This is a genomic window from Pseudomonas sp. AB6 (assembly GCF_034314105.1).
Taxonomy (GTDB): Bacteria; Pseudomonadota; Gammaproteobacteria; order Pseudomonadales; family Pseudomonadaceae; genus Aquipseudomonas.
In genome coordinates, this window is record NZ_JAVIWJ010000001.1 from 775,010 (window position 1) to 831,520 (window position 56,511).

The 56,511-nt window shown below is 58.2% G+C and carries 58 protein-coding genes (2 of these 58 only partly in view); 25 read left to right on the top strand and 33 right to left on the bottom strand.

Annotation, left to right across the window (positions count from 1 at the left end; genetic code table 11):
• The 6 genes from RGW60_RS03590 to RGW60_RS03615 form a co-directional block, all read left to right on the top strand.
• A protein-coding gene (locus tag RGW60_RS03590) for an MBL fold metallo-hydrolase (protein WP_322202216.1) crosses the window boundary here: on the top strand, positions 1–536 show its 3' portion. It extends 343 nt beyond the left edge of the window; 536 of the gene's 879 nt are visible here — the last part of the coding sequence; its start codon lies beyond the left edge, outside the window; its stop codon occupies positions 534–536.
• Positions 537–855: 319 nt separating this feature from the next.
• Positions 856–1,290 carry a YeeE/YedE family protein gene (locus RGW60_RS03595; RefSeq protein ID WP_322202218.1) on the top strand — a complete coding sequence of 145 codons (435 nt, stop codon included), beginning with the start codon at positions 856–858 and terminating at the stop codon, positions 1,288–1,290.
• Between the two features lie 2 nt (positions 1,291–1,292).
• Positions 1,293–1,712 carry a DUF6691 family protein gene (locus RGW60_RS03600; protein ID WP_322202220.1) on the top strand — a complete coding sequence of 140 codons (420 nt, stop codon included), beginning with the start codon at positions 1,293–1,295 and terminating at the stop codon, positions 1,710–1,712.
• 187 nt (positions 1,713–1,899) lie between these two features.
• Positions 1,900–2,229 (top strand): hypothetical protein, encoded by a 330-nt coding sequence (locus tag RGW60_RS03605; protein ID WP_322202222.1) that lies wholly within the window; start codon positions 1,900–1,902, stop codon positions 2,227–2,229.
• 524 nt (positions 2,230–2,753) lie between these two features.
• On the top strand, positions 2,754–4,358 hold the full coding sequence (locus RGW60_RS03610; protein WP_322202224.1) for a response regulator: 1,605 nt from the start codon (positions 2,754–2,756) through the stop codon (positions 4,356–4,358).
• Complete coding sequence (locus tag RGW60_RS03615; protein WP_322202226.1) at positions 4,355–5,041, top strand: HAMP domain-containing sensor histidine kinase; 687 nt, start codon at positions 4,355–4,357, stop codon at positions 5,039–5,041. Before RGW60_RS03610 ends, RGW60_RS03615 begins: the two co-directional genes overlap by 4 nt.
• Positions 5,042–5,090: 49 nt before the next feature.
• On the opposite strand, the gene hypE is transcribed toward RGW60_RS03615, so the two are convergent.
• The 23 genes from hypE to RGW60_RS03730 form a co-directional block, all read right to left on the bottom strand.
• Positions 5,091–6,158, bottom strand: coding sequence for a hydrogenase expression/formation protein HypE (gene hypE, locus RGW60_RS03620; protein ID WP_322202227.1), 1,068 nt, complete (start codon positions 6,156–6,158; stop codon positions 5,091–5,093).
• Positions 6,155–7,294: a hydrogenase formation protein HypD gene (hypD, locus tag RGW60_RS03625; RefSeq protein WP_322202229.1), complete on the bottom strand. Its 1,140-nt coding sequence runs from the start codon at positions 7,292–7,294 to the stop codon at positions 6,155–6,157. Before hypD ends, hypE begins: the two co-directional genes overlap by 4 nt.
• On the bottom strand, positions 7,291–7,524 hold the full coding sequence (locus tag RGW60_RS03630; protein ID WP_322165159.1) for a HypC/HybG/HupF family hydrogenase formation chaperone: 234 nt from the start codon (positions 7,522–7,524) through the stop codon (positions 7,291–7,293). The genes hypD and RGW60_RS03630 overlap by 4 nt, the downstream gene beginning before the upstream one ends.
• The gene (locus tag RGW60_RS03635; protein WP_322202231.1) at positions 7,515–8,672 is read right to left on the bottom strand and encodes a carbamoyltransferase HypF; all 1,158 of its coding nucleotides are present in this window, start codon (positions 8,670–8,672) and stop codon (positions 7,515–7,517) included. Before RGW60_RS03635 ends, RGW60_RS03630 begins: the two co-directional genes overlap by 10 nt.
• A gap of 1 nt (position 8,673) precedes the next feature.
• A complete protein-coding gene (gene hypB / locus RGW60_RS03640) occupies positions 8,674–9,660 on the bottom strand; it encodes a hydrogenase nickel incorporation protein HypB (RefSeq protein ID WP_322202233.1) in 987 nt (328 codons plus the stop codon).
• A 35-nt stretch (positions 9,661–9,695) separates the two neighbouring features.
• Positions 9,696–10,043: a hydrogenase maturation nickel metallochaperone HypA gene (locus RGW60_RS03645; RefSeq protein ID WP_322165155.1), complete on the bottom strand. Its 348-nt coding sequence runs from the start codon at positions 10,041–10,043 to the stop codon at positions 9,696–9,698.
• Positions 10,036–11,133 (bottom strand): nickel-dependent hydrogenase large subunit, encoded by a 1,098-nt coding sequence (locus RGW60_RS03650; RefSeq protein ID WP_322202235.1) that lies wholly within the window; start codon positions 11,131–11,133, stop codon positions 10,036–10,038. Before RGW60_RS03650 ends, RGW60_RS03645 begins: the two co-directional genes overlap by 8 nt.
• Entirely contained in the window at positions 11,130–11,639 is a 510-nt protein-coding gene (gene hybE / locus RGW60_RS03655; RefSeq protein ID WP_322202237.1) for a [NiFe]-hydrogenase assembly chaperone HybE, read from the bottom strand. The genes RGW60_RS03650 and hybE overlap by 4 nt, the downstream gene beginning before the upstream one ends.
• Complete coding sequence (locus tag RGW60_RS03660) at positions 11,626–11,856, bottom strand: rubredoxin (protein ID WP_322202239.1); 231 nt, start codon at positions 11,854–11,856, stop codon at positions 11,626–11,628. Before RGW60_RS03660 ends, hybE begins: the two co-directional genes overlap by 14 nt.
• Before the next feature lies 1 nt (position 11,857).
• Positions 11,858–12,700 (bottom strand): hydrogenase expression/formation protein, encoded by an 843-nt coding sequence (locus RGW60_RS03665; protein WP_322202241.1) that lies wholly within the window; start codon positions 12,698–12,700, stop codon positions 11,858–11,860.
• Positions 12,701–12,714: 14 nt separating this feature from the next.
• Positions 12,715–13,194, bottom strand: a complete 480-nt coding sequence (locus RGW60_RS03670) for a hydrogenase (RefSeq protein WP_322202243.1) — start codon at positions 13,192–13,194, stop codon at positions 12,715–12,717.
• A complete protein-coding gene (locus RGW60_RS03675; RefSeq protein ID WP_322165149.1) occupies positions 13,191–13,550 on the bottom strand; it encodes a HypC/HybG/HupF family hydrogenase formation chaperone in 360 nt (119 codons plus the stop codon). The genes RGW60_RS03670 and RGW60_RS03675 overlap by 4 nt, the downstream gene beginning before the upstream one ends.
• Position 13,551: 1 nt before the next feature.
• Positions 13,552–14,187 carry a HyaD/HybD family hydrogenase maturation endopeptidase gene (locus tag RGW60_RS03680; RefSeq protein ID WP_322165148.1) on the bottom strand — a complete coding sequence of 212 codons (636 nt, stop codon included), beginning with the start codon at positions 14,185–14,187 and terminating at the stop codon, positions 13,552–13,554.
• 20 nt (positions 14,188–14,207) lie between these two features.
• Positions 14,208–14,891 (bottom strand): Ni/Fe-hydrogenase, b-type cytochrome subunit, encoded by a 684-nt coding sequence (gene cybH / locus RGW60_RS03685; protein WP_322202245.1) that lies wholly within the window; start codon positions 14,889–14,891, stop codon positions 14,208–14,210.
• A 60-nt stretch (positions 14,892–14,951) separates the two neighbouring features.
• Positions 14,952–16,808, bottom strand: a complete 1,857-nt coding sequence (locus RGW60_RS03690; protein ID WP_322202247.1) for a nickel-dependent hydrogenase large subunit — start codon at positions 16,806–16,808, stop codon at positions 14,952–14,954.
• On the bottom strand, positions 16,805–17,914 hold the full coding sequence (locus tag RGW60_RS03695) for a hydrogenase small subunit (protein WP_322202248.1): 1,110 nt from the start codon (positions 17,912–17,914) through the stop codon (positions 16,805–16,807). The genes RGW60_RS03690 and RGW60_RS03695 overlap by 4 nt, the downstream gene beginning before the upstream one ends.
• A 430-nt stretch (positions 17,915–18,344) precedes the next feature.
• Positions 18,345–19,415, bottom strand: a complete 1,071-nt coding sequence (locus RGW60_RS03700) for a HoxN/HupN/NixA family nickel/cobalt transporter (protein WP_322202249.1) — start codon at positions 19,413–19,415, stop codon at positions 18,345–18,347.
• Positions 19,416–19,663: 248 nt separating this feature from the next.
• Positions 19,664–20,983, bottom strand: coding sequence for a sensor histidine kinase (locus RGW60_RS03705; RefSeq protein ID WP_322202251.1), 1,320 nt, complete (start codon positions 20,981–20,983; stop codon positions 19,664–19,666).
• Positions 20,984–20,997: 14 nt separating this feature from the next.
• Complete coding sequence (locus RGW60_RS03710; RefSeq protein ID WP_322202253.1) at positions 20,998–22,455, bottom strand: nickel-dependent hydrogenase large subunit; 1,458 nt, start codon at positions 22,453–22,455, stop codon at positions 20,998–21,000.
• A gap of 8 nt (positions 22,456–22,463) precedes the next feature.
• Positions 22,464–23,471: a HupU protein gene (locus RGW60_RS03715; RefSeq protein WP_322202255.1), complete on the bottom strand. Its 1,008-nt coding sequence runs from the start codon at positions 23,469–23,471 to the stop codon at positions 22,464–22,466.
• A complete protein-coding gene (locus RGW60_RS03720) occupies positions 23,471–24,934 on the bottom strand; it encodes a sigma-54 dependent transcriptional regulator (RefSeq protein WP_322202257.1) in 1,464 nt (487 codons plus the stop codon). Before RGW60_RS03720 ends, RGW60_RS03715 begins: the two co-directional genes overlap by 1 nt.
• Before the next feature lie 413 nt (positions 24,935–25,347).
• Entirely contained in the window at positions 25,348–25,776 is a 429-nt protein-coding gene (locus RGW60_RS03725; protein WP_322202259.1) for a DoxX family protein, read from the bottom strand.
• A gap of 21 nt (positions 25,777–25,797) precedes the next feature.
• Entirely contained in the window at positions 25,798–27,420 is a 1,623-nt protein-coding gene (locus RGW60_RS03730; RefSeq protein ID WP_322206835.1) for an NADP-dependent glyceraldehyde-3-phosphate dehydrogenase, read from the bottom strand.
• 189 nt (positions 27,421–27,609) lie between these two features.
• Between RGW60_RS03730 and RGW60_RS03735 the strand changes: the two genes are divergently transcribed.
• On the top strand, positions 27,610–27,885 hold the full coding sequence (locus tag RGW60_RS03735) for a metal/formaldehyde-sensitive transcriptional repressor (protein ID WP_322202262.1): 276 nt from the start codon (positions 27,610–27,612) through the stop codon (positions 27,883–27,885).
• Between the two features lie 12 nt (positions 27,886–27,897).
• Positions 27,898–28,836, top strand: coding sequence for a CDF family Co(II)/Ni(II) efflux transporter DmeF (gene dmeF, locus RGW60_RS03740; RefSeq protein WP_322202264.1), 939 nt, complete (start codon positions 27,898–27,900; stop codon positions 28,834–28,836).
• A gap of 14 nt (positions 28,837–28,850) precedes the next feature.
• On the opposite strand, the gene RGW60_RS03745 is transcribed toward dmeF, so the two are convergent.
• Together RGW60_RS03745 and bkdR are read right to left on the bottom strand one after the other, a co-directional pair.
• Positions 28,851–29,930: an FUSC family protein gene (locus RGW60_RS03745; RefSeq protein WP_322202266.1), complete on the bottom strand. Its 1,080-nt coding sequence runs from the start codon at positions 29,928–29,930 to the stop codon at positions 28,851–28,853.
• Between the two features lie 40 nt (positions 29,931–29,970).
• Positions 29,971–30,459, bottom strand: a complete 489-nt coding sequence (bkdR, locus tag RGW60_RS03750) for a Bkd operon transcriptional regulator BkdR (RefSeq protein ID WP_322202268.1) — start codon at positions 30,457–30,459, stop codon at positions 29,971–29,973.
• 214 nt (positions 30,460–30,673) lie between these two features.
• Here bkdR and RGW60_RS03755 point away from each other — a divergent pair, with 214 nt between their 5' ends.
• The 4 genes from RGW60_RS03755 to lpdA are packed head-to-tail and all read left to right on the top strand — an operon-like array spanning position 30,674 to position 35,623.
• Complete coding sequence (locus tag RGW60_RS03755; RefSeq protein WP_322202270.1) at positions 30,674–31,906, top strand: 3-methyl-2-oxobutanoate dehydrogenase (2-methylpropanoyl-transferring) subunit alpha; 1,233 nt, start codon at positions 30,674–30,676, stop codon at positions 31,904–31,906.
• A 1-nt stretch (position 31,907) separates the two neighbouring features.
• The gene (locus RGW60_RS03760; RefSeq protein ID WP_322165133.1) at positions 31,908–32,966 is read left to right on the top strand and encodes an alpha-ketoacid dehydrogenase subunit beta; all 1,059 of its coding nucleotides are present in this window, start codon (positions 31,908–31,910) and stop codon (positions 32,964–32,966) included.
• Positions 32,967–34,235, top strand: a complete 1,269-nt coding sequence (locus tag RGW60_RS03765; protein ID WP_322202272.1) for a dihydrolipoamide acetyltransferase family protein — start codon at positions 32,967–32,969, stop codon at positions 34,233–34,235. It abuts the gene before it with no gap.
• Between the two features lie 2 nt (positions 34,236–34,237).
• Positions 34,238–35,623: a dihydrolipoyl dehydrogenase gene (lpdA, locus tag RGW60_RS03770; protein WP_322202274.1), complete on the top strand. Its 1,386-nt coding sequence runs from the start codon at positions 34,238–34,240 to the stop codon at positions 35,621–35,623.
• Positions 35,624–35,727: 104 nt separating this feature from the next.
• On the opposite strand, the gene RGW60_RS03775 is transcribed toward lpdA, so the two are convergent.
• Both RGW60_RS03775 and RGW60_RS03780 read right to left on the bottom strand, forming a co-directional pair.
• Positions 35,728–36,939: an MFS transporter gene (locus RGW60_RS03775; RefSeq protein ID WP_322202276.1), complete on the bottom strand. Its 1,212-nt coding sequence runs from the start codon at positions 36,937–36,939 to the stop codon at positions 35,728–35,730.
• A gap of 200 nt (positions 36,940–37,139) precedes the next feature.
• Entirely contained in the window at positions 37,140–39,068 is a 1,929-nt protein-coding gene (locus tag RGW60_RS03780) for a sigma 54-interacting transcriptional regulator (protein WP_322202278.1), read from the bottom strand.
• A 235-nt stretch (positions 39,069–39,303) separates the two neighbouring features.
• On the opposite strand from RGW60_RS03780, the gene RGW60_RS03785 reads away from it, so the two are divergent.
• From RGW60_RS03785 to RGW60_RS03830, 10 genes are all read left to right on the top strand, one after another.
• Positions 39,304–39,786, top strand: a complete 483-nt coding sequence (locus tag RGW60_RS03785; protein WP_297843590.1) for an MSMEG_0572/Sll0783 family nitrogen starvation response protein — start codon at positions 39,304–39,306, stop codon at positions 39,784–39,786.
• Positions 39,787–39,911: 125 nt separating this feature from the next.
• On the top strand, positions 39,912–40,892 hold the full coding sequence (locus RGW60_RS03790; protein WP_322165126.1) for a Nit6803 family nitrilase: 981 nt from the start codon (positions 39,912–39,914) through the stop codon (positions 40,890–40,892).
• Complete coding sequence (locus tag RGW60_RS03795; protein WP_322202281.1) at positions 40,879–41,961, top strand: MSMEG_0568 family radical SAM protein; 1,083 nt, start codon at positions 40,879–40,881, stop codon at positions 41,959–41,961. The genes RGW60_RS03790 and RGW60_RS03795 overlap by 14 nt, the downstream gene beginning before the upstream one ends.
• Before the next feature lie 23 nt (positions 41,962–41,984).
• The gene (locus tag RGW60_RS03800; RefSeq protein WP_322202283.1) at positions 41,985–42,545 is read left to right on the top strand and encodes an MSMEG_0567/Sll0786 family nitrogen starvation N-acetyltransferase; all 561 of its coding nucleotides are present in this window, start codon (positions 41,985–41,987) and stop codon (positions 42,543–42,545) included.
• Positions 42,538–43,569: a sll0787 family AIR synthase-like protein gene (locus RGW60_RS03805; RefSeq protein WP_322202285.1), complete on the top strand. Its 1,032-nt coding sequence runs from the start codon at positions 42,538–42,540 to the stop codon at positions 43,567–43,569. Before RGW60_RS03800 ends, RGW60_RS03805 begins: the two co-directional genes overlap by 8 nt.
• 1 nt (position 43,570) lies before the next feature.
• The gene (locus RGW60_RS03810; protein ID WP_322202287.1) at positions 43,571–43,906 is read left to right on the top strand and encodes an MSMEG_0570 family nitrogen starvation response protein; all 336 of its coding nucleotides are present in this window, start codon (positions 43,571–43,573) and stop codon (positions 43,904–43,906) included.
• A gap of 53 nt (positions 43,907–43,959) precedes the next feature.
• A complete protein-coding gene (locus tag RGW60_RS03815) occupies positions 43,960–45,255 on the top strand; it encodes an MSMEG_0569 family flavin-dependent oxidoreductase (protein ID WP_322202289.1) in 1,296 nt (431 codons plus the stop codon).
• Between the two features lie 224 nt (positions 45,256–45,479).
• Positions 45,480–46,211 (top strand): GntR family transcriptional regulator, encoded by a 732-nt coding sequence (locus RGW60_RS03820; protein ID WP_322202290.1) that lies wholly within the window; start codon positions 45,480–45,482, stop codon positions 46,209–46,211.
• A gap of 49 nt (positions 46,212–46,260) precedes the next feature.
• Positions 46,261–47,550, top strand: a complete 1,290-nt coding sequence (locus RGW60_RS03825; protein WP_322202292.1) for an MFS transporter — start codon at positions 46,261–46,263, stop codon at positions 47,548–47,550.
• 55 nt (positions 47,551–47,605) lie between these two features.
• Positions 47,606–48,457 (top strand): amidohydrolase family protein, encoded by an 852-nt coding sequence (locus tag RGW60_RS03830; protein WP_322202294.1) that lies wholly within the window; start codon positions 47,606–47,608, stop codon positions 48,455–48,457.
• Positions 48,458–48,540: 83 nt separating this feature from the next.
• On the opposite strand, the gene RGW60_RS03835 is transcribed toward RGW60_RS03830, so the two are convergent.
• From RGW60_RS03835 to RGW60_RS03845, 3 genes are all read right to left on the bottom strand, one after another.
• A complete protein-coding gene (locus tag RGW60_RS03835) occupies positions 48,541–49,932 on the bottom strand; it encodes a HAMP domain-containing sensor histidine kinase (protein ID WP_322202296.1) in 1,392 nt (463 codons plus the stop codon).
• Positions 49,910–50,593, bottom strand: coding sequence for a response regulator transcription factor (locus RGW60_RS03840; RefSeq protein WP_322202298.1), 684 nt, complete (start codon positions 50,591–50,593; stop codon positions 49,910–49,912). Before RGW60_RS03840 ends, RGW60_RS03835 begins: the two co-directional genes overlap by 23 nt.
• 149 nt (positions 50,594–50,742) lie before the next feature.
• A complete protein-coding gene (locus RGW60_RS03845) occupies positions 50,743–51,615 on the bottom strand; it encodes a formate/nitrite transporter family protein (protein WP_322202300.1) in 873 nt (290 codons plus the stop codon).
• A 161-nt stretch (positions 51,616–51,776) separates the two neighbouring features.
• Between RGW60_RS03845 and RGW60_RS03850 the strand changes: the two genes are divergently transcribed.
• Entirely contained in the window at positions 51,777–52,259 is a 483-nt protein-coding gene (locus tag RGW60_RS03850) for a GNAT family N-acetyltransferase (protein ID WP_322202302.1), read from the top strand.
• Here RGW60_RS03850 and pncA read toward each other — a convergent pair.
• The 3 genes from pncA to RGW60_RS03865 form a co-directional block, all read right to left on the bottom strand.
• Complete coding sequence (gene pncA, locus RGW60_RS03855; protein WP_322202304.1) at positions 52,211–52,918, bottom strand: bifunctional nicotinamidase/pyrazinamidase; 708 nt, start codon at positions 52,916–52,918, stop codon at positions 52,211–52,213. The genes RGW60_RS03850 and pncA overlap by 49 nt on opposite strands.
• A 172-nt stretch (positions 52,919–53,090) precedes the next feature.
• The gene (locus tag RGW60_RS03860) at positions 53,091–54,056 is read right to left on the bottom strand and encodes a D-2-hydroxyacid dehydrogenase family protein (RefSeq protein ID WP_322202306.1); all 966 of its coding nucleotides are present in this window, start codon (positions 54,054–54,056) and stop codon (positions 53,091–53,093) included.
• 101 nt (positions 54,057–54,157) lie between these two features.
• A complete protein-coding gene (locus RGW60_RS03865; RefSeq protein ID WP_322202308.1) occupies positions 54,158–54,811 on the bottom strand; it encodes a DUF1345 domain-containing protein in 654 nt (217 codons plus the stop codon).
• 181 nt (positions 54,812–54,992) lie between these two features.
• On the opposite strand from RGW60_RS03865, the gene RGW60_RS03870 reads away from it, so the two are divergent.
• Both RGW60_RS03870 and RGW60_RS03875 read left to right on the top strand, forming a co-directional pair.
• A complete protein-coding gene (locus tag RGW60_RS03870) occupies positions 54,993–56,096 on the top strand; it encodes a sugar diacid recognition domain-containing protein (protein ID WP_322202310.1) in 1,104 nt (367 codons plus the stop codon).
• A 117-nt stretch (positions 56,097–56,213) separates the two neighbouring features.
• Positions 56,214–56,511: the beginning of a glycerate kinase gene (locus RGW60_RS03875; protein ID WP_322202312.1), read on the top strand. The gene runs 842 nt beyond the window's last position; 298 of the gene's 1,140 nt are visible here — the first part of the coding sequence; the start codon lies at positions 56,214–56,216; its stop codon lies off the right edge, out of view.

Consider the following 56,511-nt stretch of genomic DNA (forward strand, 5'->3'; position numbering starts at 1 on the left):
TGGCTCGGGACGGAAGTCAGTTCGATCACCTGTTCATGAATGACGAGCCATTCTCCATTGGCACGTTGCAATGCCGAACGCTGCACACGCCAGGACACACACCGGCGTGCATGACGTATGTAATCAGCGACGGCAACGAAACGGTCGCATTCGTTGGCGATACCCTGTTCATGCCCGACTACGGTACGGCACGTTGTGATTTTCCCGGCGGTGACGCGCGCACGTTATTTCAGTCGATTAACAAGGTGCTGAGTCTGCCAGCCAACACCTTGTTGTACATGTGTCACGACTATCAACCCGACGACCGAGAGGTGCAATTTGTCAGCACCGTTGCTGACCAACGCGCCCACAACGTACATGTCCGTAACGGTATTAGTGAGGAGGCGTTTGTAACAATGCGCACCAAGCGCGATGCAATCATGGAGATGCCGACGCTGATCCTGCCATCGGTTCAGGTAAATATGCGAGCTGGACATTTTCCTGAAGCTGAAGCAAACGGCACACGCTATCTGAAAATCCCTCTTAACGTCGCCTGACTTCGCTCGCAAAAAAAAATCCATGAAAAATATGTAAACGCAGACACCTATGTTCATACGTCACCTCGTACCAAGACTATCGGTATCTGGACAGATTTCGTTAGGTCAGTCGGCAGAACTAAAAGACGTCGGTCTGCACAGGGTGTGTAACCATCGTGGAAGGCTGTAGGCGTGGGGCAGCAAGTAAACGCCGTGGAGGACGGGTGAAAACTCGCCGTTACAGAAAGCAGATTATCTGTTGCATCTGCATCTGCATCTGCATCTGCGCGGTTTGTGGTTATTCAAATCGGTTTAAACAATTTCGCGTCGGAGAAGCTTTGTGAATGTCGACTGGCTCAACTTTACTCCATGGTCATCCCTTGCAGGCGGCATATTAATTGGTTTGGCTGCAAGTCTATTTACTGTTGCCAATGGGCGTATTGCTGGTATCAGCGGCCTGATTGCGAATCTTTTACAGCGTGGTAGCGAGGGGGTGAGTGAAAAAGCGCTGTTTCTCCTCGGACTGCTCGTCGCACCGCTCTTATGGGAGTTGTTTACCGCCCTGCCACAGATGGAGTTTCAGACTGGTTGGTTCGGTCTTGTCGTCGCAGGCGCCTTGGTGGGGGTCGGCACCCGCTATGGATCGGGTTGTACGAGCGGCCATGGGGTGTGCGGGATATCGCGCCTTTCGCCGCGCTCAATGATCGCCACTGCGTGTTTCATGTTCAGTGGTTTTACTACGGTATTTTTTTTGCGTCATTTGTTCGGAGGCTAAATATGATCAAACTAACTGCGTTCATTGCCGGTCTGCTGTTTGGCTTCGGTCTGCTCTTGGGGGGCATGGCGAATCCTGGAAAGGTATTGGCGTTCTTAGATTTTACGGGTGCTTGGGACCCGTCCTTGGGCCTGGTCATGGTTGGGGCAATCGGTATAGCCATCGGCCCGCTTACTTGGGCGCGCCACCAATCCAGATCATTGCTAGGGAGACCAATGCAACTACCTGTAAAGCGGGAGTTGGACTCGCGGCTCATCGGCGGCAGCTTATTGTTTGGTATTGGCTGGGGGATTGCTGGTATCTGTCCTGGGCCTGCGGTGACAATGCTAATGACAGGTCGCTGGCAAATCGTCGTTTTCATACTAGCCATGCTGGTCGGCATGCTGTTATTTCGTGCGTTGGAAAAACGACCCAATCAGTGATCGCAAGATCACCCTAAAAGAAGGTGGGTGATGCGTAGTGTCGAAAGTGTGCTTGGGCAGGAGATGAAAATTGCAAGTTCTGCGGTTATGCAACCCAATCGCTCCCCTATTTGTTAGCGTATAAGATCAATCCAATGGGTTATTATTCTGCCTTATCCGGCCCGTTTAAACCCTAAGGATTCACTGTATGGAATCGTCACTGGAAACGGTTGCCCTTTTTTGCCTCAAGCTGGTGCATGAGAAGGAGGGCGACAGTCCGATTTTGCGTGAAGACACTGTGATGTGTGATTACCAAAAAGAGGTCTTCGGCTTGCTTGTTCGCAGAGGTGATGTCAAAGCGATACAACTTAAAGTGGCCGATTGCCTGCAGGTTGCGCTAAACGCTTTAGGGGGGGCTGATACGCCGCTCGGGAAAGAACTTCATAAACTCTCCGATAACGTCAGACGCGTTGAGACGATAGCCGCTTTGGATGCGCCATTGACAGTACTCAAGGATTATTTAAAAGAAGCTCAGTAGCCCTACCCTCGGCAGAAGCTTGGGATGAGTAAATCGTATCTAACTGCCAAAGGCCGTTCGAGGTAGTGCTCGTCATCAAAGCCGCTGCCTGGCAGCTAACATAGGGCCCGCAATTGCCTGTGAAAAGGTTTGTTACCCTCTGGCAGACTTCGACCGCAAACCCTGGGTCGCCTGCATTGACGCTTCGATGAAATGCCAACTCCATCAATGCTTGGGCACATACAGAATAGTAAGTATTGAACATTCATCGCAGCCTTGGGCAGCTACTAAACTGATCCCGTATGCGGTGGCCCAATACTGCAAGGTAATTAGCCTCCTCATCGCTTTTATCCGAGCGTCTGGCTACTCTTATGTCCAGCTCATGCAAGGCGTCAATTAGCGGGCACAATCTCTGTGTGTAAAATCGTTTGATGGCTTATTGATGTTGTTATGATGCGCGCGCCGTAATTGGCAGCGAAGCTACACCCAACCTTGCATGGGTATTTGCCTGGGCACTCTTTTTACTTCCCACGACAGGAATCTCGATGCTGGCGTACTCCAAGAAAAGCTTCCTTATCGCCGATGATTTCTCCGACTTCCGCAGTTCGGTCAGGTCGATGCTGCGCGAATTGGGTGTAGTGGAAGTAGATACCGCCGACACCGGTGAGCAGGCGTTGCTCATGTGTGCGCAAAAGCGTTACGACTTTATCCTGCATGATTTCAACTTTGGTGACGGTAAAAAAAATGGTCAGCAAGTGCTTGAAGACTTGATGGTCGACAAGCTAATGAGTCATGAAGCGATTTTTATCATGGTCACGGCCGAGAATAGCCAAGCCATGGTAATGAGTGCTTTGGAGTGGGAGCCTGATGCGTATCTGACTAAACCTTTCAACCGCGCTGGCCTGGCTCAGCGTCTTGAGAAGCTTGCCCAGCGCAAGACCTTACTCAAGCCGATTCTTCAGGCGCTTGATCGTGACAAACCTGTGGAAGTAATGGCTGCCTGCGCCAGCCTTACGCAGCAAGACCAGCGCTTCGCTCCCCTCTGCTTGCGCTACAAGGCCAATGCCTTGCGCGATCTAAATCAACATGACGCGCTGGAAAGCTTTCTCAAGTCGGTGTTGGCCGACCGCGCTACGCCTTGGGCTTACGCGGGGCTCGGCAAGTTATTACTCAAACGTGGTAAAGCCGTCGAGGCACAGGCGATTTATGAGCGAGCAATTGTTGCCTTCCCGATGATGCCCACGCTCTACGACGGTCTGGCCGATGTGTTGGTTGCTCAGGGAGAGGTCAAGCGCGCACAGAGCGTGCTTGAAAATGCGGTGCGTCTGTCGCCATTGGCGGTGCGCCGGCAACGGTTGCTGGGCAAGTTGGCGATGGGTAATGACGATTTTGAAAGTGCCTCCAAGGCCTATCGTTACGCTGTCTCCCAAGGCAAGTTTTCTCGTTTCAAGGATCCAGAGAGTAACTTGGGCCTGGCACAAGCGCTGATCAACAAAAATGGCGATAACGGGCTGGATGCGCGCTCTCGGGTAGAGGTTAACCAGACACTGGGGGATGTCGCGAAGGAATACGGTAGCGACCAGGGGCTACAAATGCGCACCGGTTTGATGAAAGCCACCAGTCTTAAACGGTCAGACCCTGAAGCTGCGGCGAAACTGACGCTGGAGGCGTTGGCACATCTTGAGGGCATGGATCATTTCTTCAGCGCCGAGACTGCGCTATTGGTTGCCTCCCAACTCCAGCAACTGGGCCAAGAAAAAGCAGGCGCCGGAATATTGAAAAGCTGCGCAGAAATATACGGTGATGATCCTGCGGTCATGCAAGGTATCGGTCGCCTAACCGATGATCCAGCGATCCTTGGTGCGGGCAAGGCGGCGTCCGATCTAAACCTTCAAGGCGTGCGCCAATACAAGGCCGGTAATATCGCCGAAGCCCAAAGTTTCTTCCGTCAGGCAATGGCGTTGCAATCAAAGAACATCAGTATCGCGCTGAACCTGGTGCAGTCGTTGCTGCACGCAAAAGGTATGCCTGCAGATTCTGCAGGGCTTGAAGAATGTCGGGTTTGCCTGAAGATGATTGGCATGATGCCCGAGACCGACCCGCGTTATGAGCGCTATCAGAAATTGCAAAGCAGGGCGTTTGGCGCATGAACGATAACGGGCTCGACTTCTCGATGGTGATCGCCTCCGTCGTACATGACATGAAAAATTCTTTATCGACGCTGATGCACGCTCACAGCCAGTGGCTGACTCAACTGACTAAAGCTCAGCAAGACGTCCCCGAACATGGGGCCATCGAATACGAATTTGCCCACCTCAACGGTATGTTGGTGCAACTGCTTGGGCTATATAAGCTGGGCGTCAATCAGCTACCCCTGCGCCCTGACTATCACGAGCTTGATGATTTCATCGAAGCTCTGCTGGCCTGCCACCAGGATGTCTTGCACAGTCACGGTATTGTCGCGAACTACGAGATCGAGGGCTTTAATGAACTCGGTTTCTTTGACCGTGAACTGATCAGCTCGGTTGTGGCAAACATCATCATCAATGCGATCCGCTATGCGCGCCACACGATACTGATCACCGCCCATGAAGAGGACGGCCAATTGGTGTTGACCGTCAATGACGATGGCCCAGGTTATCCGGCTCAGATGCTTGAGCATCAGTCAGACTACGTGCAGGGTATCAATCAACGCAGCGGCAGCACCGGCTTGGGCCTTTATTTCGCCGCGCGCATCGCCGAACGGCATGAGCGAAACGGTGTGCGTGGGCACATCGAACTGGCCAACGGCGGCAAGTTGGGCGGCGGTAAATTCATTATTTACCTGCCCTAAAGTCTCGCCGTCATCAGCATTAAGATGACGCGCACACCCTGCGCGCGGATCAACAGATCCTAGGCAATTGTTCCCCGGTCAACCAATCCACGATCCGCCGCCCGCCAAAGCGGGTCTGCATCTGCACGAACCCATGTGAGTCATCCAGAACAGTGCCAATGCGCACTGCGTTTTGCCCCAGCGGATGGTCGCGCATGGCACTCAGCAGCGGTTCGGCGTCGGCCTGCGAGCAAATGGCGACCAACTTGCCCTCGTTGGCGATATACAAGGGATCGAGGCCCAGCAGTTCACAGGCGGCTTCAACTTGGGGTAGAACCGGGATCATCGCTTCGTCGAGCAACATGCCCACCCCGGATTGACCAGCAATTTCGTTCAGCGTTGTGGCCAGTCCGCCCCGCGTCGGGTCGCGGAGTACGCGCAGACCTGGAGCGACGGCGAGCATCTTGGCGACCAGTTCGTGCAGGGCAATGCTGTCGGAAAGAATTTCGGTGTCGAATTCCAACGCCTCGCGCTTGGACATGATCGCCACGCCGTGCTCACCGATGCTACCGGATAACAAAATGGCATCGCCAGGACGCGCGCGATGGCCGCCCGTGTCAACGCCAGTGGCGACCACGCCAATTCCGGTGGTGCTGATGAAGACGCCGTCGCCTTTGCCGCGCTCAACCACTTTGGTATCGCCGGTGACAATCGGTACACCGGCATCCCGGGAGGCGCGGGCCATGGACTCGACGATGCGCTTGAGGTCGGCCAAAGGATAGCCTTCCTCGATGATAAAGCTGGCGGACAGATAGAGTGGGCGCGCGCCGGTCATGGCCACGTCGTTGACCGTGCCATGCACCGACAGGCTGCCGATGTCGCCGCCGGGAAAGAACAGCGGCGAGACCACATGGGCGTCGGTGGCCATGACCATGCGTTCGCCGGGGGCGAGTGCCGGGCTGAAGACAGCGCCGTCGTTGCCCTCACGCAGCCAAGCATTGTCGAAGGCGGCGACGAACAGTTCTTCGATTAATTGCGCCGAGGCGCGTCCGCCCGCGCCGTGGCTCATGTCGATGCGCCCGTCGCGCAGGTTCAGCGGACGAACATAGCCGCGCTTGACCGGGGAACGAGCGTTCATAAAGCGACCACCTCAATATCCTTGTAGCGCCCGTAGGCGTAATGCGCGGCGCACGCGCCTTCGTTGGAAACCATGCATGACCCCATGGGGTTTTCCGGTGTACACACGGTGCCAAACAAGCGGCAATCAGTGGGTTTTTTCTGGCCCCGCAGAATTGCGCCGCACTCACAGGCTTTGTGGTCCGGCACCGCCTTATATTCCAGGCCAAAGCGCACTTCGGCGTCGTAGCGGGCGAAGGCCGGGCGAATCCGCAGGGCGCTGAGCGGGACTTCGCCGAGCCCGCGCCATTCAAAACTGGGACGTAGCTCGAACACTTCATCCATCAACGCCTGGGCACCGGTATTGCCATGGCGCCCGACTGCGCGGATGAACTCGTTCTCAACCTCGGCCCGGCCTCCGTTGACCTGGCGCACCAGCATCAAGATGGCTTGCATCACGTCCAGCGGCTCAAAACCGGCGATCACCACCGGCTTGCGGTACCGAAGGGCGAAGCCCTCATAAGGCGCCGAGCCAATGACGATGCTGACGTGCGCCGGGCCGATGAAGCCGTCCAGTTCCACCGCTGAAGCGGCGTCATGTTGCGGGGCGGCGAGAATGTGAGAGATCGCCGCTGGGGTCAGGACATGGCAGCAAAGCACGCTGAAGTTATCCAGATCGCGTGCCGCCGCTTCGCGAATGATCAGCGCGGTAGGCGGGGTCGTGGTCTCGAAGCCGATGGCAAAGAACACCACTTGCCGTGATGGATTCGCCTCAGCAATTTTCAGCGCATCCAGCGGCGAGTAGATCATGCGGATGTCAGCGCCGTGGGCCTTGGCCCGCAACAAAGAAAGTCCTTCGGAGGCCGGCACACGCAGGGTGTCGCCGTAACTGCACAGGATCGCGCCGTCTTCCAGCGCCAGCTTGATTGCCAGGTCGATGCGTCCAATCGGCAATACGCAGACCGGGCAACCAGGACCGTGGATCATGCGCACGTTATCCGGCAGCAATTCGCTCACGCCATAGCGAGAAATCGCGTGAGTGTGGCCGCCGCAGAACTCCATGAACCGATACGCGCGGTCGGGGTGCGCTTCTTCGCGGATGCGGGCAGCGATGCGTTGCGCCAACTCGCCGTCGCGGTATTCGTCGATGTACTTCATGAGGCTTCCGATTGCGCGCGGTTCAATTCGTCGAACATTTCCAGCGTGCGCTGGGCTTCTTCTGGATCAATCAAACCCAAGGCATAGCCGACATGGATAATCACGTAGTCGCCGACCTGTGCTTCAGGCACCAGCGCCAAGGAGATTTCTTTGCGGATACCGCCGAGATCCACCAGCGCTGTGTCGACACCACGCAGTTCGATGACGCGGGCGGGAATGGCTAGGCACATGGGATTTCCTCCAGCGGCAAGGCCGCTTGGCTTTCAAGTTCGGGCCAATGGGCGGCGATCCAGCCTTGGCCGAGGGCAAGTCCGGCATCGCCGCAGGACACGCTTTGTGCGGTAAACACCTGTACGCCACAGGCGCTAAGCCGTTGGGTAAGTCGCGCACTGAGCAAGCGATTGGCGAAACAGCCGCCGCCGAGCATGACCGGCAGATTTCCAGGCTGTTGCAGTACCCAGTCTGAAAGGGCAGCAGCCAGTGCCAAGTGAAAAACTGCTGCGCCTTCGGCGCTGCGGCCATGGTCGGCCAGATCGAATAGCCGGGTAAGCAACAGGCGCAGATCCAGCACGCCGTCCGCTTGAATGCGCCATAGGCCATCAACTACCGGGTCGGCGTTCACCGCCAGGTACTCGCTGGCCGAACGTTCCAGCGCGATAGCCGCTTCGGCCTCGGCTTGCTGGCGAACACTGAGACCCAGAATTCCGGCAGCCGCGTCGAACCAGCGGCCCGCGCCGCTGCTCGGCGGGCAATTGAGCTCACGGCGGAGCATGCCGGCGACGGTGCCGGCGCTTTGCTCGCCCACCAGCGGGCCCAGACGCGGGGTGATTTCAGCGTCGCGGCCCAACAGGTGCAGCGCGGCGGCGGTCAGCCGCCACGGCTCACGGGCGGCGATGTCGCCACCTGGCAACGGCAACGGCAGCAGATGACCGAGCCGACGCCAAGCGTGAGCGACCCACAGCAACTCGCCACCCCAAGCGGCGCCGTCACTGCCCAAGCCAACGCCGTCCAGTGCCAGACCCAGCACCGGCCCGTCGAGTCCATGTTCAGCCATCACCGCAGCAACATGGGCGTGGTGATGCTGAACCGCCAGCGCTGGCACGTCCAATCGCTCGGCCAGGCTGACGGCCAGTTGCGAACTGTAGAAATCCGGGTGCAAGTCATGGGCGATAGCGTGCGGCGTGATCTCGGCCAATGTCAGCAGGCGTTCCAACGACGCCTCAAGGGCCAGACAACTTTGCGGATCGCCCAGATCACCGTGCACCGGTGACCACAACACCTGATCGCGCTGGAGCAGACACGCCGCATTTTTTAGCCAGGCACCGCAGGCCAATACCGGTGGCCAGACGTTCATGTTGGGGAGTTTCTGACTGTGCACGTCAGGCCTCCTTGGTTGATATTTTTAGCGCTGCCAGCTCCGCTTCCAGCGCGGCAATGCGCGCCGCTCGGCGATCCATTTGCGGCGCGCCGGCCAGCAGCCAGTCGATCCAGGCATCCAGACCGGTGCCGTCGCGGGCGCTGAGCTGAATGATCTGCAACTGCGGATTGACCTGATGGGCGTAGTCCAGGCAGCGCTGCACATCGAAGTCCAGGTGCGGCAACAGGTCGATCTTGTTGAGAATCATCAATTGCGCGGCGGCGAACATGTCCGGGTACTTGAGCGGTTTGTCCTCGCCTTCGGTGACCGACAAAATCGCCACTTTCCCGGCTTCGCCAAGGTCCCACAGCGCCGGGCAGACCAAATTGCCGACGTTCTCGATAAACAGAATGCCCGCCGGTTCGTCTGCGGCCTTTGGGTGATGGTTATGAGTATGGTGATTGGAAAGCAGCGGAGCCTTGGCGTGAGAGTGGCCATGCCCTGCGGCGTGCAGTTCATCGTGCAGCGGCAGGCGCGCATAGGCTTGGGTGATCATCCGCGCGTCCAGGTGGCAACCCTTGCCGGTGTTGATCTGGATCGCCGCCACCCCGGTTTCGCGGATGCGCTCGGCGTCGTGACGGGTCTGTTGGTCGCCTTCAATGACCGCCAATGGCAACCCAGGTTGGCGTGCGCGCAGGGCCAGCAGGGTGGCACACAACAGCGTGGTTTTTCCCGAGCCGGGGCTGGACACCAGGTTGAGCGCCAACACGCCGTGGGCGGTGAAATTCTGCCGATTGCGGGCGGCGTGGCGGTCGTTCTCGCCGAGCACATCTTGTTCGATGCGGATCGTGCGTGCCTGGCTCAAGCCGGGCACTGAAACCCGCGCTTGGCCCGCGCCGTAATGCAGATCGCCAGTGGCGTCGACCTGCACGTCGCTATCGGGGGCGGCTTCGTTGCTTGGGTCTTGCTCGTGTGAATGGCCGGTACCGCAGCCGCAGACGACGCACATGGCGTTTCTCCAGATCTCTAATCAGAAATCAAATGTCAGTGGTCCTCGACCTGTAGATCGAGGATGCGTAATTCGGTGCCGCCGGTGGGCTGCAACCAGAAGCCGCCGCAGGTCGGGCAAGGTGCGCCGCGTTCGACCAAGGGCACGCTGGCGGCGCAGTCCAGGCACCAGGCCTGACCGTGGGGCTCTTCGATGTCGATCTGCGCGCCTGCCAGCAACGTGCCGGGTGCCAACGCTTCCAGGGCGAAACGCAACGCATGCACTTCGACCCCGGCCAGTTTTCCGGCCTCCAGACGTAAACGGCTGACGCGCACGAACGGATCGGCCGCCGCTGCTGCTTCCACAGCACTAAGAATGCCGCCCGCCAGACTCAATTCATGCATGGATTGGCGTTCCTTGGTGGTTGTCTGGGTCCATCTTCAGACCGGTTTCTAGCGTAAACGCGATGCAGGGATCGAAGGCCGCCATCAATAACTCGGCCTGGCGCTGGCTGCGTGGATCGTCACTGGGTAACGATGACAGCGCCTGGGACAGAGCGCCCTGCGGGTGCATGTTCCATTCGGTGGGCGCAACGATTTGATAGTCGCTGATCTTTACGCCGTCGCCGTGACACTCCAGACATACCCGATGCAGCAACAGACCGCGAGCGGTTTCGCTCCAGGCCAAGGCTTCGCCCGTATCCAAGGCCAGTGCGCCAAGCGCCGGGGCGCGGGCATCGGGCAGCGACAGTCGGGCCAGTTCGGCGACCCGCGCACCCAGTCTTAGCCAGGCGGTGCTGTGGCGTTTCGGATGGGCTTCACCCAGTCGGGTCCAACTTCCGGTTTCGCAGGGTTGGCCATTCAGTTCAGGGCGCTTGGCAAAATCGGCGCAACCACGCAAGTGCTCTGCAGTTGCGCGTAACGCTGAGTTGTCGGTGATCAGTTGCAGCGCATTCACCGGCAATTGCAGCGATTGCGCATCGTCGCGGCAGTGGGCGAAGGCGCGGCTAAGCCAGTGGTTCTTGAGCGAAGTCCATTCCATTAAGGTGCGCTGAGGATCGTCTTCCCAGCGTTGTAGCCAAGCGCGCACCGGGGCGCCGAGCCAGACACTCATGGTGGCTTCGGGCGCTTGATCCCAAGCATGCAGTTCAATGGGAGAGCAGCGCTCAGCGCTGGGGTTAAGCAACAGCGGCCAGTCGAGCAGGATACGCCGCAGGTGCTCACGGCGAGTTTCGGCTAGTAAAGCCAGGCTGGCGCCCACCTGGATCGTTGCCTGCCCCTGCAATGCCGTGCTAACTGCAAGTTGCGCAGTCAATCCATGGGCCTGAGCGCATAAGCTGTAAAGCAGCGGCAGACGTACAGCCGCAGCCTCAGGGGGTTGGCCGCGCAATAGACGCGCGGCCAAAAGCGGGCGGCTGCCGATGATCGCCGGTTGCTGACCGGGTCGAATCGTGAGTGATCCGGCAAGCCCAGACAGGCTGTTTGGGGGCGTCATTGCGCGTCGCCGGACAAACGGCCGAACAGCAACGAGCGGCGACTAAGCGCCGGGTGTTGCGGGGTGTGTTCTTCTTCGGCCGGGCCGCGCAAAAGCATCAATACCTGTTCAGCGGTGGCGCGGGCTGCCGCTTGATCCGCGAACTCAAAAACCGGCGAAAACAACGAGCAGCTTTCGTAGGTGCCGAAGTCTGCATCGACTGCGCCAATGAACGTTAGGTGTTGGCCACCGAACAGATGTTCACGGGAGGCGCCTTGGGCCAAGGGTGCACTCAAGGCTGGAGCCAACCACATCAGGTTCATGAACCAGGGCGTGATCAGAATCCCGAGCACCCCGCAGGACGCGTCTTCACCGGCAACTTGCGGGGCAAAACCCACGGCCTCGACCTCCAACACGGGATTGAGGAAGGGCAGGCCGCGCATGCGAGTGTCGGCGATATCCCGGAAATGGGCCGCCAGTTCTGCTCCCCGCAGTTGCGCACTGTCTGGCCATTCAGGCTGCGTCATTGAGCACCATGAACTGCTCGGCGGCGCCATCGCAGTTCGGGCAGCACCAATGGTCCGGCAACGCGGAAAACGGCGTGCCGGGCTCAATTTGCCACACCGGATCACCGTCCTTCGGGTCGTACACCCACCAGCAGATCTTGCACTCCAGGCGAGTGTCATCGCTGATGCGAGTGGAATCGCCTCGGTAGCTGCCTTCAAAGCTGGGTCTGTCCGTCATATCACTGCCCTTCAAACCATTGAATAACATCCTCGAAACGCTCCAGCGAATCGCTGAGGTCTTCCGGCGCTGCGCAGATCACCTCTGGCAGGTCGGTGATCTCGATGGTGTCGAGAATGAGCGCATCCTGGGAATTGAAGTACGTGACGCGCCAGCAGTTGTGGATCAGGGTGCTGCTGATCCGGCAATTGCCGTAACCACGCGCCAATGCCCGCACTGGGCCGACCGGCAAACACACGTCGAGGAAACCAATGTCTTGCTCGGACAACGGCAGCAGCGTCAGGTTGATCACATGGGCCGGGCTGCCGGGTTGCCAGTGCTGAGTCTGGTCTTCGATCTCGGTGAGAATCGCCGGAGCGTTCATCACGCCCATCGGCAGCGCAGACCGGATATCAAAGGCTGCTGGCCGCGCCGCGTCACGGGCAACGCTGCGCAGTTGGGCGGGGGCGGCACCGACCTCGACATAATCTTGGCCTTCACCATAGAGGCGCCAGACCCCAGCGAAGATCGACTCCTGAATCCGCAACGGCGGTTCCACGACCAGCATGATGCTGACTTCGCCTTCACCGAGCAGTTGATCCAGCAGCGTGCGATCACCGACTTCAAGCCCGCTCAAATCGAGGCTTTCTGTGGCTTCACCGCGGTTGCAGGCATACAGCCGGTGCAGAAGGTCTTGCAACGCCTGACGTGCGCCGGGCAATTCGTCCAATTCTTCCGGCTCGGGCAGTATCGGCGCGCTGTGGGTGTACATGCCTTGGGGCATGCTGATGTATTCGAGGACTTCCTCTTCCACTTGGGAGCCGGGACCGAGATCGACCAGCGGGATGTACATTTGTGGGGCCATAGGCGTTCCTCCGTTCACTGGCAACCACCGTTAGCGCCAGGCGTTTCGGCGAACAGGGGAATGCGGGCATTGCTCTGGGCCAAGGCTTTATCAGCCAGGCTCAGGTATTCGTCCCAGTCGTGCATGCCGTCGATGGTAGTGACGTAACCGCCGTCGCGCAGCCAGACCAAGGTCGGCCAGCGGCGCAGGGCAAAACGTGCCGCGATGGCTTCTTCTTCCGCGCGATGAACGACACCCAGCCGCAAGGTGCAGCCGTGGCGGCGGGACACTTCCTGGCGCAGTTCGGGCAAGACCACCGCCACGTCCAGGGATTCAGGGTGGCGCACCGGGTCGCCACACAGCAGCAACAGACAGTTGCCGCCCAGGGCGAGCCAGGCGTCGAGGTTTTCGCAGCCAATCCAGCTGGCGTCGAATTGCTCCACCAGCCGCGTGATCAGCGCAGGGATGGCCGGCGGGACAGGGATAGGCGCCATGAAAGCGGCGGATTCACTCATGTGGATTCCTTGAGGTTGGGCCGCACGGGCGCAGCAGCGATGGGTGATTGGCCCAACAGGGTGGCGAGCTGTTCAGCGTTCATCGCTGAAGGCAGGCTGAAGCCGGGCGCGGTGTCCGGCTCCGGCGCGTTGCCGAACATCGCCGATTCAAGCATGACCAGGGTCGAGTCGATTTCTGCCGCCCGCTGTGGGTCGAGGCGTTCGCGGGCGGCGTCGAGAAAGATCAGCAACCAGTCATCGACCTCGCAGGTGCCGACCAGCGAGGTGTCGATGAGCCGGTCCCGGCCGTGGCGGTCGCGGCACACGGAAGAGCCAAGGTTGGCACTTACCACTTGCATGGGCAGTCCGATGCACATATCAAACGCGCCTGGCGAGAATGCGTTCGTCACCGATCCGGCAAGCGTTCTGCGCAGAAGGGCGTTCGCCTTCGTAGCGGTCCAACTCCAAGTGCGGCAAGGTCACTGCCTCTTCATCGGTGAGCGGCGAAGCGCGTTGACGCGGCTCGGCACCCCAGGTTTCCAGGACCCGCACCGCTTCGGTCAACGCGCCTTCCATGGCCGCCCTGACGACCGGCCGCAGGCTGCCGCCGTAATCCATCATGTGCTCCGGCTGGCAACCGATCAGCAGCACCCGTTGCGGGAAATGACCGGTCAGTTGGGCCAGCATCAGCACCTCCTGAAAACCGGTCTGGTGCAGGCTCAACTTCTTGATGCCGAGGAATTTAGGCACTTCATCGTCGGTGACGAACTTCAACTCACCGGGGGTCAGGTTGTAATCGACCGCATCGAAAATCAGCAGGTAATCGGCTTCCTGCACATGCTGGATCAAGTACAAACCCTGGGTGCCGCCATCGATCAGCGCGACGTTGTCCGCGAACTCATAGCGTTGCTGTAACGCTTCGACACAGCGCACGCCGAAGCCTTCATCGGCCCACAGCAGATTGCCAATGCCCAACACGGTGATGCGTGGACGGGGCGATGCTGAGGTTTTCATGAGTGACTCTGCTGGTGTGTTCATTTTTTGAAGGTCTTGTAGCCGGAGATCATCCCGCCGATCAGGCTGAGACGACCGTTGATTTCTTCGCGGACGGCGGCGTACACGTGCAGCCCTATGAAGATCAGCATTACCCACATACCGAAGTGGTGCAGGGTATGGACTTGTTGGGATTGCCCCAGCAGCGGCAGCACCCAGCCGAACATCCGTTCTTGCCACGAGCCCATTTGCGACCCTTCGCCATACAGCGCGAAACCGGTCAGGACCATGAATATCGAGGTCAGCAGGAACACGAAAAACATGGCGAAACGCGACAGCGGGTTGTGCCCGAAGGTCGGCTCCGGGATCGGCCCGGCGAACAGGTAATAACGCAGCCAGATGTAGAAGTCAGCCCAGTAAGCTTTGCTCAGCACCGGAACCGAGAACAGTTCCCGGGCGTGATGATTGCCCACCAAGGCCCAGTAGGTGCGGCCCAGCAGGCCAATAGCAAACACATAGCCGGCGCTGAAGTGCGCGAAGCGGATGTAGCCCATGACGAAATGGGCGCTGGCTTCACCCGGTTGGGTGGCCAGTGGGGAGCCGATTAAATACCCGGTGACCGCCAGCACTAAAATGCAGGCGGCATTGATCCAATGCCACATGCGCACCGGTGCCTCGTAAACGTACTCCGGCAGGCCCATGGGGGTTTCAGTCTGAAGGGTCATATCTTCACCTTTGGAAGGGCAGGTGCCGTATCGCACCTGCCGGATGCCTGGGTTAATTACTCAGCTCACCTTGACGGTGCTCAGCTCGGCGCCGTCCTCGCTCATCACGTGGGTGGCGCAGGCCATGCACGGGTCGAAGGAGTGCAGGGTGCGCAGGATTTCCACCGGCTGATCGGGGATGGCCACCGGGGTGTTCATCAGTGCGGCTTCAAACGCGCCGATCTGTCCCTTGGCATCACGCGGGCTGCCGTTCCAGGTGCTTGGCACCACGCACTGGTAATTCTCGATGCGCCCGTCCTTGATGCGAATCCAGTGACCCAATGCGCCACGCGGTGCGGCGACGATACCGACACCTTTTGCTTCTTTCGGCCAGGTCGCCGGGTCCCATTTCTCCACGTTGGCGGTGGAGCGGTCGCCGTTGCGGATGTTGGTCATTAGCTCGTTCCAGTCGTCGACCATCAGCTCGGCGCAGTATTCGGCTTCCAGCGCGCGGGTCAGGGTGCGGCCGATGGTGCTCGGCAGCAAAATCTTGGCGCTGTAGTCGGTCGCAACCATGCCGAGGGTTTTCGGCAGGTCGTGGTTGACCGCTTGCATCGCGCCGTCGAGCTGTTCTTTGATGCGCTGGGCGTGGGGGTTGCCTTGGACAGCATGGGCATAGCCAAGGATGTAGCGAGCCAATGGCCCGACCTCCATGGCATGACCGCGCCAGCGAGGGGATTTGACCCACGAGTATTTCGCGCTTTCGTCGACTTCCTCAATGGCGGTGCGAGTGCCTTTGGTTTTGGCGCCCAACTCGTAGTTGGCTTCAGTGATGCCATCCCACGGGTGCAGGCCCTTGTCGTTATCCGGGTAGTTGTACCAAGAGTGGGTGACGAATTCTTGCACCTGTTCAGGGTCGCGCGGGTCAACCGGGTGAATCTCGTTCCAGTTGCCGTTGAGAATCGCGCCACCCGGCAGTTGGTTGGTGCTCTCGTCGTAATTGACCTTGGCGAAGTTGCCGTAGTCCATCACGTTGGTCGCCGCCAGACCGCCCCCATGCAGCCAGCCTTTCTGTTTGTAAATGGTGCCGATGGCCAACACGTCGGGTACATAAACGTTTTTGCAAAAGGTCAGCGCTTCATCGATACGGGCACGAACGAAGTTCAGCCGCTCCATGTTCAGCGGCGCCCCGGCGGCCAAATCGCCGTCGATGTTAATGGCGCACGGCACGCCGCCTACCAGGTAGTTCGGGTGCGGGTTCTTGCCACCAAAGATGGTGTGAATCTTGACCCACTCTTTTTGCAGGTCGAGGGCTTCCAGGTAATGCGTGACCGCCATCAGGTTGGCTTCGGGCGGCAGTTGGTAGGCCGGGTTACCCCAGTAACCGTTCATGAACGGGCCGAGCTGGCCGCTCTCGAAAAACTTCTTCAGGCGGTTCTGCACGTCACGGAAATAGCCCGGCGACGACAGCGGGTGGGACGGCGAAACCTGTTGCTGCAATTCCGATGTGCGCTTGGGGTCAGCCTTGAGTGCCGACACCACATCAACCCAGTCCAACGCGTGCAGGTGATAGAAGTGCACTGCGTGGTCGTGGATTTGAAGGGTCTTGGCCATCATTTCGCGGATCAAGTGAGCGTTCGGCGGGATACGAATACCCAGCGCATCTTCCACCGCACGGACCGAGGCCAGCGCGTGGCAACCGGTGCACACGCCGCAAATACGCTCGACGAACGCCCAGGCGTCACGTGGGTCACGGCCTTTGAGAATGACCTCCAGGCCACGCCACATGGTGCCGGTGGAGACCGCGTTACGAATGATGTTGTTGGCGTCGAGATTGACCTCGACGCGCATGTGGCCTTCGATACGGGTCACGGGGTCAACGACGATGCGCCGGCCAGTGCTGTTCAGGTCGAAACCCTGGGTCGAATAGTTGCTCATCGCTGGTCGTCCTGTCTTGTCGCTGGAGCGTCATGCGGCGCAATGGGCGCCTTGCTGTTACTGGCGCGTTTGAGTGCTGTCACGGCGGCATGCGCGGTGGCTGCGGCGCCGACGGCGACACCGGTAGCGAGGCCGATTTGATCGGCATTGGCTTCCACGCCAAAGGCGTTGATGTCCGTCAGGTGCTGATAGAACGAGCCTTTGTCCCAGAAACCTTCCTCGGAGCAACCAATGCAGCCATGGCCGGATTGAATCGGAAAACTGGTGCCGCCGTTCCAACGCACGGTCGAACAGGCGTTGTAGGTGGTCGGGCCCTTGCAGCCGACTTTGTAAAGGCAGTAACCCTTACGCGCGGCGTCATCGTCCCACGCTTCAACAAACTGGCCGGCGTCGAAGTTCGGACGGCGGTAGCATTTGTCGTGGATGCGCTGGCTGTAGAACATTTTTGGCCGGCCCTGACGATCCAGCTCAGGTAAGCGGTCGAAGGTCAGCATGTAGGTGATGACCCCGGTCATCACTTCGGCAATCGGCGGGCAGCCTGGCACTTTGATAATCGGTTTATCGAAAATCACTTTGTGGATCGGCACCGCTTGGGTCGGGTTCGGCTTGGCCGCCTGTACACAACCCCAGCTGGCGCAGGAGCCCCAGGAGATGATGGCCTTGGCATCTTTGGAGACGCGCTTCAACTGCTCAATGAACGGCTTGCCGCCAATGATGCAGCTCATGCCGTCCTGGTTCAGCGGCGGGTTACCTTCAACGGCAAGAATGTAATTGCCTTTGTATTTGGTCATGACCTCATCAAGGATCGCTTCGGCCTGATGCCCGGCAGCGGCCATTAAAGTGTCGTCGTAATCCAGCGAGATCATCGACAGCACCACGTCCTTGGCCAGCGGGTGTGCGGAGCGAATGAACGATTCAGAACAGCAGGTGCACTCCAATCCATGAAGCCAAAGCACCGGTGTACGCGGCTTGTTTTCCATCGCCCATGCGATTTTTGGCATGAACGCAGGGCCGAGCCCCAATGACGTCGCGGTCAGCGAACAGAACTTGAGAAAGCTCCGACGTGAGATGCCCTGTCTGCGCATCACTTCATAAAATGTTTCCATCACCTAATTTCTCCTCCCCAGGAATTGTCTTCTACTGAGGCTGCACGCTGTTTTTAAGTTAAAAGCCATGCGGGCCCTGTCGGACAGACGAGGAAACGTCTGCCAGCAGGCGCGAGCGTTGATTCGGGGTGTGGGTTTTGCGTAAAAGAGGGCGCAGCCGTGCGCAAAGGATCAAGGTGGCTGCAATCGACATGGGCGGTTCAACTAATGAAAGTAATACCTGGTAACTACAAGACCTGTGCCATTTCGTCGCGGGTTAGACCATCGGCTATAAAACTTTGTTATCTGACTGTTTTTAAAGAATTTTATTTATTTTTGTCAGTAGGCGCGTGGACGCTGAATAAACGTGGATGGACACTTTATTTCCACTGCTTCGCTGTACTGGCAACGAAGTGTTCACTTGGAGGGTGTGAGGCGTGGCGCAATGACATCAGGCGGCGGGGTGATTTAGATCCAGGCGGTCGTAGCCTTTGAAGCGGTAGAACAGCAGGGAAAAGATCCACGTTACGGCGAACAGTCCGACGATCAGGTAGCCAAGCAAGCCGAAATTATCGTTCAGTGATGCGATCACGTCCCACGCGCCACCGTCCAGATTCAGGTGCGAGGCCAGCAAGTTCGCCGCTTCCAGTCCGCCCACCAGCAGCGCCACTAATACTGATACGCAGGTGATGGTCAGGTTGTAGTAGAGCTTGCGCGCCGGTTTCACCAGCGCCCAGTGGTAGGCACCCGTCATCATCACGCTGTCGGCAGTATCGACCAGTGCCATGCCCGCAGTGAACAGTGCAGGGAAGACCAGGATCGACCAAATGGGTAAGTCTTGCGAAGCCTGTGCCGCAGAAATACCCAGCAAGCCGATTTCCGTAGCGGTGTCGAAGCCAAGGCCAAACAGAAAGCCCAGTGGGTAAAGGTGCCAGCTACGGCTGATCAGGCCGAACAGCGGTCGCACCAGCCGCGCAATCAGGCCACCACCGGCCAGCAGCGTATTCATTTCCTGTTCGCCGACCCGCTCGCCGCGCCGAACCCGGCGAAACGCGAGGTACACCGAACGCAGAATCACTAGATTGATCACCGCCACCAGCAGCAGAAATAGCGCGGAAACCGAGGTGCCGATCAAACCGCCGATACCGTGCAACGCCTCGATATTGGCCTTGAAGGTCGAGGCGGTCAGGGCGATGACCAAGGTGGCAAGGATCACAATGGTGCTGTGGCCGAGGGAAAAAAACAGGCCCACGGTGGCGGTGGGCTGGCCTTCTTGAATTAACTTGCGTGTGACGTTATCAATGGCGGCGATATGGTCCGCGTCCACGGCGTGACGCAACCCGAAACTGTAAGCGAGAAAGGCCGTACCCAGCAGCAGTGGGAAATCGCGAAAGGCGATGAAGGCCCAGATCCAGACCATAACGTTGACGGCGAACAAACCGGTGAAAATCACCACGACGCTGCGCTTAAAGGTCATCGGCGGTACGGCTTTAGCGATTCCGACGGTGTTGGATAGAGGCATGGGAACTCCGCAAGAAAGGGGGGCGCTCTGAAAATCAGAAAAAGCCTCATACAAACCCTGTGCCAGCCCGGTGCAGCAGCGCATTTAGGGAGGGGGACTTATATGTCTGGAAGCTGGTTTTGCACTGATTACGGCCAAGTGAATACTTACTTTGCAGCAGATGCCTTCTTTAGGAGCCAACTTGTTGCCGAGGGATCACCTCGCTGTGGCAGGTACGCCGCTTCGTTAACACGTTCGCTTCTGCAGATTCAGTTAGGGCCGGGCAGAATCAATGTGAACTCCGCTCCGCCGTCCGGGTGATTGCCGGCAATCAAGCGGCCGCCGCAGCGTTCGATGATGCTGTAACTGATCGACAGCCCCAAACCGGTGCCTTTGCCAACCGGTTTGGTACTGAAGAACGGATCAAACACTTGCGTCAGATGTTCCACCGCAATGCCGCCGCCGTTATCACGCAGTCTTAATGTGACCCAACGGGAGTCCTGCTCGACGCTTATCCACAGCTCCGGCGTTTCGCGCCCGGTGGCTTGGGCGGCGTCGTAAGCGTTTTGCATCAGGTTCATCAGCACCTGCAGCAATTGCCCACTGTTGCCATGCACCGCAGGCTCGCCGCTGGGTTGCCAGTGAACCTGCAGGTCCGGCGCGATGCCACGGGTGATCCAGTGAATGCCCCGCTCGACGACTTCGTTAAGTGCCACCTCGCCCAGCGACTCGCGATCCACCGCAGAAAAGCGCTTCAGCGCGCTCACAATGTCGGCCGTCCGTTGCGCGCCTTCGATGGTGCCCTCGATCAATGACGGCAGGTCAGCCAGCAGTGGATCGATGCGCAGTTGTCGGCGCAAGGTTTCACGAACCTCCAACGGCTCGTTAGCGTTGACCGCCTCTAGATAACGCTCCAGGCGCTCGCGGTAGCCGCCCAGCACATGGACATTGGCGAGCACGAAGCTGATTGGGTTGTTAAGTTCATGGGCGACCCCAGCGACCAAACGCCCCAGCGAGGCCATTTTCTCCGCGTGCAGCAATTGTTGTTGAGTACGCTTGAGAGCCTCGTGGGCTTCATGCAATTGCCGATAGGCGTGCTTCAACTCACCGAGCGGGCGCCCGACCAGCACATGTCCGACACAACGGCCGGTGCCAACGCTGCGTACAGTGCAACTGATGTCCACCGGCAGCGGCGCACCGAGAGCATCTTTGAAGTTCAGTTCCAGGGTAGCGCTGGTATTGGGCCGACGCAGTCCGTCGAGGGTCTTGCGCAGCTGTTCTTCACTGTGGGTGTCGGCCAGCAAAGCGTAAACCGGGCTGCCGAGCAGCGCCTGTTCGTCGCGCCCTACCAATTTGCGCAGGGCATTGTTGGATTCTTCGATACGACCCTCGGGGTCGCAGGCCAACAGCACGTCGGACATGGACGACAGCAGCCCGGCGATGAACTGCTGCGACTGTTCCAGCTCGGCGTTCTTTTCTTCCAGGGCGATTTCGTCTTGCACCAGCTGCGAATAGACCTCGTCCATCTTGCCGATCACTTCGAGCCAAGCGTCCTCGTCGAGGGTGCCGGGCGGAGCTTTGCGCGCCATGGCGTTCTCCCGGTTCAATGCACTGTGCACACCATGCAAGGGTCGAATGAACGAACGATATGTTGCACTGCAACCGGCGTTTTTTCGCCGGGCAACACGATCGCGCCTTCCAGTGCTTGTTCTAACGCACCGGGCCGACCCTGGGCGTCTCGCGGGGAAAAATTCCAGGTGGTCGGGGCGATGATCTGGTAACTGGCAATGCGCCCTTGCTCGACCCGAAGCCAATGGCCCAAAGCACCGCGCGCCGCTTCAGTGAGGCCCACGGCGCTGCCATTGTCCGGCAGTTCGGCGGTGCGGTAGTAGGGTTCACCGGGGCGCAGGTCCTGCAACCATTGCTCCATCAGCGGCACCACGTGGGCCAGTTCCATCAGCCGCGCCAACACCCGGGTGTAAACCGTGGCCCCGCAACGGGCGGCGGCATCGCGCAACAATGGGTGTCCGGAGATCAACTGCCGGGCGAGGGCGCCGGTTTCGAGCACTGCCCCCGCCAGTCGGGGCGCTTTGTTCCAGGTATAAGCGGCAGGCTTTTCTACCAGCGGCTGGGTCTGGCCTTGGGCTGGATGCAGCGGGCCGCCGGCGTCATCCAGCCAGGCATGGGCGGCGTCCTCGCGAATATCCGACAGCTCCAGATCTTCTATCTGCTGCGTAACCCCATTCCAGACACCCTGCGGGAACGCCATCTGCCCGTCAGGTTGCGGATAGGCGCCATAAGACAAATAGCGCCCCGGCCCCGGCCCCGAATGTTCCAGACCACTGTCCAGCGCGATGTCGAGGAACTGGCGCAGGTCGCCTTGGCCCGGCGCTTCAGCCAGCCAGGCCCACAGTTCGTTTTCGCTGCCCAGCCCGATGATGCGCTCCAGAGGGCTGGCGAACAGCTCGGTTTCCAGGAACTGACGGAACTCGCGAACCCGCATCAGCAGGCGCATGCGCTCGGCGGCATCGATGGCGCGGGTCGAGCCGCCGGGGTGGATTGAACCGGTGTGCGGCCACTTGCCGCCCAAGGTGCCGATCAAGTCCAGCAAGCGTTTGCGCGCGGACAATGCCAAGCGTTGCTGGCTGCCGTGGCCCGGCGTGAAGCGCGCCTGAGCGGCGGCGTACCAGCGGCGTTCGGCATACACCGGGCGAACGAAGTCAGGCATGAAAAACAAGTAAAAATGACTCAGATGGTCGGCCAGATTTTCCGTCGCGGCCATCAGGTTGATCGTCGCCAGACCGTTATCCGGCGGTTGCACACCGGCCAGTGACGCCAGCGCACGGGCGGCGGCAATCGACTGCGAGACCGAGCAAATCCCGCAGATGCGCGGCGCGTACACCAGCGCATCAAGAGGTGAATGCTGTAATAGAATCTGCTCAAAGCCCCGAAACATCGTCGCGTTGACCTGCGCCGAACGCACGCGGCCATCCTCCACCTCGAGTTGCACTTCGAGGTCACCTTCGACGCGATTGAACGGACCCACCACCAAACGAGACATAAACGTTCCTAGCGCCGTGGAAGGCGCACGATGGGGGCGATGAGTTGATGGTCGGCCGTGGCGTTCAGCTTGACCCGTTTAGGCGTCGCCGACTTGGACAACGCAGACAGGGCGACAAACCAGGCTTTGGGCATATCAGTTGGCAAGCCGACGGGAATTCCGGCCACTTTGGGCGTTAGGTTGAACGCATGCCCCGGCTCCTCGAAGCCCGGCGCCGTGCAATTGATGCAGGCATAACCGCCCCGGGTGCAGGAACCTTCACCGTTCCACAGGCGCGTGTTGCAATCGGCGTGGGCCTGAGTGCCAACGCAGCCGAGGTTTTCCATCATGCAGCCAATGTCCGACGGCTTCTCGGCACTGGCCTTGTATTCGTAGAACTCGTTACGGGTGCAACCGTGATGAACCAACTGATCAGCGTAAAGCCGCGGCCGCGCGAGGATGTCCAGGTCAGACTCGACGAACAATCCCGCAGCCAAAGCCATGAGCGTGTCGGTGACCCAGCCCGGATGCGTCGGGCACCCGGCAACGTTGATCACCGGCAAACCTCGGCGTGAGCGGAAGTCGGCGCCCAGCAAGCCACCGATTCGGTGCCCATCGTATTGCAAGCCGCAGGCATTGGTGGGGTTGTTGCCGGCAGCGGTGATTCCGCCATATGCAGCGCAGGTGCCGATGCCCAATGTGTATTCGGCGACTTCGGCCAAATCCCGGACCCAGTCGATCATTGCCCGACCGGTGCCGGCCAGCATGTGAAAACGCCCGGTGCCGTTGGGCCCGCGCAGCAGCGAGCCTTCGATGCACAACGCATCCAGACGGGTACGGCCCTGCAAGCAGTCGTTGAGGATGTCGAGCATTTCGTCGCCACTTTCCAGCGACAGCGAGGGATGCCAGAGCAGCTCAATCCCGGCATTGCGCCACATGCCAGCGAAGTCTTGGGTGTCGGCGCACAGCAATGACATCGTGCAGCCACCGCAGCCGCCCGATTGCAGCCAAAGCACGTTGAACGCTTTACCTTCCATTACGACTCCTCCAGCCCGAAGCGGCGCAGCTTCTGGCGCAATCCTACGCGGGACAGACCCAACTCACGTGCCGCGTGGGTCTTGTTCCAACGATGACGCAATAGCGACTCTTTTAGCAGTGTGGCCTCAATGGCGTCGAGTTGCTCTTGCAAGGTGCCGGTCGAACTTGAAGTGGGAAGGCTGGCGGCCAGGGCAAGCCGGGCTTGACCCTGCAGTACCCGCCAAGAGAACGAGCGAGCATTGATTTGCGCGCCGTCGGACAGAGCTGCGGCGCGGTAGATCTCGTTACGCAGTTCGCGAATGTTGCCGGGCCAGGAATAGCCAATCAGGTTGGCCATGGCATCGCTGGCAAAATTCAGCCCCGGCAGGTCGAGCTCCAGACGGGCGTCGTCAAGCAGCTTCTTGGCTATCGGCAAAACATCAGCACTGCGTTCGCGAAGCGGCGGCAGCGCCAGACTGACGCCCGCCAGTCGGTAATAAAGATCGCTGCGAAAGCGCCCGGTGCGAACGTCTTCTTCCAGATCGCGGTGGGTCGCGGCAATCACCCGCACATCAACCCGCACCGTGCTGGATGCGCCGACGGGGCGTAGCTCGCCTTCCTGCAGAACCCGCAGCAACTTGACCTGAAACGCTGGAGAGGTGTCGCCAATTTCATCGAGCAACAGCGTGCCGCCATTGGCGCGTTGGAACAGCCCGATATGATCTTGATGAGCGCCGGTAAAGGCGCCGCGCTTGTGCCCGAAGAGCTCGGACTCCAGCAGGGTATCGGGCAACGCCGCACAGTTTTCCATGACAAACGCGTTGGCGGCGCGGGGGCTGGCATAGTGGATGCCGCGAGCCAGCAACTCTTTGCCAGTGCCTGACTCGCCCAGCAGCAGCACCGACAGGTCATAGCGGGCAACACGCGCCGCCATTTCACAAATCGCGTCCAGCGGGCCGCCAGCGGCGCGCACAATCCGTGAAAAATCGAAGGCCTCGCGAACCCGAGTAAGGGCTTCCTGGCTACGCCGCCGCAGTACTGGCGTACCGGCGCGCAGCTCAAGATCAAGTCGCTGCATGTGGTTTTGCAGCGACTGGCTTTCAACCGCGCTACGTACTGTGCTCAGCAAGTGGTCTGGCAACCAGGGCTTCAGCAGGTACTGATAAATTCCGGCGTGGTTGATGCCGTTGATGATGTCTTCTGAATCGGTGTAGCCGGAGAGGACAATCCGCACCGCTTGCGGCCAGCGCTCTCGGGCTTCCTTGAGGAACTCAATGCCACTCATGCCCGGCATGCGCTGATCACAAAGAATCACCGACACCGAATGCTGTTCGAGCAGCTTGCGCGCTTCAAGCGCCGAGTCCGCCAGAAGTACTTCAAACTCTGGGTTCAACACCCGCGACAACGATTCTCGCGAGCGCAATTCATCGTCCACCACAAGAATTGTCGGCAGGTCGGATGGCGTGTCAGAGGCCGAAGTCATGGGCGGACAAAGAAGAGAATAAGAAGGTTCACGACGATGCCGCGCTGTTGCGAATGAGGGGCGATAGTAGCATGGCCGTTGCCGACGACCGGGCTGCGCCCGAAAAGAACTTCAGGTATGCAAACCAAAAAAATGGTGCGGCAGACAGTTGCTCCTACAGAAATCTGCGAATCGCCAGAATCCGTGGGACCGAGTTCATTCGGGAAGAGGCCATGTCAGGCGTAAACGATGTCAATCTTTAAATCCACCCCCGAATACATTCGGTCCCACCGGGATTGGTTGTTCCTCGGTAGGAGCGAACGTGTTCGCGAGGCGGGGTAACTGATACAACCAGATGGATTTTTCGCCAGTTCAAGTTGGCCCCCACAGGTGTATGTCTACGCAACACTCGGTCCCAAATGTCGACCAACCCCTCAGCCGTCGACCTCATTTCGCCCCCTAAACGGCCAATCCACCACCGCCCCGCTAAACAACGCTACCCACACCAACACCGGCTGGAACGCCAACCTAGGGCCGTGATACCACCATCCCAGTACCATTTCGTTAATCGGCAGATGGTCAATCGCGTGTTTGATGTTCGCCGGAAACACACACACCGCGTATAGCGCCAGCATGACTCCGGCAAGTTTTCGAAAGCGTTGGGTCAATAACGCAACAGCCCCGATCAGTTCACACAAACCCGTGAAAATCACCGTGGCATGCGGGTAGGGCACCCAGTCGGGCACGATGCCGACGAAGCCGTCGGTGGCGTACAGGTGAAAGATGCCAGCGGTGAAGTAAAACACCGCGACCACCCCGCGCAGGATGCTACGAGTGCGCTCGCGTTTGCTGAGATCGGTCACGGCAGGTCCTTGTTCAAATGATCAGAAGATGTAATCGGTGGTCAGGAAGCTCGACTCGTGATTATGAATAATCTCGCTGAGCAGAGTCTTGTTCCCATCCTGAAACTTGGTCGCGACTAACGTTCGAATTGAAAACACCCGCAATGCGTCATGGACCGATAACGTTCCTTCAGCAGAGTTTTTCCGGCCGTTAAACGGGAAGGTATCTGGCCCACGTTGACATTGGGTATTGATGTTGATGCGTCCAACCTGGTTGGCGAAGGTATCTACCAGCCGCCCGATTTCAGCAGAGTCGTTGCCAAAGAGACTCAGTTGCTGGCCGAAATCCGACTCAAGTACGTAGTCGATCACGGTGTCCAGATCGCGGTAGGGAACGATGGGCACGACCGGGCCGAATTGCTCTTCGGCATAGATGCGCATCTCGGTGGTGACCGGGTACAGCACCGCTGGATAGAAGAATGAACTACGAATTTCTCCGCCCTTGGCGTTGACCACTTTCGCGCCTTTGCTGACGGCATCAGCCACCACTGAACTCAAGTAATCGGTTTTGCCTTTTTCTGGCAGCGGCGTCAGCGACACGCCGGGCTCCCAGGGCATACCGGGTTTGAGGGCCTCGAGTTTGCGGTTGAATTTCTCGATGAAGCTGTCCACCACCTCTTCGTGAACGAACAGAATCTTCAGCGCGGTGCAGCGTTGGCCGTTGAACGATAACGAGCCGGTCAGGCATTCACTGACGGCGTTGTCCAAATCAACGCTTGGCAGCACGATGCCGGGGTTCTTCGCGTCCAGGCCCAACGCCGCACGCAAACGGTGGGGTTTGGGGTGCAATTTTTTCAGGGCACTGGCGGCTTTGTTGGTGCCGATGAAGGCGAATATATCGACCTTGCCGCTGGCCATCAGCGCGCTGACGGTTTCCCGACCGCTGCCGTAGATCACGTTGATGACTCCCGCCGGGAAGCTGTCGCGGAAGGCTTCGAGCAGCGGACGAATCAGCAGCACGCCCAGTTTGGCCGGTTTGAACACCACGGTATTGCCCATGATCAGCGCCGGAATCAGCGTGGTGAAGGTTTCGTTCAATGGATAGTTATAGGGGCCCATGCACAGGGCGACGCCCATGGGCACGCGACGGATCTGGCCGAGGGTGTCTTGTTCCAGCTCGAAACGGCTGGAGCGACGGTCCAGTTCTTTGAGCGCATTGATGGTTTCGACGATGTAATCGCAAGTGCGGTCGAACTCTTTTTCGGAGTCTTTAAGGGTTTTGCCTATTTCCCACATCAGCAGTTTGACCACTGCCGAGCGCTGTTCGCGCATGCGCAGCAAAAACGCTTCCACGTGTTGGATGCGTTCGGCAACGCGCATCGTCGGCCAGCGTCCCTGGCCTCGATCGTAGGCGTGAACGGCGGCGTCCAGCGCGCTCAAGGCGGTGGCGGCATCCAGTAACGGCGTACTGCCGAGGATGACTTGTTCGTCACCGTGATCGGTCGTCAGGTGCACCGGGCTATGAACACGGGCCAGTGGCCCCGGCCAGATTTCCAATACACCGTTGACCAAATACTCGCGCTGTTCGATTTCACCGTCGAGACGATAAATTTCCGGGATGTCGGCAGCGGTGGGAAACAGGTTGTCGAGAACGCTCGCGGTGATCATGGCTTAACCCCTAAATTGAAAACGTAACTTAAAAAATCAGTTCAATTGCGATTCACTTTCCAACGCAGCGACCTTTCTGTCCAGCACTGCCTGGCGGCGGCTGAATCAAACGTTGCCGTTTAGGACTTGCGAAACGCGGTGCATTTTGTGATTATCCGCACCCTGTATAGGTAGGGGGGGTAGGGTATGTCCCACATAGTGTCCAACAAAAACGAACTGCTGAAACGGGTGAAACGCATTGCCGGGCAGATCAACGCCGTGGAGCGCGCTCTGGAGTCCGACCAAGACTGCGCGAAGACCCTGCACTTGGTGGCGGCAACACGGGGTGCGATCAACGGCTTAATGGATGAACTCATTGAAGCCCACGCCCGTGAGCACGTGGCGAATCCAGAGTTGAGCGACGAAGAGCGCGCCATAGGCGTTGAAGAATTACTTGAAGCCATACGCCGGTATTCAAAATAGAAGGTCTACACGATGATGAGTTCACAGCTGAATCACACCCACGACCATGTTTTTTTGGGTGCGGCGCACGATGAAAATGCCCAGCGCACCCTATGGGTGGTAGCACTAACCGTGGTGATGATGGTCGGTGAAATTACGGCAGGTTATCTGACCGGTTCAATGGCTTTGCTCGCTGATGGTTTTCATATGGCAACGCACGCCGGGGCTTTGGGCATTGCAGCGGCGGCGTATAGCTACGCCAAGCGCAATGCAGCCAGTGCCCGATACAGTTTCGGCACCGGAAAAGTGGGTGATTTGGGCGGGTTTGCGTCGGCGCTGATACTGGGCCTGGTGTCCATAGGGATTGGTTTTGAGTCAGTGCTGCGGTTGTTTGAACCGACCCAAGTGCAATTTGGCACCGCGACGTTGATCGCAATCGTTGGTCTTGCCGTGAACATCGTCAGTGCGCTGTTGCTGTCCGGTAGCCATGGTCACCACCACCATGAGCACGGGCATGATCATGGTCATGACGCTCACGGCCACGGGGCCCACAGCCAAGACAACAACCTGCGCTCGGCCTATGTCCATGTGTTGGCGGATGCACTGACCTCCATTCTTGCCATCGCGGCCTTGCTCGCCGGTCGATATTTGGGTTGGGTCTGGCTGGATCCGGCGATGGGCGTGGTCGGCGCGTTGGTGATTGCGCGCTGGGCCTGGACGCTGATGCGTGACACCGCAGGGGTATTGCTCGACAAGACCGATGACCCTGTCGCGCAAGAAATTCGCGAGATTCTTAGCGAGACCGACGACGCGACGATTACCGATCTCCACGTATGGCGTGTCGGCCCTGAAGCACGGGCGGCGATTGTCAGCGTCCTGGGCAGTCCGGCGATCAACGCCGACATCATTCGCCAGCGATTGGCGCCGGTACACGAAGTGACGCACCTGACGGTGGAATACCGCACAGCCTAATGTCGGTCCCACCCTCAAATCGTCCATTGCCCGGAAACCTTGGCCAGCCGTTGGCGCATGTCGTCGATGTTGGCCGCCAATTGCAGCGACAATAAACGGTAGCCGTCCAGTGCCGAGTAAACCGGTGTGCTGGTCATGGGGTCTTTTTCCACTCCACTGACCGGCCGCTCAAGCCGCTCTGCGTTGCCGGTTTGCAGGGCGCGAGCCATGCCGACTAATTGCATGCGAATTTGTCGGTTTTCGGCTTGCAATGACACTTGTAGCGAGGCTATTGCCCGTCCGTCGTCGGTGGAAGGGCGGGTGCTGGCAAGGATTTCCAGAGTGCTGATGCACATCCGCAGATTGCGCTGGATCGCATCCAGTTGGCTCACCGAGATCTTCACTTCCTTGGACACCGAAGGCATTAGCGACCGCAATTGCACCATGGCGCCGTTCAAGCGGTTCATTAGCTTCAAATACTCATCGTTGGTGACCGATTGGCCACTGATGATCCGGGTATGCATCGCCGCGCAATCGCGTAGAGCACTGGCCAAGTTGTAGCGCCAGGAGAACACCGCATACAGTGGCAAGGCGAAGGAAAACGCCAGAGCCAGGACGATGCCGATCAGGATATCCACAGTGCGCCAAAGCCCATCGGCCACCGGATTGTCGCCATGCCCGGCGACGATAAAAACGGTGATTGCCGACAGCAATGCCGTGTAACCACCTTTGCCAATGGCGTGGTAGGCAAAAAAGCCGCACACCACCGAAATGCCGACGTAGGTGAGGGTCGGGCTGCCAAAAAAGGCGAACTGGGCAATAAACAGCAGGCCCACCGCTGCACCGATCAGCGTGCCGTACGCGCGTTCGGCGGCTTTTTTGCCGATGTTGCCGTGGTGTTGCAGGCCGCCAATCACCACCAACATGGTGATCGAGGCCCATTCGCCATGGGGCAGGTTGATACCGGTGGTCAGCAAGATCGACGCGAGTAAGCCCAGTGACACGCGCACCGAGTGAATCAGCCGCGCGTGACGGTAACGTCGATAGGGGTCCAGCAGCGGCCGCAGCATTTTGCGTAGCAGCCCAGGTAATCGCGAAGAACGGGCGTATTTCATCGGTTCAATCAGACCTTATTCTAGGGTGCACGGGGTTGCATCAGAGGCCGAGACTCATGCCATTGGCGGGCAGCGGTAGCGCGGTTTTATAGCGCACCTGCTTCAGCGCAAAACTGGAGCGAATATTAGCCACGCCGGGTACTTTGGTCAGGAAGTCGAGCAGAAATCGCTCCAGCGATTGAATGGTCGGGACCAGCACCCGCAACATGTAATCTGGATCGCCGGCCATCAAATAACACTCCATCACCTCTGGCCGATCAGCGATGGCGTCCTCGAACACATGCAACGCTTCCTCGATTTGTTTTTCCAGGCTGACGTGGATAAACACATTCACATGCAGGCCCAATAACTCTGGGTCTAGGAGGGTGACTTGTTGACGGATAAGCCCCAGTTCTTCCATCGCCTTGACCCGGTTAAAACACGGAGTAGGGGATAGATTGACGGAGCGGGCGAGGTCAGCGTTGGTGACGCGGGCGTTCTCCTGAAGACTGTTGAGAATCCCTATATCGGTCCGATCCAGCTTTCTCATGAGAGAAATGCGCCTGTTTGTTATGGTTATTCAGAATAATTGTCCTTAAATGGGCTTTCGCGCAACCAACATGAGAAAAATATTCTCGACGCTCAGGAATATGATTTGTGTAGGACAAGACCTGCGACGGTTTGTCCACCACATTGACACCGCTCCAACGCCCAACCTAACGCCCAATAAAAATACATGACAAGACCGAGCGTAGAGAATAGCCATGAACGAATATGAACCCCTGCGTCTGCACGTTCCTGAACCTTCCGGCCGTCCAGGCTGTAAAACCGATTTTTCCTACCTGCGGCTGACCGGCGCCGGTCTGGTGCGCAAGCCGCCGATTGACGTCGAGCCAGCAGACACCGCCGACCTCGCCAAAGGTTTGATCCGCGTTCTTGACGATCAAGGCCAAGCCTTGGGGCCTTGGGCCGAAGGCGTTCCAGTAGAAATTTTGCGCAAAGGCATGCGCGCCATGCTCAAGACGCGAATTTTTGACAACCGCATGGTGGTCGCTCAGCGTCAGAAAAAAATGTCGTTCTACATGCAGAGTCTCGGCGAAGAGGCGATTGGCAGTGCGCAAGCCTTGGCCCTTAACGTGACCGACATGTGCTTCCCGACCTACCGTCAACAAAGCATCTTGATGGCCCGTGAAGTGCCGTTGGTGGACCTGATTTGCCAACTGCTGTCCAACGAACGCGACCCGCTTAAAGGCCGTCAGTTGCCGATCATGTACTCAGTGCGCGACCACGGTTTCTTCACCATCTCCGGCAACCTCGCGACGCAATTCGTGCAAGCGGTGGGCTGGGGCATGGCTTCGGCGATCAAAGGCGACACCAAAATCGCCTCGGGCTGGATCGGTGATGGTGCCACCGCTGAGTCCGATTTCCACACCGCCCTCACGTTTGCTCACGTCTACCGCGCGCCGGTAATTCTCAATGTGGTCAACAACCAATGGGCCATTTCCACTTTCCAAGCGATTGCGGGTGGCGAAGCGACGACCTTTGCCGGTCGTGGCGTGGGCTGTGGGATTGCGTCGTTGCGTGTCGACGGCAATGATTTTGTCGCGGTGTACGCCGCCTCGGCCTGGGCCGCAGAACGTGCACGACGCAATTTGGGGCCAACATTGATCGAGTGGGTCACTTACCGCGCCGGTCCACACTCGACCTCCGATGATCCGTCCAAATACCGCCCGGCTGATGACTGGAGCCACTTCCCGTTAGGCGATCCGATTCAACGCTTGAAGCAGCATTTGATTCACATCGGCCAATGGTCAGAGGAAGAACACGCCGCCACCAGTGCCGAACTCGAAGCCGAGATTATCGCCGCGCAAAAAGAAGCCGAGCGCTACGGCACAATGGCTGGCGGGCAAACGCCTAGCGCCGCGACGATGTTCGACGACGTCTATAAAGAGATGCCCGAGCACCTGCGTCGGCAACGTCAGGAACTGGGGATTTGACATGAACGATTTCAACAACGACATCCAGTTGGACACTGCCATGACCACCACCAACATGACCATGATTCAGGCGCTGCGCTCGGCCATGGACGTGATGCTTGAGCGCGATAATGACGTGGTGGTTTTCGGTCAGGACGTGGGCTATTTCGGCGGCGTGTTCCGTTGCACCGAAGGGCTGCAAAGCAAATACGGCACCTCGCGGGTGTTTGATGCGCCGATCTCCGAAAGCGGGATTGTTGGCGTTGCCGTGGGCATGGGCGCCTATGGCCTGCGGCCGGTGGTCGAAATCCAGTTCGCCGATTATGTCTACCCCGCGTCAGATCAGATCATTTCTGAAGCCGCCCGCTTGCGTTATCGCTCGGCCGGCGAGTTCACCGCTCCGATGACCCTGCGCATGCCCTGCGGCGGCGGCATCTACGGCGGCCAGACCCACAGCCAAAGCATCGAAGCGATGTTCACCCAAGTCTGCGGTTTACGCACCGTCATGCCGTCGAACCCGTATGACGCCAAAGGGCTGCTGATCGCCTCCATCGAATGCGATGACCCGGTGATTTTCCTTGAGCCCAAGCGCTTGTACAACGGTCCGTTCGACGGCCATCACGATCGTCCGGTAACGCCGTGGTCGAAACACCCGTCCAGCGCCGTGCCGGATGGTTATTACAAAGTGCCGCTGGATGTGGCAGCGATTGTCCGTCCCGGCAGCGACGTAACGGTGCTGACTTACGGCACCACGGTGTACGTGTCACAAGTTGCCGCCGAAGAAACCGGGGTCGATGCGGAAGTCATCGACTTGCGCAGCTTGTGGCCGCTGGACTTGGAGACCATCGTCAACTCAGTGAAGAAAACCCGCCGTTGCGTGGTCGTCCATGAGGCCACCCGCACTTGCGGTTTCGGTGCTGAGTTAGTGGCGCTGGTTCAAGAGCACTGCTTCCACTACCTTGAATCACCCATCGAGCGCGTCACCGGCTGGGATACCCCGTACCCGCATGCGCAAGAATGGGCGTACTTCCCAGGGCCGTCCCGAGTGGGCGCGGCGTTGAAACGGGTTATGGAGGTCTGAATGGGCACGCATGTTATTAAAATGCCGGACATTGGCGAAGGCATCGCGCAAGTGGAATTGGTGGAATGGTTCGTCAAAGTCGGCGACCGGGTGGTCGAAGATCAGGTGGTGGCCGATGTGATGACTGACAAGGCCACGGTGGACATCCCGTCTCCGGTATCAGGCATCGTTATGGCCTTGGGCGGACAGCCCGGTGAGGTCATGGCGGTCGGCAGCGAGCTGATTCGGATCGAAGTGGAGGGCGAGGGCAACCATAAGGAATCGGCAGTTGTTGCCAGGCCTGAGCCTGTTCCGGCCGCCTCGTCTGTTGTTCAGGCAAACGTAGAGGCGGTTGCCAAACTTTCACCTGCTGACGTTAAACCCTCGCCACACGCCCATGTTTCCCGCGAAACCGCCGAGCGCCCATTGGCCTCTCCGGCCGTGCGCAAACGCGCGCTGGACTTGGGTATTGCCTTGCGTCTGGTGCAGGGTCGCGGCCCGGCCGGGCACATCCGCCACGAAGACCTCGACGCCTACATCGAACAGCGCGACACGCCCACCCCGGCCACGACCGCTGCTTACGCTCAGCGCAACGACGAGCAGCAAATTCCGGTCATAGGTCTGCGCCGTAAGATCGCCCAGCGCATGCAAGACGCAACCCGCCGGGCCGCGCATTTCAGTTATGTCGAAGAAGTCGACGTCACTGCGCTGGAGGAACTGCGGGTTCACCTCAATCACAAGTGGGGCGCCAGTCGCGGCAAGTTAACGCTGTTGCCGTTTCTGGTCCGGGCGATGGTCGTGGCATTGCGTGACTTCCCGCAGATCAATGCGCGTTACGACGACGAAGCGCAGGTCATCACCCGTCACGGCGCGGTGCATGTTGGTGTCGCCACTCAAAGCGATAACGGCTTGATGGTGCCGGTGGTGCGCCACGCGGAAACCCGCAGCCTGTGGGCCAATGCCGGGGAAATCTCACGCTTGGCCAACGCTGCCCGCACGGGTAAAGCCAGCCGCGATGAAATGTCCGGTTCCACCATCACCTTGACCAGCCTTGGCCCCTTGGGCGGCATCGTCAGCACCCCGGTGTTGAACCTGCCGGAAGTGGCTATCGTGGGCGTCAATCGCATCGTCGAACGGCCGATGGTAATCAACGGCCAAATCGTAATTCGGAAAATGATGAACCTCTCCAGCTCCTTTGATCATCGGGTGGTCGATGGCATGGACGCGGCGCAATTCATCCAGGCCATTCGCGGCTTGCTCGAACAACCCGCCACGCTATTTTTGGAGTAATCATGGCGCAGACTTTGAATACCACGCTGTTGATTATCGGTGGCGGCCCTGGCGGTTATGTGGCGGCGATCCGCGCCGGTCAGTTGGGCATTCCAACGATTCTGGTGGAGGGCCAGGCATTGGGCGGCACCTGTTTGAACGTCGGGTGTATCCCCTCTAAAGCGTTGATCCATGTCGCGGAGCAGTTTCATCAAACCCGTTCGTTTACCACGCCTTCTGCGCTGGGGATTAGCGTGCCCTCGGCCACGTTGGACATCGGTCAAAGCGTGAACTGGAAAAACGGTATTGTTGATCGCCTCACCACCGGCGTCGCGGCGCTACTGAAGAAAAATAAGGTGCAGGTGATCCATGGTTGGGCTCGGGTCGTTGATGGCAAAACTGTCGAAGTAGGCGAGCAGCGCATCCAGTGCGAGCATTTGTTGCTGGCCACTGGATCGACTTCGGTCAACCTGCCAATGCTGCCCCTTGGTGGGCCGGTCATATCGTCCACCGAAGCGTTGACGCCCGAAGCGATTCCCAAGCACTTGATCGTGGTTGGCGCGGGTTATATCGGCTTGGAGTTGGGCATTGCTTACCGCAAGTTGGGCGCCGAGGTCAGCGTGGTCGAGGCCCGTGACCGGATCTTGCCCGCGTATGACCAGGAACTCACTCAACCGATTGCCGAGACCTTGAAACACCTGGGCGTGAAGCTGTACCTGCAACACAGCGTCCAAGGCTTTGACCCTGAAAACCTGACACTGCAAGTGCGCGATCCCGAAGGCCAAGCGTTAACGTTGAGCGCTGACCAAGTGCTAGTGGCGGTGGGGCGTAAACCCAACAGCCAAGGCTGGAACCTTGAAGCGCTGGGGCTGGACATGAACGGCGCGGCGGTGAAGATCGACGACCGTTGCCAGACCAGCATGCGCAACGTTTGGGCCATTGGTGACCTGGCAGGCGAGCCAATGCTGGCCCACCGCGCCATGGCCCAAGGCGAAATGGTAGCCGAACTGATCGCAGGCAACGCCCGAGAATTCAACCCGGTAGCGATTGCGGCCGTGTGTTTTACCGACCCGGAATTAGTGGTGGTCGGTAAAACCCCGGAGCAAGCAATCGCGCTAGGGCTGGAGTGTTTAGTCGCGAGCTTCCCGTTTGCGGCCAACGGCCGGGCAATGACGTTGGAGTCGAAAAGCGGCTTCGTGCGCGTGGTGGCGCGGCGCGACAATCATTTGATTGTGGGTTGGCAAGCGGTTGGCATCGGCGTCTCGGAGTTGTCCACCGCGTTTGCTCAATCCCTGGAAATGGGCGCAAGACTGGAAGACATCGCCGGCACCATTCACGCCCACCCGACCTTGGGCGAGGCCGTGCATGAAGCCGCGTTGCGCGCGCTGGGGCATGCGTTGCATCTTTGAATGAGCACCAACCGATCTGTAGGAGCCAACGTGTTGGCGAAGGGCTGATGCGGTGTGTCCGTTAACTCGTCTCGCCGACACATTGGTTCCACAGACAATCGCAATCAGTCAGTACTTATCGCGACACGTCGCTCGCTGACCGCGTGCAGCAGGAAACTGATGAGTGCGATCAACGGCATAGCACTACCCACCAGCACGATCCACAACCATCCGCCTTGTTCGTACAACACACTGGCGACTGCCGAGCCGATAGCCCCGCCGATAAAGATGCTGGTCATGTACAGCGCGTTCAGACGGCTGCGACTGCTGGCATCCAGCGCATATACGGCGCGTTGACCCATCACCATGTTCATTTGCACGCAGAAGTCGAGCACGACGCCGGTCACGGCTAACCCGACCACGCTGTACACCGGGTGAATCAGTGCAGGCAAGAAGCTCAGCACCGCCAATATCAATGCCAGCAAACTGGCGACGCGCGTATGCCCGGCGTCAGCCAGACGGCCGCTGATGGGCGCGGCAACGGCGCCAATGGCCCCGACCAATGCGAACAAGGCAATTTGCGTCTGCGACAGCCCGTGATTACGCGCCAGTTCTACCGGCACCGCAGTCCAGAACAGGCTGAACGCGGCGAACATCAATCCTTGATAAAGCGCCCGCTGACGCAGCACCGGTTGAGTGCGCAATAAGGTCCACAGCGAACCCAGCAGCTGGCGATACGACGCGCTGTGGCTGGGTTGGCGTTTCGGCATGGTGGTGGCGAGCACCACGCTGATCAATGTCATAACGACTGCCGCTGTGATAAATACCGCGCGCCAGCCGAAGTGGTCGGCAATCACGCTGGACAACGGTCGCGCCAGCAAAATACCCAGCAACAGCCCACCCATGATGCTGCCGACCACTCGGCCTCGGGATTCCTCAGGCGCCAAATGCGCGGCCAGCGGGATCAGAATCTGCACCGATACCGAACTGAAACCCACCAGTAACGACGCCAGCAGGAACACATTCGGCTGTTGACTGAAGGCCGCCCCCAACAAACTGATGATCGCCAGCAGCGCGGTCATGATCATCAGCCGGCGGTTCTCCAGCAAGTCACCCAGCGGCACAAGGAAAAACAGGCCAATGGCGTAGCCGATTTGAGTCAGCGACACGATCATGCTGGCCATGGTGCTGGACAGGCCGATGTCAGGCGCAATCAACTCGATAATTGGCTGGGCGTAATAAAGGTTGCCGACAATGGCACCACAGCAAAACGCAAACAACGTCACCCTCCCGCGCGTCATGGTGTGGGAGTTGTCGGTGTGGGTCGTAATACTCATGGACGTTCTCGTTCGCGCTTTTGATAGCGCGCAGGCTAATGGTTTCGCCCGCAAGTAAAAAGGGTCGTGGCCGTGATAGCTAATATGCTTGGAAAGAATAAACAGCTAAATCACTCAGTGCTGAACCTGTATAAGCCAACTTGTTGGCGAGGCGTCTGACCGTGTGTGTCAGGAAAGGCGCTTCGCGAACAAGTTCGCTCCTACAGATTTTTCTGACCGGAAGCTCCCTCCAACTCAATATCCAGCCGTTTCAACCTCGACGCCAAGGTCGTCGGTTTGATCCCCAGCAATTCCGCCGCGCCGCCTTTGCCGAACAACTTTCCGTTGGCCGCTTTGAGGGCAGCGTGCATGTTGTTGCGCTCCAGTTCTCGCAGTTGCGCGTCGGTTATGACCGATGACGGCATGAACAGAAGGGTGGTGCTTTCGGCGCTTTTAGGTTCGTCCGGGAGGTCCATGTTCAGATCAGCACCACGGGAGGTAATCAGCGCGCGCTCGATGACGTTTTGCAGTTCGCGGATGTTGCCCGGCCATGAATAACGCTGCAAACGCTCGATGTCGCTGTTGCGCAGGCGGCGGCCGGGCATGTTCAGGCGTTGGCTGGTTTGCTTGAGAAAGTGCGCGGCCAGTGGCGGGATGTCCATGGCGCGGTCGCGCAGGGCCGGGGACTGGATCGGGAACACGTTCAGCCGAAAATACAGGTCTTCGCGAAAGCGCTTGGCCGTGACTTCCTGCCGCAAATCCCGGTTGGTGGCGGCGATGATCCGTACATCGACCTTGCGCGTGCGTTCTTCACCAACCCGTTCGAACTGGCCTTCCTGCAACACCCGCAGCAGCTTGCTTTGCAGCTCCAGGGGGATTTCGCCGATCTCGTCGAGAAACAGTGTGCCGCCGTCGGCCAATTCAAACCGTCCGACCCGGTCCCGAATCGCCCCGGTGAACGCGCCACGAATGTGCCCAAAGAACTCGCTTTCAAACAGTTCGGTGGGGATCGCCGCGCAGTTAACCCTAATCAACGGGCTGGCGCTGCGGCGGCTGGCTTGGTGGATGGCGCGGGCAATCAGCTCTTTACCAGTGCCGGATTCGCCGTTGATTAGCACGCTGGCGTCAGTGGGTGCGACTACATCGATCTGTTTGATGATCTTCAGAATCGGTTCGCTTTGGCCGACGATTTCCCGGAAGTTGTGCTCGATGTGGATTTCTTCCTGCAAATACGCGTTTTGCTCCTCCAGCCGCTGTTTGAGGACGTTGAGTTCTTTGAGAGCGCTTTGCAGTTGATTCTCAGTGTTGCGGCGTTCGGTGATGTCACGAAAAACCACCACGGCGCCGGCGATTCGGCCATCGGAAATAACCGGGGTGCTGGTGAATTCCACCGGAAAACTGCTGCCGTCGCGGCGCCAGAACACTTCTTGGCGCCCTTCGTGAATCACGCCGTCGCGCACCGCTTTATAGATCGGGCAATCTTCCACCGGGTAATGACTGCCGTCGGCATGGGTATGGTGGTGAATACGATGGATATTCTTGCCGATCATGTCCTCGGGTTCCCAGCCGAGCATGCGCGCGCCAGCCGGATTGACGAACGTCGCCAGGCCGTCACTGTTGATGCTGTAGATGCCATCGCCCACTGAGCTGAGCAGCAACAGGTTGTCGCGCTCGGACTCTTGAAACAGGTTAAGAATGTTACGCCACTCGATCAGCCCGCCGCGCATGGTGCGCTCAGTATGAGCTTGATCGCGCTGGTACTTCTGATGACTCAGCTCGCGCAGCACCAGAATCAGCTGCTGCTCGCCCTTGATGTGTAGGGTGGTGGCCGATATTTCCAGCTCGATACGCTCACCGGTCTTGCAATGACAGCTCAGCTCTTCAGTCCAACCTAGGCCTTTGTCTAGCACCGCTTGGGTAAATACGATCAGGTCCGCCAACTGATGACCGAACAGTTTGCTCACTGGCAGCGCCAGCAACTCTTGGCGCGGATAGCCGAGTAGCTTGCAGGCGGCGACGTTCAGGTCCCCAAAGCGGTCGGCATAGGGATTGAGCAACACGATGGCTTCGGCGCAGTGTTCAAACACCATGTGCCGTGACGAATACGCCAGGTCGGCCCAGTTGCTGAGGGAGTCTGTTTCGGTGGTCATTACGAAATCTCGTGATTTGCCGCTACGAATATTCGTATTTCTACGTGAATGCGTGGTTCACCGGTAGCATCAGCTGTGCGATAAAAAACCGTATCAGATGGGCTTTATTAACCAATTCAATGACTTAAGTCAGTGCAAATTTTATTTTAATTTTCTGGCACGGCGTTCGCTCTCTCTGTTTCAACCCGGCAGCCACTTAAGGCCGCCGCCAAAGAAAAAAAAGGAGAGCGACGACATGCCTACCGTGGATATTCCTCATTACAAAGACGGCGACTTTCTGGTCGATTACGAAGAAAAAGTCTTCGAAGACGTCAAAGCCGAGCCCGGCGAAAAAGTCCTGATCACCTTCCACACCATCGCTTTCGAAGGCTCCATCGGCCTGGTCAACATGCTTCAGGCCAAGCGTCTGCTGCGCAAGGGCTTTGAAACCACCATCCTCTTGTACGGCCCCGGCGTGCAGTTGGGCGTGCAGCGTGGTTTCCCAACCCTAGGTGCTGAAGCGTTCCCAGGCCATTTGGCGGTGAACAAGCAACTCATCCAGTTCATGGAAGAGGGCGGCAAAGTCTATGCCTGCCGTTTTGCTTTGCAGGCGCTGTATGGCCAGACCGAAAAAGCCTTGATCGAAGGTATCCGTCCGATCAACCCACTGGACGTGATGGACCTGCGTCTGCTGATGCGCCGTGAAGGCGCAATGATCATCGATACCTGGACTGCATAAAACAAAACGCCCCTTGTCCGTAGGAGCCAACGTGTTGGCGAGCGGCCTTCGCGGTTTGTCAGAAATGCCGCCTCGCCAACACGTTGGCTCCTACCGATATTTGTCACTCCATCAGGACCCCCATCATGCCCATCATCAAAGCTGCCGCCGTACAAATCAGTCCGGTGCTTTATAGCCGCGAAGGCACTGTGGACAAGGTCTGTCAGCAGATCATCGCCCTCGGTCAACAGGGCGTGCAGTTTGCGGTCTTTCCGGAAACGGTGGTGCCGTACTACCCCTATTTCTCCTTCGTCCAACCGCCGTTCGCCATGGGCAAGGAACACCTCAAACTGCTGGAACAATCGGTCAGCGTGCCGTCGGCCTCGACCCTGGCCATTGGCGAAGCGTGCAAGCAAGCCGGGATGGTGGTGTCCATCGGCGTCAACGAGCGCGATGGCGGCACGATCTATAACGCACAGTTGTTGTTCGACGCCGACGGCAGCCTGATTCAGCACCGACGCAAGATCACCCCGACTTATCACGAGCGGATCATCTGGGGCCAAGGCGACGGTTCTGGCCTGCGCGCAGTCGACAGCGCCGTCGGACGCATCGGCTCCCTGGCGTGTTGGGAGCATTACAACCCGCTGGCCCGCTACGCACTGATGGCAGATGGCGAGCAAATTCACGCGGCGATGTTTCCCGGCTCGCTGGTGGGCGAGGTGTTCGCTGACCAAATCGAGGTCACCATTCGCCACCACGCCTTGGAATCCGGCTGCTTCGTGGTCAACGCCACCGCATGGCTCGACGCCGATCAGCAAGGCCAGATCATGCAAGACACCGGTTGCAGCCTCGGCCCGATCTCGGGTGGTTGCTTCACCGCCATCGTCACCCCGGAAGGCAGGTTGCTCGGCGAACCGCTGCGCTCCGGCGAAGGCGCAGTGATTGCCGACTTGGACCTGGCGTTGATCGACAAGCGCAAACGAATGATGGATTCGGTGGGCCATTACAGCCGCCCGGAACTGCTCAGCCTGTTGATCGACCGCACGCCCACCGCCCATGTGCATGAACGCAGCGCCCATCACCTTGCCGTCGTGTCTACCGAGGAGCTTGATCATGCAAACCAATGAATTATTGGCTGAGCTGCAATGCCACGGCGTACGTTGGCCAGCGGCGCAAAACGGCTTGTCACGGCAAGGCGGGGCAGGGCCGTCGGACCACAAGGCGCTGAGTTTCGGCAGCCGGACCCTGATGGTGCCGATCCTCAATCAAGCCTCACAGGACTCGCCCTACCAGGCGCAACCCACCGCTGACGGCAGCCAGGCACTGATTTTTCGTCAAGGCTTACAGGTCGGCCTGGTGCAAATGCCGGGTGTGCCGAAGTTTTATGGGTTAAGCACCGCCGAGGGTATTCCGTATTGGAAAATCGCCACGTTACACAGCAGTGACGTGCTCGCCACCACGGTGTTGCAGCACTGCATTCGCTTCAATGATCGCGCCACGTCATGCCAGTTTTGCGCCATCGGCCAATCGTTGGCGGCGGGCAAGACCATCGCTCGCAAGCGCCCGCAGCAATTGGCTGAAGTGGCCAAAGCGGCCGTCGAGCTGGACGGTGTGAAACACATGGTCATGACCACCGGCACCCCGCAAACCGCCGACCGTGGCGCCGCGATTTTGTGTGAGTCCGCCGCTGCGGTGACCGCTGCGGTTGACCTGCCGATTCAAGCGCAATGTGAGCCGCCCGACGACGATCGCTGGTTTCAGCGCCTGGCCGACAGCGGCGTGGTGTCGCTGGGCATGCACCTGGAAGCGGTCACCGATGAGGTGCGCCAACGGATCATGCCGGGCAAAGCCGAAGTTCCGCTGAGCCGCTATTTCGACGCGTTCAGCGCGGCGGTCGAGGTGTTCGGGCGCGGGCAGGTCAGCACTTACATCCTTGCCGGTCTCGGCGACAGCGAAGCAGCGATCAGCGACATGAGTGAGCGTTTGTGTGCGCTGGGCGTGTACCCGTTCGTGGTGCCCTTCGTGCCCATCGATGGCACGCCGTTGGCCCATCACCCGAAACCCGACAGCGCGATGATGGCCCGGTTGTACCCGCAGATCGGCGCGAGCTTGCGTCGTCACGGCTTGCATTCCGATCAGATCAACGCCGGTTGCGCCAAATGCGGCGCGTGCTCGGCGCTTAAAAGCTACGAGTGATCGACTGTCTCTGGAGCCCACTTATGCACAACCTCGCCTTTGCCTTGGTCGACAGCACCTTCGAGCCGTTTCGTGCAGGCCAATTGCTGATTAAACCGGCGACCGAAACCTGGGAAAAACAGGCTTATTTCGCCCTGCGTCGTTCGGTGTTTTCAGATGAACAACAACTGCTGGCGCAGGACAAGGACGGCCACGACTTCCAGGCTATCGCCATTGTTGCGTTGGGCGGCAGTTGTGGCATGGCGGACCAGGTGGTGGGGGCGGTTCGGATCTATCAGCCAGAACCTGGCCTGTGGTTTGGCGGGCGGTTGTGCGTTGCTCAGGCTTATCGACGCCACAGCATGATCGGCAAGGCATTAGTCAATGAAGCCGTGTCGCGGGCCAAGGAGCTGGGTTGCGAGGTATTTCGCGCCACAGTGCAGGCGCCCAATGAAGTGTATTTCCACGGCCTGCACTGGCAGACGCTAGAGCCTTTACAACTGCTCGGTCAACCGCATTGCCTGATGCAAGCCGATTTATCGAGCTACCCATTAATGCCACGTCAAGTGTCATTGCGCCCCCTGAAGGTGGCTCGCCATGACTGACATTTTGAATCTCGCTGCGCTGCTCGATACCCTGCGCAGCACCCCGGCCATGCTCTCCAAACAAGCGATTCAGCAACCCGCCGAGGTGATGGGCGATGTTCATCGCTCCCTCACTCGCGAACAGCTATATGCGCTGCCGGGCGACGATACCGCTGCCATTGCCTGCGGCGATCATTTTCAGCTGTTGGCCATCGAAGGCATGTTGCCGGGCTTTGTTCAGGCGGCGCCGTGGTTTGCCGGTTGGTCGGCGGTCATGGCGAACGTCAGTGACATCACCGCCATGGGCGGTCGCGCCACCGCAGTGGTCAACGCGTATTGGCATCACGAACACGAGGCAGCGAAGCAGGTGTTGACTGGTATTCGAGCCGCTTGTGAGGCCTACGGATTATTGCTGGCTGGGGGTCACACCAGTCTCGCCTGTGGTAATCCGACCGCGCTGGCCGTCGCTATTACCGGCGTTGCCCACAAGCTGTTATCGACCCTGCATGTGGCGCCGGGCCAAGTGCTCGCCATGGCCGTGGACCTCGAAGGTGCCTGGCATGCCGACAGCACCTATTGGAAAGCCTTCGAAGGCGTTCCGGCCGAGCGCCTGCGCAGCAAACTCGAAGTGCTACCGCGTCTGGCCGAAGCTGAACTGTTATACGCGGCCAAAGACATCAGCAACGCCGGCGTATTGGGCAGCCTGTTGATGCTGCTGGAGACCACCGGCTGCGGCGCCACTATTGACCTCAACGCCTTGCCCTGTCCCCTCGGCGCCGATCTGGCGCGCTGGCTGCAGGTATTTCCCAGTTACGGTTTTCTGATGACCCTGGAGGAGGGTAACTGGATCAACGTTCAGGCGGCTTTCGCCTTCGAAGGCTTGCGCTGCGAACGTATTGGTCAGGTCAACGCCAGCGGTTCGCTGGAGGTTCAGGCGGGTGAGCAGCGCCGCACTTTTTGGAACCTGCGCGAGCAGGCGTTCACCGGTTTCAGCTATCCCGATCACGACTTGAGCCCTTTAAAGCTTACCCAACAGGAGCATTGATATGCCCGCCGTCAATTTCAAAGTCCGCTGGCCTAACGGCAAAGAAGCAGCCGGTTACTCACCGTCCACCGTGATCTACGAACACCTGCAAGAAGGCGTCAGCTACCCGTTACCGGATTTTCTAAAGCGCCTTGAAAGTGCTTTGAACGACGCCTCGGAGCGGGTCAAGCAGGTTAAAGGCTTCTATTGCAGCTCGGCCATGGACACCTTGAATTCACTTAAAGGGCAGGCCAGCGTTCTCGATGCGCGGCACTACGACACCGGTCAGGTGGAAATACTCAGTATGCGCACCGAAGGCGGTGGCCGGGTTCCCGGTGCCGGTTGGAGTTCGTTCTGATTCGTTTGCGTCTTTGTTTTTAAACCTTATAGCCCTCGCGGCGGAGAGCCCTCATGGTTCAGCTCACTTCAGTCAAACCAGCCCATCACAGCGTGATCGTCGTCGGCGGCGGCCAGGCCGGATTGTCTGCCAGTTACTACCTGCAACAGCAAGGCATCGACCATTTGTTGCTGGAAAAGCACAGCGTGACCCACGCTTGGCGCCACCAACGCTGGGATGCCTTCAGCCTGGTTACGCCCAACTGGCAATGCGCGCTGCCAGGTTACACCTACAGCGACCAGTTCAAGGGCCAGGACCCCCACGGGTTCATGAAGCGCGATGAGATCAATACGTATCTCGCGGGATTCGCACAATCGGTCAACGCCCCGCTGTTGGAAGGCGTTACCGTGCAGCGCGTAGTGCCCCGTGCCAGTGGTGGCTATGACCTTCATACCTCCCAAGGCGAGTACACCGCCGATAAGGTCATCGTCGCCTCAGGCGGCTATCACACCCCAATCATTCCGCGTTTGGCTGAGCGTTTACCGGCGGGCATCCAGCAGATTCACTCTGAGCAATACCGCAACCCGCAGGCGTTGCCGGCGGGCAATGTGTTAGTGGTCGGCTCGGGTCAATCCGGTGCGCAAATCGCTGAGGACTTGCACCTTGCCGGGCGCAAGGTTTATTTGGCCGTTGGCGACGCCCCGCGTTGCGCGCGGTTTTATCGCGGCAAGGACGTAGTCGATTGGCTGGCGCAAATGGGCTACTACGACATTGGCGTTGACACCCACCCGCTACGTGAAGGCGTGCGCGACAACACTAACCACTACGTCACCGGTCGTGACGGCGGACGCGACATCGACCTGCGTCAATTCGCCAACGAAGGCATGGAGTTGTTCGGCCGCCTGGAAGGGTTGAACGGCGTTTGGCTGCAGTTTGCCAGCAATCTCAGCGAGAGCCTGGACAGTGCCGATGCCGTGTATAACCGGATCAATACGACCATTGACGGCTACATCGAAAAGAACGCAATCGATGCCCCAGCCGGTGAGTTTTACTCGCCGGTGTGGACGCCCGAGCAAGAGCGCGCTGAGCTAGACCTTGAAGCACACGGCATTACTAGCATCATCTGGTGCATTGGCTTTACCCCTGATTTCACTTGGGTCGAAGCCCCCGTGTTCAATGGTCGCGGCCATCCCGGTCATCAGCGCGGCGTGACGACTCAACCCGGTTTGTATTTCCTCGGCCTGCCGTGGCTGTACACCTGGGGTTCGGGCCGCTTCTCCGGCGTTGCTCGGGACGCTGAATATCTGGTTGAGCACATCGCCGGGGTCGCTGAAGAAAAGCGTGAGGCGCGACTGTCGTTGGCGAGATAGCCTTCACATAAGCATCGGTCATTCGGTTCTTTCAGGAGTTGATTTGTTGGCGAAGCATTCTCTGTTTTGTATCAAACAGGCCGCTTCGCGAGCACGTTCGCTCACAGATGGCAGTAGCGCGCCTGGTGTGGTTTTTACGGCAGGCTATAGTGCTTACTTGACGAGATTTTATGACGGGAGAATACTGCGTCAAATATTCATATATATGACTGGGAGCTATAAATATGAATCAGCTGTCCAGCGATGCTCGCCTGCCTCTTTATCAGCGTCTGCGTGATCAGTTGGCGCAACAGATTGCCAATAACCGTTGGCGACCGGGGGAGGCGATTCCTACCGAAGCCGCACTTTCCAGCGAGTACTGCCTGTCCACCGGAACGGTGCGTAAAGCCATTGATATGTTGGTCAACGAGAACATCCTCGAACGCCAACAAGGACGCGGCACCTTCATTCGCCGTCCGCAATTTCAGTCTTCGTTGTTTCGTTTCTTCCGGTTCCAAACCGCTTCTGGCGAACGCCAAGTGCCTGAAAGTCGCATCCTCTCCATCGAACCAATGAGCGCGCCTTCGGCCGCCGCCCAAGCGCTGGGGCTCGCGCCAGAATCGCCGGTCATTCGCGTGTTGCGTGTGCGATTGCTGGATGCGCAACCGGTGTTGGCTGAAGAAATCTGGCTGCCACGTATTCAATTCCAAGCGCTATTGGACATCGATCTGGATCAACAAGGGCCTTTGCTCTACCCGATCTACGAAGAGTTCTGCGGCCAAGTGGTTGCTTATGCCCAAGAGACTTTGACCGCCGATCTAGTCAGTGAGATTCACGCTCAGTTGCTACAGATTCCGGTCAATAGCCCGGTGGTGGTGATTGAGCGACTGGCGCGTAATTACGCCGGCGAACCCTTGGAATGGCGCCGTTCAAGAGGACATGCCAGCCACTTTCGTTACTGCGTCGATATCCGCTAACCGCTGAGTGATTCCCTAAATAGGTGCCTCTCTAATAAGGATAAAAATAATGTTCAAGTGGTATCGCGACATCACTTCTCGAGAGCGCAAGACATTCTGGGCCTGTTTCGGTGGCTGGTCGCTGGATGCTCTGGAAGTGCAAATGTTTGGTTTGGCGATCCCGGCGCTGCTCGCCGCGTTCGCCTTGAGCAAAGGTGACGCCGGTTTAATCAGCGGCGTAACGTTGATCACCTCGGCGCTGGGCGGCTGGATCGGTGGGACGTTGTCCGACCGTTACGGCCGCGTCCGCACCCTGCAATGGATGATCCTGTGGTTTTCGATATTCACCTGCCTATCAGCCTTCGTTACAGGCTTCAATCAGCTATTGATCGTAAAAGCCCTGCAAGGCTTTGGGATTGGCGGCGAGTGGGCGGCCGGTGCGGTGCTGATGGCCGAAACCATCCAGCCGAAATACCGTGGCAAAGTCATGGGCACGGTGCAAAGCGCCTGGGCCGTGGGTTGGGGTATTGCGGTGGCTACTTTCGCGCTGATTTATTCCTTCGTGCCCGAAGCCATGGCCTGGCGGGTCATGTTTATGATCGGCCTTCTGCCAGCGCTGTTGATCATCTGGGTAAGACGCAATGTTGAAGAGCCCGACAGCTTCCAGCGTCAACAAAAAGAACAAATCAAACCCGTGAGTTTTTTTACCTCAATGGCCGGTATTTTTCGTCCACAGTTGTTGCGCGTGACGCTGCTGGGTGGGTTGTTGGGCCTCGGCGCACATGGTGGTTACCACGCAGTCATGACCTGGTTGCCGACGTTCCTTAAGACCGAACGCCATTTGTCGGTGCTCAGTTCCGGTGGGTACTTGGCGGTGATCATTGTCGCGTTCTGGTGTGGTTGCGTAGTCAGCGGATTTTTGATCGACAAAATCGGCCGTCGTAAAAACATCATTCTGTTTGCGCTGTGCTGCGTGGTGACGGTGCAGTGCTACCTATTCCTGCCGCTAACCAATACTCAAATGTTGTTTCTCGGTTTCCCCCTTGGATTCTTCGCTGCTGGTATTCCTGCGAGCCTGGGGGCGCTGTTTAACGAGCTGTACCCTGCCGACGTACGCGGCGCGGGCGTGGGTTTTTGCTACAACTTTGGCCGGGTTGTGTCGTCTGTGTTCCCGTTCATGGTCGGCCATATGAGCGAATCCATGTCGCTTGGCTCGGCGATTGGCATTGATGCGGGGATAGCCTATGGCGTTGCGGTCATGGCGGCCATGTTGCTACCGGAAACCCGAGGCCGTTCACTGGATGCCACGGCAGTGGCGTCTGAGGTTTCAGTGAACAAAACAGAAGCCGCCCAGGCTTGATTCTGCTTCCTAACCACGCGGCCAATTTGCTGCGCTCACTTTTTAGATGAGTTCCATGCCTGATATTTGTCGGTCCGCAAGCCCTCTTCCGATCCTCGGCGTAGACGCCCATGCCCATGTTTTTAGCCGTGCACTGTCAATGGCGTGGGCCCGGCGTTACAGCCCGGGATACGACGCCACGCTGGATCAGTATTTGACGTACTTACGTGTGAGCGGCCTGAGCCATGGGGTGTTGGTACAACCGAGTTTTCTCGGGACGGATAACAGCTACCTGTTGTCTGCCTTACAACAGGCGCCAATACAATTGCGCGGCGTGGCAGTAGTCGACACCGGCATCAGCCGCGAAATGATGATGAGCATGGCCGAGCAAGGCATCGTGGGCATTCGCTTGAACCTGATGGGACAAGCGCTGCCGGACTTTACCGACCCCAAGTGGAAGTCGTTGTTGAGCCAGGTCTCAGCGTTGGGCTGGCACGTTGAACTGCACCGCGACGTTGAAGACTTGCCGATGCTGCTCAGTGCGTTGATGGCGTATGACTGCAAAATAGTCATCGATCATTTCGGTCGCCCGGATGCGTTGCTGGGTGTGGAGCAACCGGCGTTTGCGCAGTTGCTGGAGCTGGGGTTGAGTGGGCGAGTCTGGCTGAAAGTATCGGGCATTTATCGATTGGGTGGCGACCTGCGACAGAACCTGACTTTCGCCCAAGAGGCGATGCCGTTGTTGATTCGGGCGTTCGGCACAAAGCGTTTGGTATGGGGTAGCGATTGGCCCCACACCCAGTTCGAAGGGCAGATGGATTATGGCTCCGCGGTTGAGCAGCGTAGGCAACTGGGTTGGTCGGCGCAGGTTGAACAGGCCATATTGGTGGATGCGCCCCGAAGCTTGTTTGGGCTTGCGTGTTTGTAGGCGCCGCCGAAGGTTGGTTTAGGCCAGGGTCGCGGGCACCGACACGACGTTCAGCCGGATTACGCTGCTTGTCAGACCAAGCCCTAAGCCAGCGCGCTACCTCGGCGGCAATCAAGAATCAGACTCGCACCACCCGCAGGGCTGGTGTCGATTCGCAGTTTGAACCCGTGCAAATTGATGATGGCGGCAACGATGGACAAACCCAGGCCGAAGCCACTCTGCTGAGTGCCGTCTGCGCACCGGTAGAACCGTTGAAATACAGCGTTGCGTTCCGCGACCGGGATACCGGGACCGGAATCTTGGATTTCGATGCGCGTGTTGTCGCCTTCGCCGTAGGCGGTGAGGACGACCACACCACCAAGGGGGCTGAACTTGATGGCGTTGCTCAGCAAGTTGGCCAATGCTTCAAACAGTAACGCACGGTCGCCGATTAACGTCGGCAAAAAGGACGCTAACCGCAATTCCAAGGTAAGGCCGACCTCTTCAGCCACCGGCAGATAAAACGCGTAAAGCTCGTGTAGCAAAGCTCGTGGGTCAAGTTCGACGAAGCCTGAGCGGCGTTGCTGGTCTTCAAGTTCCGAGATACGTAATAGGCCACGAAAGCGCGCCATCAAAGTGTCGGCTTCTGCAATAACTTGGCCCATCTGCATTGCTTGCGTAGAGTCTTGTGCAGACTGCTGTTGAATGCGGTACAGCTGAGCTCGCAGGCGGGTCAGCGGGGTCCGTAGGTCGTGGGCGATGTTGTCACAGACGCCCTTGACCTCGTGCATCAGCTTTTCGATGCGATCCAGCATCGCATTGACAATCACAGCGAGCATGTCCAGTTCGTCACGGCGGTCAGACACCGGTAGCCGACGGGCCATGTCACCCGCAACGATGGACTCTGCGCTGGCCTGGAGGCCGCGAATTCGGCGTAACGGTCGGCGACGCAACAAATGCCACCCCGCAGCGCCGGGAATAATAGTCAGGGACATGGCCCACAGCAAGGCGTGCCAAATGATGGCAGTGACAGCAAACAATGAACCGTTGTCGCGCACCAAAATCAGCCAGCGCCCGTCGTGGGTTTGGGTAGCTACCGCGTCGCAACTGTTTTGCGGCAACTGCGGGTCGTCGGAATCTATGCAGTCGCTTAGTTCATGAATGTGGCCATCCATAGGTAAATTGGCCGGGATGCTGCTTACCGGTCCGCTGATGGGGCGAAATTCGCTGTCGAATAACCCATAAGCGTCCACGGCGCGCATGTCGGATTTCTCGCTGGTGTTCAACGCATCAATCAACTGATAACCCTGAAACCGCGAAAAAAGATGTTGCCGTTGGGTTAGCGAGTGGCGGGCGAGCGTGTTCAGGTAGCTGGTTACTTCCCAATACAGCACGCCCATAAGGATGCTGCTCCAAGCGACGAACAGAAAACTATACAGCGCCAATAGACGGCTGCTCGATGAGCGCCAACCCTTAGAGGGGTTCAGCAATGACATAACCCGAGCCTCGTACGGTCCGAATCAGCGGTGTCAGGCTGGGGCCATCGATCTTTTTGCGTAGACGCCCAATGTGCACGTCTATCAGGTTTGTGCCGGGGTCGAAGTGGTAGCCCCAGACCTCCTCGAAAATCATCATCCGAGTGATAACTTGCCCGGTGTTGCGCATCATGAATTCCAGTAGTTTGTATTCAGTGGGCAGCAGGCTTAGGGGCTGATCGCCTCGGCTGGCTTCGCGGCTGATCATGTTGAGTGCAAGGTCCCCGACGTGCAGCACGGTCTGGGCCTCACTTACGGGATTGCGTCGACGCAGCAACACTTCGACCCTGGCGGCCATTTCATCGGAGGCAAAAGGTTTGGATAGATAGTCGTCACCCCCCGCACGCAAGCCCCTCACTCGCTCGTCAACATCGGACAGCGCACTGATCATCAGAATCGGTGTGCCGATGCCCAGAGCCCGCAAGGTGGTGACGATGGCCAAACCGTTCACATCCGGCAACATGCGGTCCAGCGTGATCAAGTCATAATCGCCGCTTACAGCCCTTATCAGCCCCTCTCGTCCGTTGTCGACCCAATCAACATCGAATCCATGACTGTTCAATTCGGCAACGATTTCTTGCGCCGTGACAGCATCGTCCTCGATGGTCAGAATTCGGGTCATGGGGGGAACACCTAAAGGGGTTACGGCTCAGGGCGGCATTTTGCTCTTAAATGATGGGTTAATTTTTAAAAATTAATTTATTGGCCTGCACAGTGGCGGTACCTCTGCCAGCCATTTGCTCTTGCAGGCCTTGTACTGCGGGAGTTTGACTAGTGCCCAAAGCGCTTTGGGTCTTTTTCGCGGTTGTCTGTTTTTTCGCTTTCGCTACGGATTTGCGCGTGGCTGATCAGGGCGAAGATGAAACTGCCGCCGATGATGTTGCCCGCCAGCGTCGGTCCAGCGAAGGTTAGCCAGAAGTCTTTCCAAGGTAGCTGCCCGGCAAATACCAAATAAGACACTTCGGCCGAGCCGACGACGATGTGAGTGAAGTCTCCCAGCGCCATCAAATACGTTATGAGCAGGATGATCCAGATTTTCGCGTTTTCCATGGAGGGAATCATCCAGACCATGGTGGCGATCATCCAGCCGGAAATGATGCCCTTGGAGAACATTTGGCTCACATCGTTCTCCATGACCTTATGACCTATATCGAGGAAAGCTGCATCGGTTCTAAGATCAAAAATCGGTAGATGCAACATCACATAGGCGACCAGCAACGTACCGGTCAAGTTGCCGACCAGCACGACGCTCCATAAGCGCAGCAGCCGTGCGAAGTTACGCAAGGTCGGTTTGCTCATGACCGGCAACACAGCGGTCAGGGTGTTTTCGGTGAATAACTGTTGTCTCGCCAGAATCACCGCGAGGAACCCTGCTGAATACCCCAGGCAGGCAATCACCTTACTGGCTTCGCCTGCGGGCAGGCGTGCATTGAATAAGCCCATCGCCATCAGCGACAAACCCATGGTCAAGCCTGCGGCCAGAGCCGACCACCATAACGCAGCCACGCTGCGCTCCAGCTCTTGGTCGCCTTGCAAGCGAATGGTTTCATGCAGCACCGCCGCACGAGGAGGTTGGTTTTTGTCGACGTTTTTTTCTTCTGCCTCGGACAGCCCTGGGGTTTTGCCGTCTGTTTTGCTGGCCATAAAAGTCCTTGATTCGGGTACGGAGTTTATTTGTGGCGCATGGAATGCTGCACGGCGCTGGTGGTTAAGACACAATCCGCTGTCGAGCGTTCGGCCCTTTCCTTTTTCAGGCCGAGGGCGCGAGTTTTGCGAGCACAGTCTATTTATTCAGGAGAAATACCGTGAGCATCCTCATTCGTGAAGCGACCAGGGCCGATGCCGAGGTGATCCTCGGCTTTATTACCGAACTGGCAACCTACGAAAACGCCGAACACGAAGTATTGGCCCGCGTAGCGGACATCGAGCGCAGCCTATTCGATGAACCATCCCCGGCGCGGGCTTTGATCTGTCTGCTCGATGAGCAGCCAATTGGTTTCGCGGTCTACTTTCTTAGCTACTCGACTTGGCAGGGGCGCAAAGGTCTTTACCTGGAAGATTTGTTTGTCTCTTCGCGTCACCGTGGCGTGGGTGCCGGGAAAAAACTGCTTCGCCATTTGGCCAAGTTGGCTTACGACAGCGGTTGCGGACGCTTTGAGTGGAGTGTGTTGGACTGGAACACCCCGGCTATTGATTTTTACAAATCCATCGGCGCAGAGCCCCAGGAGGAGTGGGTCCGTTATCGCCTGGCCGGGGATACGTTGAAAGGCTTCGCGTTGGGCGAGTGATCTTTGCTGATGCTGAATACTTCGTCGGACTCAATGCGTTGCACCCCAGCCAGCAGCATCGTTTCCCACGCGGTGTCGAGTGAGCCGTTTAAGTCTATGGCGCGGCAGGCGTCGGCGATGACAAAGGTGTCAAAACCCTCTGCACAAGCATCTTGGGCCGACCATGCGACACAAAAATCCAAAGCCAGGCCGACCAGAAATACAGTGTGTATGCCGCGATCCCTGAGGTAGCCAGCAAGCCCGGTGCGGGTGCAGCGGTCGGCTTCAATAAACGCAGAGTAGCTGTCGATGCAGGCGTTATAGCCCTTGCGCACAATCAGCTGAGCATTGGGTAGCTCAAGGTCGGCGTGTAGCTGTGCGCCGTGGCTGTTTTGTATGCAGTGATCCGGCCACAGGGTTTGTGCGCCGTAAGGCAGGTGAATGTTGTCGAACGGTTTGCGTTCGGCATGGCTGGAGGCAAAAGAGAGGTGGCCGGCAGGATGCCAGTCCTGAGTGATGATCACGTTGCGAAAGCATGCCCCGAGTTGATTGACCAGTGGCACCAAGGCGTTGCCATCGATGACCGCCAGTTGCCCTCCAGGCATGAAATCATTTTGCATATCAATAACCAGCAGCGCGCTACCAGAGCTGTTGGGGGAAGAAGCGCTTGAAAAAATCATGGTCAGCTCCGCCTTGAGCGTCATCCGCGGTGGCGGAAAGTCGCAGTGTGCCTCACTCGGCGCAGAACCATAAGCCGTTGTTGAGCGCCTTAATCGATAAAGCTGCGAATTAGTAGACGGTATCGCCGGTACTGTCTCTTCGCGTATTCATCCCCAAAGGCTCGACTCGGTATTACCCCAGCACCCTAATAGGTTCTCCTCCGTGCCAAGCCTGAATGTTTTCGATCATTTGGCTAAAGAATATCCGGTAGTTGTTCTCGGTGACGTAACCGATGTGCGGCGTTGCCAGCACGTTGCTCAAGGTACGAAACGGATGATCGACGGGCAGGGGTTCCGGCTCAAAAACATCCAGCGCTGCGCCGGCAATATCACCGCGTTGTAACAAGCCAATGAGTGCCGCTTCGTCGACGATGGGACCGCGCGCTGTATTGATCAGATAGGCTGTAAGCTTCATCCAGCTCAGCGCTTGGGCATCGACGATGCCGCGACTGCGGTCGCTGAGGACCAGGTGCACACTTAGCACATCCGATTGTTCAAACAGTTCGCGCTTGGTGACGTAGGTCACGCCGACTTCAGCAGCACGTTCGGCGGTAAGGTTTTCACTCCAGGCGATCACCCGCATGCCAAATGCCTGGGCATATTTAGCGACCCATTGACCAATATTACCCAAGCCCAAAATACCCAGCGTCTTGCCATACAAGTCGCCGCCCAAGCCGATTTGCCACCCGCCTTGGCGGAGGGAATTGGCTTCCCCCACCATGTGGCGGGTAATGCCCATGATCAATGCCCAAGTCAATTCGGGCGCGGCGTTTTTGTAGCTGGCAGTGCCGCACACTTGAATGCCCAAGCGTGCCGTAGCGTAGAGGTCGATTGCGGCATTGCGCATGCCACCAGTGACCAGCAGCTTCAGACGTGGCAATTGGCTTAATAATGCATCGTTGAACTGTGTACGCTCACGCATCACGCAAATTACGTCGAACGACGCTAGCCGGGTGATCATGGTGTCGGCGTCTGCCGGGAATTCGTGCAAAAAACTTAGCTCTGCGAAGGTGCTGAGAACGGTCCAGTCCACCACGTCGCTGGCTATTGATTGCCAGTCATCAAGGACGGCGATGTGCAGGCGAGAATGCTCAGTCATTCAAAATGCCTCGATAAGGTGCGCTGGAATTTTTCGCAGCAAACAAGGGCTTGCTCCTGAATTTCATTTTTTATGCAATAAATGATTCGTAGAACGATGTTCTAACCAAATAATCCCGCCGCGATATTGATCGAAAACCCCAAAATCGCTGTATTGAACACAAAGCCAATCAACGACTGCGCCAGCACGGTCTTGCGCAAATCTCGGCTGGCGACACCGACGTCGGCTGTTTGTACGGCAACGCTGATGGTGAAAGAAAAATACAAGAAGTCCCAATAGTTCGGATTTTTTTCGCCATCTGCAAAGCGCAATGCCGGTTCCGGAGTGTTGGCGGTATAGAACAGCCGCGCATAGTGCAGGCTGAAAATCACCCCGGTCATCAGCCATGAACCCACCACGGTTACCCCGGTGAAGCCGTAATGCCAAGCTTTGAGGCTGGCGCTGAGGTCTTTGCTACCGATCAACTCCACGCTGATAGCTGCCAGGCTGGCAATCGCTGCCACGCAAACCATGGCCAATACGAGCCCGGCATTTTCATCTTCAACAATGGCAAAACGTTTGACGTCGTCGGCACCCGCACGATTGGTTCGCCATATCATCAGCATCAGGTATGTCCATACACCGATGTTCCAGCCGATCAATATGTGGGTGGTTGGCGTGAGTCCGGGAACAACGAAACTGCAGACGATTCCGCTGGCGCAGCCAATCAATCCAGCAACGGTCAGGCGGGGATGAGTATGGGCAAGATGAGGCATTGGGAAGCATCGCGGTCAGGGTCTGTGCAAACCTTAGCACGGCCTTTGTGTTAGATGAAAAAACCGCACGCTGGTGGGCCTGTGTCGTAAAACCGTCGGGGCGAAAAGCCGCAGAGGAGTCTATGATTCAGCGCTATGATTGAGGCAAACTCCTCTGATTCCCCTCTATGCGGAGCCTTTTATGTTTGCGCTTGACCACGCCCTTGCCCAAGACATCGTTGACCGAGCTATGGCGATTCTGCCGTGCAACGTCAATGTGATGGATTATCTGGGCATCATCATCGGAAGTGGTGAGGCCGACCGTTTGTACACTCGGCACGAGGGCGCGCAGTTAGTGCTGGCCAATCATCGAGTGGTGGAAATTGACTCGCAAACTGCCAAGCACCTGAGCGGCGTCCGGCCGGGGGTCAATTTGCCGTTGATGCTCGATCAGCAATTGGTGGGCGTGCTAGGTATCACGGGCGAACCCGATCAGGTTCGGGTCTACGGCGAGTTGGTCAAGATGACCGCCGAAATGCTTATGGAACATCGGCGCCAGCAAGCGGACCAAAATTGGCGGCATCAGCGCAGCGAAGATTTACTCTCCAGGCTGTTGCTGTCCGACTGCCCCGACGCGTTGGTTGAAGAGGCTGAACACCTGGGATTGCAACCGCAATTACCGCGTCAAGCGGTCTTGATTGAACTGCCAGCACACACGGCTACGGCCAATCAAATAAGCAATTGGCTGAATACTCGTTACACCAACAGTTGGTGCGTCGTTCGCGAATCGACGCTGGTGTATTGGTGCCGAGCCAATGGTAAAGAGCGCGACGACGCACTGCTGCTGGAGCAACTAAATGAGCAGGGTTGGGCAGCACTGCGCTTGGTCACCGTGGAGCAATCTGCCGATCTGTCGACCTTACGCCACGCGTGCGCCGCCGCTCGAGATTTGCTTGATTACGCGCGCCACGTTCATCCACAACAACGGCTCTTTCGTTTGGCGGTGCATCGGCTTGCGGTATTGTTTTGGCGTTACCGAAATGATTGGCTGGCTCAAGGCATCGCTGATCCCATCACCCGATTGCAGCACAGCAATAGCAGCCTGTTGCTGGAAACTTTACGCAGTTGGTTCGATTACAGCGGCGAAAGCCAGGCCTGCGCCGACGCGTTAGGCATTCACCGTAATAGTCTGCGTTATCGTCTGGAAAAAGTTGCCGAACTCAGCGGCTGCGATCCCTATCGAACCAACGACCTTCTGCGCCTTTACTTGGGTTTGCAAATGACTGCGCGCGTTGTTAATGAGTAAAACGGTCGCGACCTTTGTTCCGATGACCAACAGCCTGTGACGTTAGTTGTGCGAAGGTCAGGCGGCAAACGTGGGCCGGGGTGAGAACATCCACGTATTACGGACAGGAAAATAATCATGAAAATCGTCATCGCCCCGGATTCTTTCAAGGACAGTCTGAGCGCTCAAGCTGCGGCCATTGCTATCGCGAGCGGCCTTGCCGAAGTCTGGCCTGATGCCGAACTCGTTCAATGCCCGATGGCAGATGGCGGTGAAGGCACTATCGAGGCGATTTTGGCGGCGTGTGATGGTCATTGGATGAGCGCCTCGGTAACTGGGCCGCTGGGAGATGCGGTTGACGCGCAATGGGGTTGGCTAGCGCAAAGCCGCACCGCGATCATCGAAATGGCCATGGCCAGCGGCCTGCAACTCTTGA

Bases quoted from the DNA above. Each gene is read 5' to 3' on its own strand.
- RGW60_RS03600 (WP_322202220.1), top strand. From the start codon at position 1,293: ATGATCAAACTAACTGCGTTCATTGCCGGTCTGCTGTTTGGCTTCGGT.
- RGW60_RS03605 (WP_322202222.1), top strand. From the start codon at position 1,900: ATGGAATCGTCACTGGAAACGGTTGCCCTTTTTTGCCTCAAGCTGGTG.
- RGW60_RS03610 (WP_322202224.1), top strand. From the start codon at position 2,754: ATGCTGGCGTACTCCAAGAAAAGCTTCCTTATCGCCGATGATTTCTCC.
- RGW60_RS03615 (WP_322202226.1), top strand. From the start codon at position 4,355: ATGAACGATAACGGGCTCGACTTCTCGATGGTGATCGCCTCCGTCGTA.
- hypE (WP_322202227.1), bottom strand. From the start codon at position 6,158: ATGAACGCTCGTTCCCCGGTCAAGCGCGGCTATGTTCGTCCGCTGAAC.
- hypD (WP_322202229.1), bottom strand. From the start codon at position 7,294: ATGAAGTACATCGACGAATACCGCGACGGCGAGTTGGCGCAACGCATC.
- RGW60_RS03630 (WP_322165159.1), bottom strand. From the start codon at position 7,524: ATGTGCCTAGCCATTCCCGCCCGCGTCATCGAACTGCGTGGTGTCGAC.
- hypB (WP_322202233.1), bottom strand. From the start codon at position 9,660: ATGTGCGTCGTCTGCGGCTGCGGTACCGGCCATTCACACGAGCAAGAC.
- RGW60_RS03645 (WP_322165155.1), bottom strand. From the start codon at position 10,043: ATGCATGAATTGAGTCTGGCGGGCGGCATTCTTAGTGCTGTGGAAGCA.
- RGW60_RS03650 (WP_322202235.1), bottom strand. From the start codon at position 11,133: ATGACGCCCCCAAACAGCCTGTCTGGGCTTGCCGGATCACTCACGATT.
- hybE (WP_322202237.1), bottom strand. From the start codon at position 11,639: ATGACGCAGCCTGAATGGCCAGACAGTGCGCAACTGCGGGGAGCAGAA.
- RGW60_RS03660 (WP_322202239.1), bottom strand. From the start codon at position 11,856: ATGACGGACAGACCCAGCTTTGAAGGCAGCTACCGAGGCGATTCCACT.
- RGW60_RS03665 (WP_322202241.1), bottom strand. From the start codon at position 12,700: ATGGCCCCACAAATGTACATCCCGCTGGTCGATCTCGGTCCCGGCTCC.
- RGW60_RS03670 (WP_322202243.1), bottom strand. From the start codon at position 13,194: ATGAGTGAATCCGCCGCTTTCATGGCGCCTATCCCTGTCCCGCCGGCC.
- RGW60_RS03675 (WP_322165149.1), bottom strand. From the start codon at position 13,550: ATGTGCATCGGACTGCCCATGCAAGTGGTAAGTGCCAACCTTGGCTCT.
- RGW60_RS03680 (WP_322165148.1), bottom strand. From the start codon at position 14,187: ATGAAAACCTCAGCATCGCCCCGTCCACGCATCACCGTGTTGGGCATT.
- cybH (WP_322202245.1), bottom strand. From the start codon at position 14,891: ATGACCCTTCAGACTGAAACCCCCATGGGCCTGCCGGAGTACGTTTAC.
- RGW60_RS03690 (WP_322202247.1), bottom strand. From the start codon at position 16,808: ATGAGCAACTATTCGACCCAGGGTTTCGACCTGAACAGCACTGGCCGG.
- RGW60_RS03695 (WP_322202248.1), bottom strand. From the start codon at position 17,914: ATGGAAACATTTTATGAAGTGATGCGCAGACAGGGCATCTCACGTCGG.
- RGW60_RS03700 (WP_322202249.1), bottom strand. From the start codon at position 19,415: ATGCCTCTATCCAACACCGTCGGAATCGCTAAAGCCGTACCGCCGATG.
- RGW60_RS03705 (WP_322202251.1), bottom strand. From the start codon at position 20,983: ATGGCGCGCAAAGCTCCGCCCGGCACCCTCGACGAGGACGCTTGGCTC.
- RGW60_RS03710 (WP_322202253.1), bottom strand. From the start codon at position 22,455: ATGTCTCGTTTGGTGGTGGGTCCGTTCAATCGCGTCGAAGGTGACCTC.
- RGW60_RS03715 (WP_322202255.1), bottom strand. From the start codon at position 23,471: ATGGAAGGTAAAGCGTTCAACGTGCTTTGGCTGCAATCGGGCGGCTGC.
- RGW60_RS03720 (WP_322202257.1), bottom strand. From the start codon at position 24,934: ATGACTTCGGCCTCTGACACGCCATCCGACCTGCCGACAATTCTTGTG.
- RGW60_RS03735 (WP_322202262.1), top strand. From the start codon at position 27,610: ATGTCCCACATAGTGTCCAACAAAAACGAACTGCTGAAACGGGTGAAA.
- dmeF (WP_322202264.1), top strand. From the start codon at position 27,898: ATGATGAGTTCACAGCTGAATCACACCCACGACCATGTTTTTTTGGGT.
- RGW60_RS03745 (WP_322202266.1), bottom strand. From the start codon at position 29,930: ATGAAATACGCCCGTTCTTCGCGATTACCTGGGCTGCTACGCAAAATG.
- bkdR (WP_322202268.1), bottom strand. From the start codon at position 30,459: ATGAGAAAGCTGGATCGGACCGATATAGGGATTCTCAACAGTCTTCAG.
- RGW60_RS03755 (WP_322202270.1), top strand. From the start codon at position 30,674: ATGAACGAATATGAACCCCTGCGTCTGCACGTTCCTGAACCTTCCGGC.
- RGW60_RS03760 (WP_322165133.1), top strand. From the start codon at position 31,908: ATGAACGATTTCAACAACGACATCCAGTTGGACACTGCCATGACCACC.
- RGW60_RS03765 (WP_322202272.1), top strand. From the start codon at position 32,967: ATGGGCACGCATGTTATTAAAATGCCGGACATTGGCGAAGGCATCGCG.
- lpdA (WP_322202274.1), top strand. From the start codon at position 34,238: ATGGCGCAGACTTTGAATACCACGCTGTTGATTATCGGTGGCGGCCCT.
- RGW60_RS03775 (WP_322202276.1), bottom strand. From the start codon at position 36,939: ATGAGTATTACGACCCACACCGACAACTCCCACACCATGACGCGCGGG.
- RGW60_RS03780 (WP_322202278.1), bottom strand. From the start codon at position 39,068: ATGACCACCGAAACAGACTCCCTCAGCAACTGGGCCGACCTGGCGTAT.
- RGW60_RS03785 (WP_297843590.1), top strand. From the start codon at position 39,304: ATGCCTACCGTGGATATTCCTCATTACAAAGACGGCGACTTTCTGGTC.
- RGW60_RS03790 (WP_322165126.1), top strand. From the start codon at position 39,912: ATGCCCATCATCAAAGCTGCCGCCGTACAAATCAGTCCGGTGCTTTAT.
- RGW60_RS03795 (WP_322202281.1), top strand. From the start codon at position 40,879: ATGCAAACCAATGAATTATTGGCTGAGCTGCAATGCCACGGCGTACGT.
- RGW60_RS03800 (WP_322202283.1), top strand. From the start codon at position 41,985: ATGCACAACCTCGCCTTTGCCTTGGTCGACAGCACCTTCGAGCCGTTT.
- RGW60_RS03805 (WP_322202285.1), top strand. From the start codon at position 42,538: ATGACTGACATTTTGAATCTCGCTGCGCTGCTCGATACCCTGCGCAGC.
- RGW60_RS03810 (WP_322202287.1), top strand. From the start codon at position 43,571: ATGCCCGCCGTCAATTTCAAAGTCCGCTGGCCTAACGGCAAAGAAGCA.
- RGW60_RS03815 (WP_322202289.1), top strand. From the start codon at position 43,960: ATGGTTCAGCTCACTTCAGTCAAACCAGCCCATCACAGCGTGATCGTC.
- RGW60_RS03820 (WP_322202290.1), top strand. From the start codon at position 45,480: ATGAATCAGCTGTCCAGCGATGCTCGCCTGCCTCTTTATCAGCGTCTG.
- RGW60_RS03825 (WP_322202292.1), top strand. From the start codon at position 46,261: ATGTTCAAGTGGTATCGCGACATCACTTCTCGAGAGCGCAAGACATTC.
- RGW60_RS03830 (WP_322202294.1), top strand. From the start codon at position 47,606: ATGCCTGATATTTGTCGGTCCGCAAGCCCTCTTCCGATCCTCGGCGTA.
- RGW60_RS03835 (WP_322202296.1), bottom strand. From the start codon at position 49,932: ATGTCATTGCTGAACCCCTCTAAGGGTTGGCGCTCATCGAGCAGCCGT.
- RGW60_RS03840 (WP_322202298.1), bottom strand. From the start codon at position 50,593: ATGACCCGAATTCTGACCATCGAGGACGATGCTGTCACGGCGCAAGAA.
- RGW60_RS03845 (WP_322202300.1), bottom strand. From the start codon at position 51,615: ATGGCCAGCAAAACAGACGGCAAAACCCCAGGGCTGTCCGAGGCAGAA.
- pncA (WP_322202304.1), bottom strand. From the start codon at position 52,918: ATGATTTTTTCAAGCGCTTCTTCCCCCAACAGCTCTGGTAGCGCGCTG.
- RGW60_RS03860 (WP_322202306.1), bottom strand. From the start codon at position 54,056: ATGACTGAGCATTCTCGCCTGCACATCGCCGTCCTTGATGACTGGCAA.
- RGW60_RS03865 (WP_322202308.1), bottom strand. From the start codon at position 54,811: ATGCCTCATCTTGCCCATACTCATCCCCGCCTGACCGTTGCTGGATTG.
- RGW60_RS03870 (WP_322202310.1), top strand. From the start codon at position 54,993: ATGTTTGCGCTTGACCACGCCCTTGCCCAAGACATCGTTGACCGAGCT.